The organism is Pantoea sp., assembly GCF_039594315.1.
In the GTDB taxonomy this organism is placed as follows: Bacteria; Pseudomonadota; Gammaproteobacteria; order Enterobacterales; family Enterobacteriaceae; genus Pantoea.
In genome coordinates this window covers 57,672-115,218 of record NZ_JBCNNP010000008.1, presented here as the reverse complement: position 1 = coordinate 115,218, position 57,547 = coordinate 57,672, and the positions used below count along the sequence as shown (strand labels likewise).

The window sequence follows — 57,547 nt, the reverse complement described above, 5'->3', positions numbered from 1 at the left end:
TTAGTATTAACGCCTGGTCCCAATATGATGTATTTAATTTCTCGATCGCTGTGCCAGGGAAAACGCGCCGGATATATCTCGCTTGGCGGTGTGGCATTGGGTTTTGTCTTCTACATGTTGTGTGCGGCGTTGGGCATTACCGCTTGGTTACTGGCGGTGCCGTGGGCTTATGATGCGTTGCGTTTTACCGGTGCGCTGTATCTGCTGTATCTCGCCTGGCAGGCATTAAAACCCGGCGGACGTTCGCCGTTCGCGGTGCGCAATCTGCCGGCAGACAACAACCGCAAGCTGTTTACCATGGGATTTCTCACTAATCTCGCCAATCCAAAAATCGCCATGATGTTTCTCTCCTTGCTGCCGCAGTTTATTACCCCCAATCACGGCAGCGTGTTGTTGCAATCGCTGGTGCTTGGCGTGACGCAAATCGTGATCAGCCTGACGGTGAATGCCATTTTTATTACCACGGCTGGTCAGGTTTCGACATTTCTAATGGAGCGTCCCAGCTGGCAACGCCTGCAACGCTGGTTGATGGGCACGGTACTGGCCGGCATGGCGGTTAAGTTAGCGTTTGATTCCCGCAAGTAATCCCTTCTCCTCTCCAGCCAAACAGGCGGATTCGTGCCGATCGATTCCGCCTATTAAGTGAACAAAATCACAACTACGAAACATTTTGTTAACCATAAATTGATCTTTCCCCGCGCCGCTTTTATACCTTGTGAAAATTATTTCACGCTTACGAAATAATTTTCAGCGTTAACCCCGGCTCGTTTTTCCGCGTTTTGTCGTCACGGCTGAGCCATACACATTCAGCGTCAGTTCCGGGGAAACATCATGAAAAAGATCGCCACGCTTTTTGCCAGTTTGCTGTTGGTCGGCAGTGTCACCAGCAGCGCGCACGCCGCCGACGAAACGCCACAATTTCGCTGTAAACCCGGCGAAACCTACTACATGAACGTGATGGTAACCGGCGTCGAATACTGGTTCCCGGTGTATGAAATGTTCAAGCAAGCGGCGCACCAATTAGGCTGTAAAACCGTGTACGGCGGTACGCCAGCGTACGACGTCAACCAGCAGCTCTCCAGTTTTGAACAAATATTGGCGCAAAAACCCGCCGGTATTTTCCTGCATCCGATGAATCCGGATCCGTTTATTGAGCCGATCAATCGCGCCGCCGAAATGGGTATTCCGGTGGTGACCTTCGCCGCCGATTCGCCAAACAGCAAACGTGTCGCTTACATCACCTCCGATAACTTCCGCGAAGGAAAAGCCGCCGCCGATGAACTCGGCAAAGCGATGGGCAAAGATGCTGAGTTCGCGGTGCTGGAAAATCCCGGTCAGGATAACCACGACCGCCGCGTCACTGCGTTTATCAATGAAATGAAAGCCGCCTTCCCCGATAGCAAATTGGTTGCCCGCGCGGCCACCAATCAAGACCCGTCTAAAGCCTATAACGCGGTGCTTTCGATGTTGCAGGCGCATCCAAACCTGAAAGGCATCTTTATGCCGGAAGCCAGTTCCGCGATCGGTGCTGCACAAGCGGTGGCGGAAAACGGCGGCAAAGTGAAAGTGATGACGGTGGATGTTAACGCCAAGGTACTGGATATGATCAAGAGCGGTCAGGTGTTTGGTGCCATCAACCCGAATCAGGGCATTCAGGGCTACATGGGCTTTATGACCTTATTCCTCGCCGCGCACCCAGAATTGATCGACCCAATGAACGATGCCAAACGCAACGGCACCAATCCTTTCTCCTTCCCGATTCTGGATAACGGTTATGCGGTGGTGACCAAAGACAACGCCGACGATTTCCGCTGGGATACCTATCTGAAACGCCGTGGCACTAAAGGCATCAACGAGTAAGGCGACGATTATGACGGCATTACTTGAATTGCGCGGCATCAGTAAAAGTTTCGGCGCAGTACGCGCGCTGCAAGGTGTGGATCTCACCTTGCGCGCCGGAGAAATTCACGCGCTGGCAGGAGAAAACGGCGCAGGCAAATCCACCTTGATGAACATCATTGATGGCATTTTGCGCCCGGACAGCGGCGAAATGGTGCTGGATGGCAACGCCATCACCGTGCATTCACCGCGTGAAGCGCAGCAGCTGGGTATTGGTTTGGTGCATCAGGAAATCGCATTGTGCCCGGATATCAGCGTGTATGAAAACATCTGGATGGCGCACGCCGCCAGCCAACGTGGCCTGCTGATGCCGCATAAACAGCTGCGAGAAAAAGCTCAGCAGGTAATGAACCGTCTGGCGCCGATCCCGGTTAGCAAAAAAGTCGGCGAACTGTCGTTGTCGCAACAGCAACTGGTGGAGATCGCTAAGGCGTTAACGCTGGATTGCCGGCTGTTAATTCTCGATGAACCAACCGCCGCGCTGACGGAGCCGGAAGCGCAAACGCTGTTTGGCATTGTGCGCCAACTGCAAGCGCAAGGCATCGCGGTGGTGTATATCAGCCATCGCATGGCGGAGATTTTTGCGCTGTGTCAGCACATCACCATTCTGCGTGATGGCCGCACGGTGCACAGTGCGCCACTCAACAGCATGACGCCGGATCAGGTGATCACCCGTTTGGTCGGCCGCGAACTTTCCCAGCTCTATCCGGATAAACGTCCGGTGACGGCTGCCGCGCCGTTACTCGAAGTCCGCGCGCTCGGCGATGGCAAACGTTTTCACGATATTGGCTTTGATCTGCGCCCCGGCGAAATTCTTGGCATTGGCGGTTTAATGGGCGCGGGTCGCAGCGAGATTGCGCAAGGGATTTGCGGCTTGCACCCGATCAAACAGGGCGAGATTCGCCTGCACGGCCAAGCGGTGAAGTTACGCGATTACGCCGCCAGCATTGCACAACGCATGGTGTATTTGTCGGAAGATCGCAAAGACGCCGGGCTGTTTCTCGATATGCCGATTGCGTGGAACATTTCAGCGCTGGATATTCAGGCGGTGAGCCATCAGCGCTGGTTGCTCAGTCCACGCCGCGAACAGCAGCAAGCGGCAGCGCTGGCCCAGCAGGTAAAACTCAAGCATGGCAAGTTGAGCGATCCGGTGTCGTCGCTTTCCGGCGGCAATCAGCAAAAAGTGGCGCTGGCGCGGGTTTTATCGGTGCAGCCGCAGATTGTGTTTCTCGACGAACCCACGCGCGGCGTCGATGTTAGCGCCAAAGCGGAAATCTACAGCATTCTCGCCAAACTGGCGGCGAACGGCATCGGTTTAGTGGTGATTTCGTCAGAATTGCCAGAACTGATAGGCTTGTGCGACCGCATCATTGTCATTCACGAGGGGCGCATCAGCGGTGAAGTCACCGGTGAGGCGATGACAGAAGAGAACCTGATGCGGCTGGCAGCCGGCATCACTGCACCTGCGGAGGCCGTATGACCATGAATTCCACCCTTCCCGTCCTGCCCAAATCACGCTGGTCGCTGTTCGGCGGCATTCACAAACAGCGCGAAGTCGGTTTGGTGGTGATCATCACATTGATCTTCGTGGTGATGAGCTTCACCTCGCCGTACTTCCTCACCTGGGCCAATATGAAAGCGATGCTGCTGTCGTTTTCAATAGAAGGCATCGTGGTGATCGGCATGACCATTTTGCTGATTGTCGGCGGTATCGACCTGTCGGTGGGCGCGGTGGTGTGTTTGTCGATGGTGGTCGCCGGTCAGCTGTTCCTCAGCGGCGTTGATCCGTGGCTGGCGAGCCTGGCCGGGATCGGTGCGGCGGCGCTGGTTGGCCTGTTAATGGGACTCACGGTCACCAAAATCGGCCTCAGTCATTTTATTGCCTCGTTGGCGGCGATGGTGATCGTGCGTGGCCTGTGCATGATCGTTACGCAAGGCACGCCGCTGTCGCTGTTTACCTTGCCGCTGAGTTTTAAATTTATCGGTCAGGGCGCGTTGTGGGGCATTCCGTTTGTCATCGTGCTGTTCTTTGTTTTAGTCGCGTTGTTCGACTTTATGCTGCGTAAAGCCACGCTGTTCCGCAAAGTGTTCTACACCGGCAGCAATGAACGCGCTGCCGCCTATTCCGGCATCAACATCAATCGCATCAAATTATGGGTCACCGTGCTCACCTCCACGCTGGCGGGTGTGGCGGGCATCATCTATATGGCGCGCCTCGGTTCAGCAACCCCGACGTTTGGCGTTGGCATGGAGCTGAACGTCATCGCAGCGGCAGTGATTGGCGGTGCCAGCCTTAAAGGCGGCAGCGGATCGATCCTCGGCGCGGTGTTGGGTGTGGCGCTGCTGTCGATCGTCACCAGCTCGCTGATTTTGATTAACGTTTCCGTGTACTGGCAGGAGCTGATTAAAGGTCTGATTTTGCTGGCCGCGGTCTCCATCGACCATTTGCTGAATAAATACCGTGCAGCCTAAGGAACACTCACTCATGGAATTCGCTAGCGAACATCCGGCGTTTCACAGCGCACGCCAGATTTACCAGGTTTTAGTGATGTATTACCTCGACGGCAAAAAACAGTCCGAAATTGCCGTCGAAACCGGCTTGTCGGTGGCCAGCGTCAATCGTCTGATCCGCCAGGGCAAAGAGAGCGGCATGGTGGAAATCACCATTAAATCACCGTGGCTCTCCGCGCATCAGCTGGAAAGTGATTTGGCGGCGTTAGGCAAATTGCAACAGGTGGTGGTCGCGCCAAATGTGGCGCGCAGCGATGAACAAAATCTGCAAATGGTCGGTGCAGCGGCGGCGGAATATCTGCTATCGCGCATCAAAGATGGCGACGTGATTGCGATTACCGGCGGTAAAGGGGTCAGCGCGTTGGTTGACGCCTTGCAGCCCGCGCGCAAATACGATGTACAGATCGTGCCTGCGCTGGGTTGCGTGCAAGGCAAGCACTACACCGATGTGAATCATGTAGCTTCAGAAATGGCCGCGCGCTTGGGCGGCCACGCCTGGCAGATCCATGCCCCGCTGTTCACCGATTCTGCCGATGAACGCGACATGCTGATGGGGATTAGCGCCGTCGAACAGGTGCTGGATAAAGCGCGGCATGCCACGCTGGCGGTGGTCGGATTGGGTTCGATTTACAGCGACAGTTCCAGCTATTACGACCTCAACCTCGCCGCGCGCGATGCGGCAGCCAGTATTGAAACCAGTGGCGCGCGCAGTGAGCTGCTGGCGTGGCTGCTGGATGCTAACGGCCAACCGGCACCGTTTGATGCCAATCGTCGCTTAGTGGGATTAACGCTGCCCGAACTGCAACGGATTCCCTTTTCGATGGCGGTGGTGGCCGGTCGCGACAAAATCGACCCGATTCGTTGTGCGCTGCACGGCCAATGGCTGAAAGCCATGGTCACCGATGAATCCACGGCGGCGGGCGTGCTGGAGATGACACTGAGTGAAGGAGCTATCGATGGATAAATTACTCACCCGCGAACAGCGTTTAAACGCCCTGCGCCAGCGCACCTCAACACCGGTCTTGATCGTGGGCGGCGGCATCAACGGCATCAGCACCTTCCGCGAGCTGGCGTTGCAGGGCATTCCGGCCATTTTGGTGGAGAAAGGCGACTGGTGCCAGGCCGCCAGCGGTGCGCTCTCACGCATGATCCACGGCGGTTTGCGTTATCTGGAAACCGGTGAATTTACTCTGGTGAAAGAGTCGGTGACTGAACGCGATCGCCTGCTGAAAAACGCCGCACATTACGTGTTCCCGCTGCGGACCACCGTGCCGATTGATAATCTTGCCGGCGGATTGATCAACGCCACGCGCCGTTTTCTGCATCTGGGTGATAAACCCACCCGGCGCGGCGCGCTGTTGATCAAAACCGGTCTGAGTTTGTACGACATTTACACCCGCCAGTATGGCTCAATGCCAAAACATCAGGTGCGCAGCGAAGCGGCGACGCGCGAACGCTGGCCGGGTTTTGCCCCTTGGGTAAAGTACAGCGCCAGCTATTACGATGCGTGGATCAGCGCGCCGGAACGGCTGGGATTTGAACTCATCGACGATGCTGAACAAGCTTGCCCGGAAGCGTTGGCCGTCAACTATCTGCAATTGGTAAGTGCAGAAGGTGAAACGGTGATGTTGCAGGACGCCTTGAGCGGCGAATGCTTTAGCCTGCAACCGCATGTGTTGGTCAATGCCGGTGGTGCGTGGATCGATCAACTAAATCAGCGCGTTTCACCCACCAGCGATCTGCCAAAATTGATTGGCGGCACCAAAGGATCACATTTGATCCTCAACCATCCCGAACTGTTGCAGATGCTGGATGGCGAAATGGTCTATTTCGAGAATCAGGAAGGCCGCGTCTGCATCATGTTCCCGTGGTTTGGCAAAGTGCTGGTGGGATCCACCGATATTCGTGTTGACGATCCTGATGCGGTGGTGTGCGAAGAGGATGAAAAAGCCTATATCCTCGAATCACTGCGTTTTGTCTTCCCACACATCGCAGTGCCGGATGCTGCCATTGTGTATACCTTCTGCGGTGTACGTCCGCTGCCCGCCAGCGATGCCAAACTCAACGGCCAAATTTCACGTAATCACTCGTTAGTACTGCTGCCGCCCGATGCGCAACGTGCGTGGAGCACGCTGTGTTTAGTCGGCGGCAAGTGGACCACTTTCCGTCAGTTCGGCGAAGAAGCTGCCGACCGCGTATTGCGTTTGCTGGGTGAAAAACGCCAGCTTTCCAGCGGCGATCTGCCGATTGGTGGCGGCCGCGACTTCCCGCCGCCCTCCGGGCAAAACGTCTGGCTGGCACAACTTGCCGAACGTTTTGCCGTACCGTTGCCGCGCGTCACGCAACTGGCGAAACGCTATGGCAGCCGCGTCCTGCCGCTTTTGGCTCTGATTCAGCAGCACGGCGAACAACCGCTGCAACATCATCCCGCTTACAGCGATGTTGAACTGCGATATCTGATTGAGCACGAGCAGGTTTGTCAGTTGGAAGATTTGCTGGTGCGCCGCACTTCGTTAGCCATATGCGGCGAACTGACCGCGCCGCTGGTGCAGGAAATCGCCACCTTGCTGGCATCCACCCTTGGCTGGAACGACACCCAACGCCAGCAGCAATTGCAACGATGCTGTGACAACCTCGCCCGCTTGCATGGCTTATCCAACCTCAATCCCACGATTTTTCAGGAGGAAGCACGACATGTTAGTAACCAATAAAGTTCGCCTCAACCGCCTGTTTCAGCACGGTAAATGTCTCGACGTCGCCATTGATCACGGCATTGCCAACGAGCCGGACTTCCTTATCGGGCTGGAGAATATCGAAGCGGTAATGGATAACCTGATCGCCGCGCAACCGGATGCGATTCAGGTCAATTACGGCCAGGCCGATTTGCTGCAACGTGTCGCCGGACGCAAACCGGCATTGGTGATGCGTACCGATGTCGGCAACGCCTACAACGCCGCGCGTCACCGAGAAATGTGGGCGGTGCTGCACAATCCGGATGAACCGATCCTCGCAGCGTTGCAAATGGATGCCGCTGCGGTAGTGGTGAATCTCTATCTGATCCCCGATGAACCGGGCATTTTCCGCATGTGCGTCGAGAACATTGGTCGTTTACGCCAGGCCTGCGATCGCTACGGCATGCCGTTGATGATTGAACCGCTAGTGATGGCCCCAGCAGGACAAGGCGCGGCTTACGGCTCGCTGGGTGATGTCGAGAAAATCGTGCCGCTGGTGCGTCTCGCGCGCGAACTGGGCGCGGATATCGTCAAAGCCGATCCCACGGAGAATGTGGAAGATTTTCATCGCGTGGTGGAAGCGGCCCGCTGTCCAACGCTGGTGCGTGGCGGCGGCAAAGGTGAAATCGCCGGTGTGCTGGCAAAAAGCGCGGCGCTGATGGCGCAAGGCGCCAGCGGCATGGTGTATGGCCGCAACGTTTATCAGCACGATAATCCTTCACGCGTGGTGAAAGCGTTGATGGCGATTATTCATCAGGGCGCCAGCGGCCCGGACGCATTAGAAATTTATCAGCAGGGTTAAGCCTTACCTGCACCGGCGCTTAAGCGGTGCGCCGTCTTCGCCAGTTAACGGAGTCGGATATGAAGATAGTTGGGATTGATGCCGGAAACACCATGATCAAAGCGGTGCTGTTTGATCTCAGCGGCCGGGTGTTGTCGGTGGCCGAGTGCGCGGGCGAAACCCATCGTCCGCAGGAAGGCTATGCCGAACGGCCGGTGGAAGATATCTGGCATGGCGTTAGCGATGCGGTGAGTCGCTGTCTGCAACAAGCGGAGACGCCCGCCAGCGAGGTGATCGCGGTCGGTGCCGCCGGTCACGGCAACGGTTTGTATGCACTGGATAAACAGCAGCGACCGCTGTTTGGCATCCAATCGATTGATCATCGCGCCAGTGAAACCGTGCACGCGCTGGAAACCAGCGGCGCGGATCAGCGCATTTATCAGATCTCGCTACAAAAGCCGTGGCCCGCTGCCACGCCGGTATTAATCAGCTGGATTAAGCAACATCAGCCGCAACGTTGGACGCAGATCGGCCATTTGCTGTGTGCTAAAGACGTCATCGCCCACTTTCTCAGTGGCGCGATCAGCGCGGATTATTCGGACGCCGCCGGTGCCGGATTAATTGATTATCGTCAGCGCGGTTACAGCCGCGAATTGATGGCGCTGTACGACATTGAAGACGCGATCGCCCTGCTGCCCGCATTGCGTGAATCTTGTGATGTGGTCGGCCATGTTACTGCGCAAGCCGCGCAACTCACCGGCTTGCCCGCAGGTATTCCGGTGGTTGCCGGGATTTTCGATGTGGTGGCCAGCGCGATTGGTTCTGGTGTGGTGAACAGCGGAGAAGCCTCGATTGTGGCAGGCACCTGGAGCATCAATCAGGTGGTGGTGGATAAACCTGATTATCTGCGCCCGGTGTTTATGAATTCGATTATCGAATCCGATCGCTATATGGCGATTGAAGCCAGCGCCACCTCTGCCGCCAACCTCGACTGGTTCCTGCGCGAATTCGACGATGGTCGCAGCGGCCAAGGCGCAGCACGTAGCAGCGATACCGTGGCGCATGTCGAACCCAACGCGCAGTTGCCGCTCTATCATCCTTATCTCTATTCTGGGCGCAAGTCTGAACCGGCTAAAGCTGGATTTTACGGGCTGGGCGGTTGGCATACCCGCGCCGACATGTTGTTTGCCCTGTTTGAAGGCGTGACCTTCGCCCATCGCGCGCACATTGATCGCTTGCGTGCCGCCGGTATCCCCTTTACGCAAGCCGTTTTGTCGGGTGGCGCGGCGCGCAGTTGTATCTGGCCGCAGATGTTTGCTGATGTATTGGGTATTCCAATTCGTGTGGCCGAATGCAAAGAGACCGGCGCGTTAGGCGCAGCGCTGTGCGCGGGTGTCGGTGTCGGTATGTGGCGCAATCTCGCTGACGCCGCCAAGCAAGCGGTGCAACTCAATCCCGGCGAATTATTACCGCGTCCGGAACGCTTTGCTTTCCACGATGCGCGTTATCGGCTATTCAAAAAACTTGAGCTGGCAATGCGCGAGATGTGGCAAGAAGCGAGTTGATTTTACTCGCCTTTTTAGTCGCAGGCTGCTAATCATGGATGTCCAAAATTTGAGGACATCCACATGCAAATCAATCAAATCCCCTTTGGCATCACCACTTGGGCCGACATCGCGCCGGAAACGCATCCGGGCGATCACGGTTTTGCGCTGTGGCGTACCCAACGCTTCGGTGATATTCGCGTACGCATGGTGGAGTATTCGCCGGGTTATCTGGCGGATCACTGGTGCAGCAAAGGCCATATCCTGTTATGCCTGGAAGGTGAAATGATCACAGAGCTGGATGATGGACGAACCTTCACGCTCACACCTGGCGTCAGCTATCAGGTGGCAGATCATGCCGAAGCTCATCGATCATCCACCATTAACGGCGCAAAGCTGTTTATCGTGGATTAAGCGCCTGAGAAAGAGTGCCGTTGTACAAAAAAATGACAACCTCGCCGCCGTGATGTACACTTGAACCATATGAATGTTCAAATGAACATTATCTGGAGGTTGTTATGACAACGATATCCCCTTTAAACCACGGCAACGCGGCACGCGTGTTTGATCCTTCGCTGATTCAACACGCTGATAAATCCTTTATGGATCAGATGGGATTACCGCGCAATCCGCTCAAAGCGCATCAGCTGATTACCGAGGGATTGGATGTCGGCATCGTGGAACGTGCTGCCACGGTGTTGAAAGCCACACCGCTGGATGTGGCGCAAATGGTGTCGATGGATCGCAATACCTATCGACGTCGCGAAAAAGCCGGTACCCAGCTTTCAGTTGAACAAGGTGCGCGCGTGTATCAGGTATTCGAAATTTTGGATGCCGTACTCCAATTGTTCGCAGGCGACGTTGACGCTGCCATGCACTGGATGTATCAACCTGCTCTGGCACTGGATGATGCGCTGCCAATGGATATGCTAAGTACACCCGCTGGTTGTGATGCGGTGTTGACGCTGATTGGTCGACTGGAACACGGAGTGATTGCGTAATGACGCGACGGAAGGAACCGGAAGCTGCCTACCGACTGTTTTATCGTTTAGTCAAAGAAGAGTACGCCAGCGATGCCTTTAGCGGCGCTGGCGCAGAAAAATGGGGTGGACGCTGGAACCCGCCCGGCATCAAAACCGTGTATCTCAGCAGCTCAAAAGCGCTAGCCACACTGGAATTGGTGGTACACGCCGGGAAAGCGATGCTGGAGAAAAGCCGCTTCGTGGTGTTTACCCTGCCGATCCCAGAAAGCGAGATCATGGTGTTGGATTGCAGCAAGCTGCCCAATAACTGGGAGAAATATCAGCAGCAGGAAGAGACGCAAGCCATGGGCGCCGCCTTCCTGAATCTGGACGGCGGCTATCCGTTGCTGCTGACCGTGCCGAGTATTCTCACCGGCGAAGATAATGCCATTTTGAATCCCGATCATCCGTCCGCCGCCGATGTTTTCGCTCACGCCACATCAGCACCCTTCGCGCTGGATCGCCGTATCAAAAATGATAATCCTGCGTTATAAGGTCACCATAAATGGCGACCCTACGAAAACGCGTTTAACCTTGGTAGGGTCGCCATTTATGGTGACCGCTAATATCAACGCGCAGGTTTTGCCAGCGCATACGCCGCATTTAAATCAACACGCTGCCAGAACGACTGTTCGGCATTGCCTGACAACGGATAACCGTTTGGCAGCGCCGTTTTCACCAGCAGATTGCGGATTTGCGCATCAGACAGATGTGGCAACGCGGTCTTCAACAAAATCTCTGCGCCTTGCGGCACTTTGACTGGCGTGTTTTTCGCGCTGATTTTCGGCAAGTTGTAACTCATGGTGAAACGGTAGAACTGTTTCATCGCCGGTGAGCTGTAAGGATCATCTTTGCCCGCACTGCGTGCACATTCCGCCAACGACGTACCGCACTCTTTCTCTAACGCGGCACGCAACTGATCGCGTGCTTCGCTAAACAGCGCCTGATATTTTGCATCACTGAGATAGTTTGCCACGTTGCGTTCAGCAACCATGCGCGATCCCATCACATCCAGCGGATAATGCACGCCCAGCACCAAACGTGAATAACCGTAACGTGCACCGCGCGTGACCAGCGCTTCAAAACGCTCTGGCACCATTTCCGCCATCAGCAACGCATCGGTGTAACCGGTATTGGTGTGGCCACTCGGGAAAGAGCCGCCATCTGCGGTATAACGCACGTTATCTTTAATCACCACATCGTCCGGCACCAGATGAATGGTGTTGCCTTCATGCAGGAACGGTCGCGGGTAATTGAAGTGCTTTTTCGCCGCGCTGGTACTGACTTCGCTGGCTTTGATCAACGCCGCCGCTTTGCTCAGTTCGCCTTTATCATAAGCAGCGAGGAAGGCTTTGCCGAGACGTGGACCCAGCGCATCTGACAGGAAATAGAGTGAACTGATGGCTTCCGCATCGGCCAAGGCCTGATGGCGCACGTCTTGCGTAGCGTTCAGGTTGATGTTGGTGACGGTGGCGCGGTTGGCATTCAGCACGTTGTCAGGCAGCGTGCTAAAGCCCGAAAGTAGCGCAATACCCGCTTGCTGATTCTCTTTACTTTTAAAGTCGTAGCCGCTGTTTTTCAGCCACTGTTTATCCGCTTGTTTCGAGGTTTGTTTGACCTTTTCCAACTGCTCACGCTCGAGTGAACTGTTGTCGCCTTGAATATAGTGGCGTTCAGCTTGCAGCGATTGCTGCTCAAGATCGGTATACGCGGAAGATGAACCGGTTGACGATAAGCCAGCCAGCGCAGCCGCATCGGGCAGTGAAACCGCGTGCGCCTGCTGTGCCAGCAGTAAAACCGTTGCAATCAGAGTGTAGCGGGTTTTCATTATTTTCCCCTGTTATCAAAATATTACCTTGCCTGGGGAAACACGCTAGCACCCGCTTATGACAGATTTATTTCATTTAGCGACACTGGCTGGCACAGTTTTGTACGCAAATTTGTGCGAGCGAGCCACAACCGCCACCGCTGTCGTTTTTGCACTGCGATTGCTGTACATAACAGTTTTGCTGGCAAGCCGATACATCACACTTCGCGGCAATCGGGGTTAATTGCACCACGGGCGCTTTGTGTTCCGGTTGCCATGGCGTTTGTGCCAGTGCGCTGGCGCTGAGCAGTAACGCGAAAGCCATTAGCCACTTCATGATCACATCCTCGCAGAAAGGTTCTAACCAGTATGGCTACTGGCAAAATAATTGCCATACTGAAACATTCGATTCAGAACAAACGCATCAATGCCCTGATCCAGTGCGAGCCGATGCGCTACGACAGTGCAACGCAATCATGCGCATTATCATTAAATGTATTTAAATTCAATCAATTACCTCTTTCATGTCTTGTTGCGTAAACTGGTACAAAAGTTGCAGATATTCATCTATAGCCAAGGAGACGAATATGAAAGCAATTGTGATTGGTGCCGGTATTGGCGGAATGAGTGCGGCGATTGCGCTGGAGCAAGCAGGATTCAAAACCGCCGTGTTTGAAGCGGTAAAAGAGATGAAACCGGTTGGCGCAGCGATCTCCATCTGGCCCAACGGCGTGAAATGCCTTAACGCCTTGGGGATGAAAGAAACGCTGCGTGCGCTGGGCGGCAATATGGCGTTTATGGCCTACAACGATGCACACAGCGGCAGCACGCTCACCCGCTTTAGCATGAAACCACTGGTGCAGCAGGTCGGTGAATATCCTTATCCGGTGGCGCGCGCTGAATTACAGGCGATGTTGATTGAAACGTACGGGCGTACGCGCATCAGTTTTGGCAAACGCGTCACCCAAGTGGAGCAAAGCGAAAACGGTGTCACGGCGTGGTTTGATGACGGCAGCCAGGCGGAAGCCGATTTTTTGATTGCCGCCGACGGTACGCATTCGGTGATTCGCCACTACGTTTTAGGCGAAAGCGTGGAACGTCGCTATGCCGGCTACGTTAACTGGAATGGCTTGGTCAGCATTGATGAATCCATCGCCCCCGCCGATCAGTGGACCACCTTTGTCGGCGAAGGCAAGCGCGTTTCGCTGATGCCGGTGAGCAATAATCGTTTCTATTTCTTCTTTGATGTGCCACTGCCAAAAGGCTTGGCGGAAGATCGCGCAACGTTGAAAAACGATCTTAAAGGTTACTTCAGCGGCTGGGCCGATCCGGTGCAGCGGCTGATCGACAGCATCAATCCCGACACCACCAACCGCGTCGAAATCCACGATATCGAACCGTTTAGCCGCTTTGTGAAAGGTCGCGTGGCGCTGCTGGGCGATGCGGCACACAGCACCACGCCAGATATTGGCCAGGGCGGCTGCGCAGCGATGGAAGATGCGGTAGTGCTGGCGCAGACGCTGGCATCGCATTCGTTGGGCATTGAAGATGCGTTACTGCGCTATGAAGCGCGTCGCGTGGAGCGCACCAAAGATTTGGTGTTAAAAGCACGTAAACGTTGCGATGTAACGCATGCCAAAGATGCCCAAGTAACGGCGGCATGGTATGCGGATTTGAAAAATGAAACCGGCGAGCGTGTGTTAGCAGGAATGTGCGAGACCATTGAAGGCGGGCCGTTGGGGTAAAAAAAGCAGGTCGCCAAAAATGGCGACCTTTAGTATTAACCTTCCAATCCGCGATTTTTTAACATTGGGCCGATTTCCGGCTCTTTGCCGCGCCATGCCAGCCACAAATGCTGCAAATCGCTGCTGTTACCGCGCGACAGAATATGCTCGCGGAACTGCTGGCCGTTTTCTCGGCTTAATCCGCCGCGCTCGACAAAGGCCTGATAACCATCATCGGCCAGCATCTGCGTCCAGATATAGGCGTAATAGCCCGCCGCATAACCGCCGCCCCAGATATGGCGGAAATAGCTGGAGCGATAACGTGGCGGCACCGTCGCCAGTGCGATGTTTTCGGCGGCCAACGCCTGCAACTCGAAGTGACTGACATCTTGCGGATTGTCGTGCGTGGTCAGCGAATGCCACTGTAAATCCAGCAGTGCCGCCGCCAGCAATTCGGTCATGTCATAGCCTTTATTGAACTTCGAGGCGCGCACCATCTTGTCACGTAGTTCCGCTGGCATCGCCTCAGCGGTTTTATAGTGACGTGCATAGTTAGCAAACACCGCTTCGTTGCTGGCCCAATGCTCGTTGATCTGCGACGGGAACTCGACAAAATCGCGCGGCGTGGCGGTGCCGGACAAACTCGGATAGCGTTGCTTAGCGAACAAGCCGTGCAGCGCGTGACCAAACTCGTGGAACAGCGTGATCACTTCATCCCAGCTCAACAGCGCCGGTTGTCCCGCCTGCGGCTTGGTATAGTTGCACACGTTGTAGATCACCGGTTTGGTATCAAGCAGCGTGCTTTGGTCAACGAAATTACTCATCCACGCGCCGCCGCTTTTGTTATCGCGCTTGAAGAAATCGGTATAAAACAGCGCTAACGGCGTATCGTCGGCATCGAAAATTTCGTAAACATTGACGTCCGGATGGTAAACCGGCAAATCGTGGCGCTGCTGGAAGCGGATACCAAACAACTGGCTGGCCGACCAAAAAACGCCCTTTTCCAATACGTTATTCAGTTCGAAATAGGGACGAATTTGGCTCTCATCCAGCGCGTATTGCGCTTTACGTACCTGCTCAGCGTAGAAATTCCAGTCCCAGACACGCAGCGGGAAGCTGTGATGTTGCTGCTCAATCATCTGCTGAATATCAGCAGCTTCGCGTTCGGCGCGAGCACGAGCGGCAGGCACGATGTTGCGCATAAAGGCGAATGCCGCTTCCGGCGTTTTGGCCATCTGATCCTGCATGCTCCATTCCGCATAGGTTTTAAAACCCAGCAAACTCGCCTGCTCGGCACGTAACTGCGCCATGCGTAACACGATGTCACGCGTGTCGTTGTCATCGCCGCGCTCGCTACGCGTCAACGCATGTTCAAACAACGCTTCTCGTGTCGCGCGGACTTGCAGTGATTGCAGCGCCGGTTGTTGCGTGGTGTTTTGCAGCGGGATCAACCATTCACCGTGTAATCCGCGCGCTTCAGCAGCGGTTTTGGCATGGGCTAACTCTTCGTCACTCAATCCCGCTAATGCCGCCACGTTACTCACGGTATACGCACCGGCTTTGGTTGCCGCCAGCAGCTTATTACCAAACTTGGTACTGAGGCTCGCCAGTTCCTGATTGCAGGCGCGTAGTTGGGTTTTCTCCGCATCGTTTAGGCTGGCGCCGGCTAACTGGAAATGTTGCCAGGTCACTTCCACCAAACGCATTGATTCGGCATCCGGGCAATGCGTGCCACGATGTTGATAGACGCTATCGAGACGCGCAAACAGCTGGCTGTTAAGGCAGATTTCATCATTCAGCGCGGTGAGTTGCGGCGTGATCAGTTCGTCGATCGCTTGCAAACCATCGCTGGTATTCGCAGACGTCATCGCACCGAATACCAAATTCACGCGATTGAGTAACTGGCCGCTGCGTTCAAGGGCTTCATATGTATTAGCAAAAGTCGGCGCGTCTGGATTGCTGGCGATCGCCGCCACTTCGCGACGCTTCTCAGCAATGCCCGCTTCCAGCGCCGGTAAGAAATGCGCTTCCTGAATCTGGTCAAATGGCGGGGTTTGATACGGCAAGGTGCTGGCGGTGAAAAACGGATTGGCGGGTGAATTCATTATCGCTCCTGATAATCAGCAACGCCGCACACGGCGGCGGGATGTTTCTATCCTGGCAGTTTCCACGTCACTCAACAACTTATCGCCTGTTGGTAAACGCTGATGATCTCACCAGCCACCGCTACGGCGATTTCGGCCGGTAATTTACCCTTCACATCCGGCAAGCCAATCGGACAGCGCAGGCGCGCCAGCGTTTCTGCGACGATGCCCTTTCCTTCTAATCGATAGCGAAAACGCTGCGCTTTGGTCGCCGAGCCGATGACGCCGGCATAGCGAAAATCACCCCGACGCAGAATCGCCTCGCTGAGCGCCAAATCCAGCGGATGATCGTGGGTCATCACCACAAAATAGCTGTCGGGCGCGGCCTCTTTGACGCAATCAAGCGGATCGTCAACCTGGCGCACCTTGACATCCGGCGGCACGCAACGAAACTGCGCGGCGCGACTATCAATCCAGGTAATGTGGCATGGCAAGGTCGCCAGTAATTGCACTAACGCCTGGCCAACATGTCCCGCGCCATACACCTGAATCTCGGGTTGCTGCTGCATCAGCGGTTCAAACAAAATTGTCGCATGGCCGCCACAGCACTGACCTAAACGCGCGGCGAGCGCGAACTCTTCAGTGCGCGGTTCGTGACTGCGCTGTTGCAGCATCTCACGCGCCTGCGCAATGCATTGATATTCCAGATGGCCGCCGCCAATGGTGAGAAAGGTGTCGCTGGCGCTGACCACCATTTTGCTGCCGCGATCGCGAGGTACCGAACCGCGCTGACTGAGCACCGTCACTAACACGCAGCTTTGACGTTTTTCCCGCAGGCTATGCAATACGCTAATCCAGTCATGATAAATCATGGTCCGCTCCTGATAAGCGCTGAATCCCCCAGAACACCCGTTCCGGCGTCGCGGGCGCATCCAACTGCGGATGGCGGCGATAGTTATCCACGCTGGCAACCGCATCCTGAAGCGCGCACCACACCGCAATCCCCAACATAAATGGCGGCTCGCCCACCGCTTTGGAGTGAAACACCGTGTCCTGCGGGTTTTTACGGTTCTCGACCAGCGTGACGCGCAGATCGCTGGGCACATCGCTGATCGCCGGAATTTTGTAGCTGGCTGGGCCGTCAGTGAGCAATTTGCCCTTGTCGTTCCACACCAACTCTTCGCACGTCAACCAGCCCATACCTTGTACGAAACCGCCCTCGACTTGCCCGATATCAATGGCCGGATTCAGTGATGCGCCGACGTCATGCAAAATATCGGCACGCAGCAGACGATATTCGCCGGTCAGCGTATCCACCAGCACTTCACAGCACGCTGCGCCGAACGAGAAGTAATAGAACGGTTTGCCGCGTCCGGCCGCACGATCGTAGTGAATGCCCGGCACTTTGTAGAATCCGGTAGCCGAAAGCGGAACCTGATTGAGCCATGCTTGCTGCGCCACCTGCGCAAAGGTGAAATGCTGATCGCCAACCCGCACGATGCCATTGTTGAAACTTATCGCTTCGGCGCTGCATTGATGCTGCTGGCACAACATCTCCGTCATGCGATCACGCAAGATCTGCGCCGCATTTTGCGCCGCTTTGCCGTTGAGATCGGCGCCGCTGGATGCCGCCGTCGGCGAGGTGTTCGGCACTTTACCGGTGTCGGTCGCGGTCACCTGAATCTGGCTGATGTCGATTTGCAGCACTTCGGCGACAATCTGCGCCACCTTGGTGTTCAATCCCTGGCCCATTTCGGTACCGCCGTGATTGAGCTGCACCGTGCCATCGGTGTAAATCAGAATCAGCGCACCGGCCTGGTTAAGGAAACTTGAGGTGAAAGAGATACCAAACTTTACCGGCGTCAGTGCCAATCCGCGTTTCATAAAACGATTGCTGGCGTTGAACGCGCTGATTTCTGCGCGCCGTGCCGCATATTCACTGCTGATTTCTAACTGCGCGGTCATCTCATCCAGCAAGTTGTCCTCGACCTGCTGGTGGTAATGGGTGATGTTGCGATCGGTTTTGCCGTAATAGTTACGTTTACGCAGCTCTAACGGATCGAGCCCGATCTCGCGCGCGATGTGATCCATGATCTGTTCAATCGCCACCATGCCTTGCGGGCCACCGAAGCCACGATACGCGGTGTTTGAGGCGGTGTGCGTGCGGCAGCGATAGCCAGTGATCAGCGCATCGCCGAGGTAATAGGCGTTGTCAGCGTGAAACATCGCGCGATCGACAATCGATCCGCTGAGATCGAGCGAATAACCGCAGTTACCGGCCAGATCGATTTTCACGCCACAAAAGCGCCCTTCACCATCCACGCCGACATCGTAACGCACGAAAAACGGATGACGCTTGCCAGTGATTTGCATATCGTCACGCCGCGCAAGCCGCATTTTCACTGGTTTGCGCAACTGGCGTGCAGCAATCGCACATAAACAGGCGACGCCCGCCGCCTGGGTTTCTTTGCCACCAAAACCGCCGCCCATGCGACGCATATCAATGGTGACTTTGTTCATGCTGATGCCCATCACTTCCGCCACCAGCTTCTGCACTTCAGTGGGGTTTTGCGTGGAGGAAAACACCTGCAAGCTATTGTCTTCGCCGGGAATCACCAGCGCGGTTTGCGTTTCCAGGTAGAAATGTTCCTGGCCGCCAATATGAAACTCGCCTCGAATACGTCGTGGTGCGCGTGCCAGCGCCGCTTCAGCATCACCGCGTTGATGAATGTGCGGCTGCTGCACGAAAAAGCGCAGTTCTAACGCTTCGCGCACGTCGAGCACCGCAGGCAATGGTTGATACTCGATGATCGCCGCCGCTGCACCCGCTCTTGCCGCTTCGGGTGATTCAGCAGCGACCGCAATCACAATTTGGCCAAAATATTCGATGGTGTCCTGCGCCAGCAGCGGATCGCCGGGTTCTAGCGGCCCAACATCGTTGACGCCAGGCACATCGCGCCAGGTCAACACACTGATAACGCCAGGCACCGCGTAGCACGGCTGCACATCCAATTTGGTGATACGCGCATGCGCATGTTCGCTGAGGCGTGGGCAGAGATGCAGCAAGCCCGGCAGATCCGGTTTATCGTCGATATAGATGGCTTCGCCGGAAACATGCTTATCGGCACTTTCATGCTTGTTGCTGCGACCGACGCCAGTTTGCATGGCGCTTGCAAACTGAGTTTTCAGTAAAGTTTCGTTGAGTTCCGGCCGGTTATGAGACATAGCGCGACACCTCCGCAATGGTCAGTTCGCCACAAGCCTGCGCGTAATAGCGACGCAGCAGATTGCGCGCCACCTGTAAGCGGTAATCCGCACTGGCACGAAAATCACTCAGTGGCTGGAAGTCTCTGCCCAATGCGGCACAGGCTTTTTCGATGCTGGTTAAATTCAGTGGCTGACCAAGCAATTCAGCTTCTGCCGCCAGTGCGCGTTTCGGTGTCGCCGCCATGCCGCCAAACGCCAACCGTGCTTCAACCACTAATCCACTCTCTATTTGCAGATTGATGGCGGCAAACACCGCTGAAATATCGTCGTCGAGGCGTTTTGCCACTTTCCATGCCGCAAAGTTAGGTGACAATGTCACTTTAGGAATGATGATGGTGCGGATAAATTCGCCAGCTTGTAATACCGTTTGACGATACGCGGTAAAAAATTGATCCAGCGGCACTTCTCGCAAGTTGTCGCCCTGCTGCAACACCAGTCGCGCATTTAGCGACAGTAACATCGGTGCGCCGTCGCCAATGGGCGACGCATTGCCAATGTTGCCGCCCAGCGTGCCTTGGTTACGAATTTGCAGTGAAGCAAAACGTTCCAACATGTCGCTAAAAGCCGGAATGTGTGGCGCGAGAAATTGATAACAGTGATGCAACGACGCCGCCGCGCCAAGGTGAAAACTCTCTGCATCTTCGGAGCAGTGCTTCAATTCATCAATCTGTTCCAGCGCGATTAATAACGGCAGACGTTTATATTGCTGGGTGATTTGCAGCGTCAAATCGGTGCCACCGGCCACCAAGCGAGCCTCGGGATGTTGCTGATACAGCGCAGCCAGTTGCGCTACGGTTTTCGGTAGATAACAGCGACTGCCATTGGCTTCAATGCTCTGCACCTCATCGCTGCTTAACGCTTGTAAACGCTGTACCAGCGCAGCGGCATTGTCGCTGAATTCATCATTCGTGGAAGACGCGCAGGCTTGCTGCGCCGCGTCCATAATCGGACGATAGCCCGTGCAACGACACAAATTACCCGCCAGTGCCTGCTCGGCCTGATGGCGATCCCAGCTCTGGCTATTTTTTTGCAGCGTAAACAGCGACATTACAAAACCCGGCGTGCAGTAGCCGCATTGTGAACCGTGGCAATCCACCATTGCTTGTTGCACGCTGTGTAATTCGCCGTCCTGTTTGAGATCTTCCACGGTAATCAGTTGCTTACCTTGCAAACTACTCACCAGCGTCAAGCAACTGTTCACTGCTTGATAATGCATCTTTCCCTCAACCACTTTGCCCAACGTAACGGTACAAGCGCCACAATCACCCGAGGCGCAACCCTCTTTGGTACCGCGCCGTTGCTGTTGGCCGCGCAGATAATTGAGCACCGTGAGATTGGGATCCAGCTCATGTTCGGTGATTAAACGATTGTTGAGTAAAAACTGAATCATGCGATTTGCTCCTCAGTTTCACGTTGCCAAACCGGTTTGCCGCTCACCCAGGTTTGCGCGATGTTACGATCATCACCCAAGGTCATCATCACAAACAGGCGTTCCCAAATATCTTTGCTGTTGGCGTTACGCAGTTTTTGCAACGGCGACACCGCCGGATCGAGCACCACAAAATCGGCTTCTTTACCGGGATTGAAGTTGCCAATCACATCATCGAGATCCAAGGCGTGCGCGCCGCCCAACGTGGCGTGATAGAACGCTTCGCAGGCGCTGAGTTTGTATTGTTGCAGCTGGCCCACTTTGTAGGCTTCACCCAAGGTTTGCAGCAAATTGAAGGTGGTTCCTGCACCGACATCAGTGCCAATCCCCATGCGCACGCCTTGCTGCCAGCAACGTTTGATATTGAACAAACCGCTACCGAGGAACAGATTTGAAGTCGGGCAGAAGGCAATCGACGAATCGGTGTCGTGCAGACATTGCCATTCGTTATCGTCCAAATGTAAACAGTGGGCAAAGACGCTGCGTTTTCCCGTCAGTTGATGATGATGATAGACGTCGAGATAGCCTGCGCGCTCTGGGAATAACGATTTAACCCAGGCAATTTCTTGCTGGTTTTCACTCAGGTGCGTATGCATCCAAACATCAGGAAACTCTTCACGCAGTTGACGGACTTTATCCAGCAGCTCAGGTGATGACGTTGGAGCAAAACGGGGCGTTAACGCATAACTCAGACGACCACGTTGATGCCAGCGTTCAATCAATTCCCGCGTGTGCTGATAACTCTGTTCCGGCGTTTCGGTCAAATATTCCGGCGCGTTGCGATCCATCATCACTTTGCCGGCAATCAAACGCATATCTAACTGCTCCGCCGCACTGAACAGCGCATCGACTGATTGTTTATGCACGGTGCCAAACACCAGCGCCGTGGTGGTGCCGTTGGAAAGCAACTGATGCAGGAAAAAGGCCGACATCTGCGCCGCGTGATCGGGGCAATGATATTGGCTCTCCACCGGGAAAGTGTATTGATTGAGCCACTCAAGCAGCTGCTCGCCAAAAGCGCCAATCATTTCAGTTTGCGGGTAATGAATATGGGTGTCGATAAAACCCGGCACGATCAGTTTGCCACGCAGATCGATGACGTTGGCAGCATCGACGCGCCCTTCTGCGATTTGCCAGCTTTCAAGGCTGACTACTTTGCCATCACGCAGCGTTAATAAGCCATCTTCGAGATAGCGCGCATTGGCGGCGATGTCGTCGGGCTGCGCGGCCAGAGCGGTAAAATCAAAGAAGCTGGCGCGCAGCAGCGTTTCGGGTGCGTAAGGCATAAAGGTTCCTTTGATCTTTCTTATGTGCGGGTGATTGCCTTAAACATAGTTTGCAAAGCGCATGCCAATCCAAATATTAAATTATTACTCTAATTATCAATTATATAGGTGATTTTCACGATTTTTCCCTACTAACAAGCAAGGCAACCGTGTGCGCAAACGGTTGCCATTTTTCGCAATCGGTTGCGATTTAACATTTCATGATTTGCTACCAAGTTTTCACGAAACATAGGCGAGTTAACTGCGCATTTATGGTGCGCTTGTGCACTTTCAAAGTGCAGGAAAAATTCTGCAACACGCTGCTATAGCTTTTCATGAGCAAGGGTACAAGGTTAATGCTAAGGTGTGGCAGATAACCTGAAATCGTTTAAGGAACAGTGAGATGATTATTTTTGTTACTGGTGCAACTGCCGGTTTTGGTCAAAGTATCACCCGCCGCTTCATTGCTACAGGTCATAAAGTGATCGCCAGCGGACGTCGCGCTGAGCGCCTCAAAGAGTTGAAAGATGAGTTGGGCGACAATCTGTATACCGTGCAGCTGGACGTGCGCAATCGCGCTGCCATTGATGAAGTGATTGCTTCCCTGCCCGCTGAATGGCGCGATATCGATGTGCTGGTGAACAATGCTGGCCTGGCGTTGGGTGTGGAACCGGCGCATAAGGCCAATATCGAAGATTGGGAAAATATGATCGACACCAACAACAAAGGTTTGGTGTACATGACGCGTGCGGTGCTACCGGCAATGGTGGAGCGCAACGTCGGTCATATTGTGAATATCGGATCGATTGCCGGTAGTTGGCCGTATTTGGGTGGCAACGTGTATGGCGCGACCAAAGCGTTTGTGCGCCAGTTCAGCCTCAACCTGCGTACCGACCTGCACGGCACTGCGTTGCGCGTCACCGATATTGAGCCAGGTTTGGTTGGCGGCACCGAGTTTTCCAACGTACGCTTTAAAGGCGATGACAATAAAGCTGAGCAAGTTTACGAAGGAACGACGGCGTTGACCGCTGAGGATGTGACGGAAGCAGTATATTGGGTGACCACGCTGCCGAAGCACGTCAACATCAATACCTTAGAAATCATGCCAGTCACGCAAACCACTGCCGGTTTGAAGGTGCATAAGGGTTAATTTGATTTGTGGGTGCGCATTAGTGCGCACCCAACGTTTTGCCGCATTAAATCAAGCTCGGCCCCAGCCTGAAACGATAATCAGCATTCCACTTAACGCCACCAATCCGCCGACCCAATCCCAGCTACTCAACTTTACGCCATCCACCACACGCAACCAGATCAAAGCCGTTAACACATACACGCCACCGTACGCGGCATAAACCCGTCCGCTTGCCGCTGGGTGTAAAGTTAACAGCCAAACAAACAGTGCCAAACTGGCTGCCGCCGGAACTAATAGCCATGCGGTCATGCCCTTCTTCAACCATAACCACGGCAAGAAACAGCCAACAATTTCCGCTATCGCAGTGATAAAAAACAGCAAGGCGGTCTTTAACAGCATACAAACTCTCTCTGTTACTTAAACAAATGGCTCAACGCTGGTGAGCAAAGAAGCAGCGATGATATACTAGCGCGCAGTGTTGTTACAGCCGCGATCCCGGCTGTAATGGTGTTAACTAAAGGAAATCACGATGAAAAACCTGTTTTCTACTTTGCTGGCTGCGGTGCTGACCTCCAGCGTATTACTGGCTGCGCCAATCGCTTTTGCCAAAACTGATCGCCTGATCATCGAAGACGGCAGCAGCGCCTCGAGCAATGAAGCCGCGCGTCAAAGCAAAGAGCAGTGGAACGACACGAAAAATCTGCGCAACAAGGTGAATACTCGCGTGGAGAAAGAGTTCGATAAAACCGATAAAGCCTTTGATACCCGCGATTCCTGCGAAAAGAGCTACAACGTCAACGCCTATTGGGAACCGAATACCCTGCGTTGCCTTGATCGCCGTACCGGACGCCCGGTTGCACCGTAATGCATTAACACTGCTATAGTTTTTAAAGGAATTCTGACCAAAGGAGTGAATGATGAAAAAACGTAATGCAGTACTGCTGATGGCGATGCTAGCACTGCCGGTGCTGGCGCATGCGTCTTGCGAAAGCGTGAAAGCGGACATCAGCAAAAAAATCATCAACAATGGCGTCGCGGAAGGCGATTTCACCCTGGATATCGTGCCTAACGATCAGGCCGATCAAGCCGGTGGCCAGGTGGTTGGTCATTGTGAGAACGACACACAGAAGATCGTTTACAAGAAGAATGGTCGCGATGCGGATAGCAACGTGCCAGACAGCGCCGGCAGTTCGCAAGACGCGCCAGCACAATAAAGAGTCCCTTCGGGCGGCGAGCTAGCCGCCCTGCTTTTACTCCGCTTCCGGCCGCTGACGCGGCATCAGCCAGGCAACCCACAGCGTAAACATCGCGATCAGCAACGACACCACAAATACCCAATGCAACGACGTGGCAATCTGCCCGGTCCAGTGCTGCAAAGTGGCTTCCGGCAGCGCCTGACGGCTTTGATGCGACATGATTTGCTGCATCGGATCGTCTGCTTGTGGCAAACGCAGAGACAGGTTGAGATTGAGTACCGCACCGAGTAGTGCCGTTCCTAATGCTGAACCCAGCATGCGGCTAAACATGATCGATGCGGTACAGATGCCGCGAATATCGTAATGCGCGTGATTTTGCACCGACACCAAAAAAGTGGTGCTGGTCATGCCCATGCCGGTACCAATCACAAAGGCAGTAAAACCGGCCTGCATAATCGAACTGTCGCTGCGCAATAGCAGCAGCAACGCGCTACCGGTGATGAGCAACAGCGCGCCCAACTGCGCGGTAAATCGATATGAAGTGATCAGCATTAATCGCCCACTGAGGGTGCTCGCCAGCGGCCAGCCAATCGACATCATCGCCAATGCGCTGCCCGCTTGCAGCGGCGTACCGCCGGTAATGCCTTGAATCCAAGTCGGCAAAAATGCGCTGATTCCCATCATGCTGGCACCAATGATCAGATTGCCGATATTGCCCGCCACAATTAAACGGCTGCGCCAAATTTCCAAAGGAAATAACGGTGCCGTCGCGCGTTGTTCATGATGCTTTAATCGCCAGGCTGCAAACACCGCCAACAACAAGAATGGCACTAACCACAAGCCGAGCACTTCCGCTTGCAGCAAGGCGATAAGTAACGCTGCGACACTGATCATTAGCCAGCAACTGCCGGTGAGATTAAGTGAGTTTTGTTGGTGATGTTCACGCGCCGGCAGAAAACGCGCTAGCAACAGCATGGCAATAACGCCGAGCGGCACGTTGACCCAGAAAATCACTGACCAGTTAAAGTGCTGCACCAGCCAGGCGCCGCTCAGCGGTCCAATGATGGCCGCGATGCCCCACACGCTGGACAACCAACCTTGTACATGCGCACGTTCACGCGGGGAATAGACGTCAGCGACAATCGTCGATGTGAGCGGCATAATCGCGCCCGCGCCTAATCCCTGAAAAGCGCGAAAAACAATCAACCACAGCATGCTGTGGGCAAAACCACACAAAATCGAACCCAGCAGGAACAATGAGACGCCAATAAATAGCAGTCGTTTGCGACCCCACATATCGGCTAGACGGCCATACAGCGGCACGCTCACGGCTTGCGTCAGCAAATAGATGGAAAATACCCATCCAAACTGCGAAAAACCGCCTAAATCGGCAATGATGGTGGGCATCGCCGTCGCCACAATGGTGACTTCAATTGCCGCCATAAACATCGCTAGCATGCAGCCGATGAGAATCCAATGGCGATGTTCCGTGTTCAATTCAGCCGTTTCAGTCATACGTCTCCCTAATTTTCTAACAAGGCTAGCTGAAAATTGTTCACCACAGTTTCCTCTGCGTGCGCCTGTTTGTGACGGCGTCACCTATTTCGATGAAATTTTTTTATTGTCGGATGATGCCTTATTCCACGCGGCCTGAACACGTATTTCTGTAACTACTATCTACCTGATTTTGCCGCAAAAACTGGCGCTTATCCGTAAGCATTGCTATAGCTTTAATCGGTGCTTTCCAGTTATTCACTGTAAAAGCATCGGTAAAGAGTCATTTTAACTGCAATTTGACAGGGTGAAGGATTTTCGTAGTTGTGAGGTTTGCTGCTACGCCGCCATTCTGGGAATGACGTCACTATATCAAACGATTTTTCAAATCAGGGAGACACTTGCTATGCAAAATGCATCGCTTACCCGCCGCGCGGGGTTAGCACTGCTCGCGATTGTTGCGGTGATAGCTCTGCTGGTGTGGGGATTAGGGGTGAACACGCTGCGCGAGCGCCGGGAGGATTTGATTTATCTTGGTCAGCAGCATCTGTTTTTAGTGTTTTGGTCGATGTTCTTCGCCCTGCTGGTCGGTATTCCCAGCGGGATTTTACTCAGCCGTCCTTTCGCCCGTCGCTGGGCAGAATATGTGATGCAAATCTTCAATGTCGGCAACACGCTGCCGCCGCTCGCGGTTTTGGCGTTAGCGATGGTGATTGTCGGCATCGGCGATCGTCCGGCATTGATTGCCCTGTTCCTCGCCTCGCTGCTACCCATTGTGCGTAATACCTTTGCCGGTTTAAGCGCGGTACCGCCGTCGCTGATCGAAGCCGCCAACGGTATCGGCATGACCAAGTTTCAGCGTTTGCGCCAGGTGGAGATTCCGAATGCGTTACCGGTGATTTTGGCCGGAGTGCGTATCGCCACCGCCATCAATGTGGGGACCGCACCGCTGGCGTTTTTAATCGGCGCCAGCAGCTTTGGTGAGCTGATTTTCCCCGGCATTTACCTCAACGACTTCCCGACATTGATTCTTGGCGCAGTAGCAACCGCGTTGGTTGCGCTGATCCTCGACATGCTGCTTGCGGCATTGGGACGTTATCTCAGCCCGCACTCTGCGGCTTAACACAAGGAGTTTTGTGATGGCTACTGCCAATAAGCTGGCGCGCTGGGTAAAACGTACGGCGCTGGCCCTGACGGCGACACTGGCAATCAGCCAAAGTGCCGCTGCTGCCACCCCAATCACCATGGCGACTAAGAGCTTTACCGAGCAGCATATTCTGTCGGCGATGACGGTTTTGTGGTTGCAGAAGAAAGGTTTTCAGGTGATCCCGAAGACCAACATCGCGACCACCATTGGTCGTAATGCGATGATCAATAAACAAATTGATATGACGTGGGAATATACCGGCACCTCATTGATCATCTTTAATCACATCAATAAACCGATGTCGACGGAAGATGCCTATAAAACGGTGAAACAACTGGATGCCAAGTTGGATCTGGTGTGGCTCAATCCGGCTCCGATGAACAATACCTATGCGTTTGCTATGCAGCGCGATCGTGCCAACAAAGAAGGCATCAACACCATGTCGCAATTGGTGGCGAAGCTGGAGCAAGTGCGGAAAGACGATCCCGACCACAACTGGAAACTCGGTTTAGATTTGGAGTTTTCTGGCCGTTCGGATGGTCTGAAGCCGTTGCAGAAAGCTTACGACATGCCCCTCGACCGCCCGCAGATTCGCCAGATGGATCCCGGCTTGGTGTATAACGCGATTCGTGATGGCTTTGTCGATGCGGGCCTAATCTACACCACCGATGGTCGCGTTAAAGGTTTTGATCTCAAGGTGTTAGAAGATGATAAGCACTTCTTCCCAAGTTACAACGTCACGCCTGTGGTGCGCAAAGATGTGCTGGAGAGCCACCCAGGATTGGATGCGGCGCTCAATCAGCTGTCGGCGTTAATCAATGACGAAGCGATCACCGAGATGAATAAGCGCGTCGATATTGATCATCAGTCACCTCAACAGGTGGCGCGTGATTTCCTTAAATCTAAAAACATGCTGTAAGGAGGCGCTGTGGATACCTTGCATTACATCATGAATAACTGGCACACCTTGATGACGCTGACCTGGCAACATACCTGGTTGGTGTTGGTCGCGGTAGGTTTCGCCATCATCGTCGGCGTGCCGTTGGGCATTTTAATTGTGCGCTTCAAATGGTTAGCCACTCCGGTATTAGGTGTCGCCACTATTGTGTTAACCATTCCAACCATCGCCTTGTTTGGTCTGATGATTCCGCTGTTTTCGATGATTGGACAGGGAATTGGTGCCCTGCCCGCCATTACTGCGGTGTTCCTCTACTCGTTGCTGCCGATTGTGCGTAATACCCACACCGCACTGGAGAATCTGTCGCCGGGATTGCGCGAAGCTGGACGTGGGATTGGCATGACCTTCTGGCAACGTCTGCGTTGGGTAGAGATTCCAATGGCGCTGCCTGTGATCTTTGGAGGCATTCGCACCGCGGTGGTGATGAACGTGGGCGTAATGGCGATTGCCGCAGTGATTGGTGCGGGCGGTTTAGGCCTTCAGCTGCTCGACGGCATCAGCGGCAGTGATGTGCGCATGTTGATTGCTGGTGCATTAATGATTTGTTTACTTGCGATTGTGCTTGATTGGCTGCTGCACCGTTTGCAGTCGGCGCTGACTCCTAAGGGGATTCGATAATGATAAAGCTAGAAAACCTGACGAAAACCTTTACCCAGAAAAATGGCACTTCTTTAAATGCCGTTGATAACGTCAGCCTGGAAGTGCCTGCGGGTGAGATGTGTGTGCTGCTGGGCCCTTCAGGCTGCGGCAAGACCACCACGCTAAAAATGATCAACCGCCTCATCCCCGCTTCTAGCGGCCGGATTTTGATTAACGGTGAAGATACCAGCGGGCAAGATACCGTGACCTTGCGCCGCAATATTGGTTACGTTATCCAGCAGATTGGTCTGTTTCCCAACATGACCATTGAAGAGAATATTACCGTGGTGCCACGCATGTTGGGCTGGGATAAGAAGCGTTGTCGCGAACGTGCCACTGAATTGATGAGCATGGTGGCGCTTGACCCCACCAAATTCCTGCATCGCTATCCGCGTGAAATGTCGGGCGGTCAGCAGCAACGTATTGGCGTGATTCGCGCGCTGGCCGCGGATCCTCCGGTACTGCTGATGGATGAACCGTTCGGTGCGGTCGATCCAATCAACCGTGAAGTAATTCAAAACGAGTTTTTGGAGATGCAGCGCCAGTTAAAGAAAACGGTGATGCTGGTCAGCCACGATATCGATGAAGCGCTGAAGTTAGGCGATCGTATTGCGGTATTTGGCCAAGGCAAAATTGTGCAGTGCGCTAGCCCGGATGAACTGTTGGCGAAACCGGCCAACGATTTTGTCGGCTCGTTTGTGGGTCAAGACCGTACGTTGAAACGTTTGTTGCTGGTACAAGCCGGCGACGTTACCGATCAACAGCCAACCATTACCGTGCAGCGAAATACGCCGTTGCAGGAGGCTTTTGGCACCATGGACGACAACGATATGCGGTCGGTAACGGTGGTTGATGAAGATGGCAAACCGCTGGGATTTGTTAAACGCCGTGAAGCGCGAGGTGCCACCGGACGTTGCGAAGAGATGCTGCATACTTTCAAGGTGACGGGCAAAGCGGAAGAGAACTTGCGCGTGGTGCTGTCGAAATTATATGAGCACAACACAGTATGGATGCCGATTGTTGATGAAGATGGACGCTACAGCGGTGAGATATCGCAGGATTACATCGCGGATTATCTCAGTTCTGGACGCACACGCCGTCGCTTGAATCCATAACTGCGCAAGGCTTAATACGCAGGAAGAGGCGGCAGAGGAGCAAAGTGTCCCGCGCCAGGGAAGGCGCGGGCCAAGCCCCAGGGATGGTTTATGGCGTCTTTGCGATCTGACGCCTTTTCCGGCGTCTGCACCCTGCCGGTTTAATGTGTTTCCTCCGCCGTTTTCACCGCAACAGCTTCACCTCGCTCCGAAGGCAAGACCACATTTAATACCATTGCCAATATCCCACCGGTAGTAACCGCATGACCAAACAAATTGCTCACCAACTGCGGAAATTGCTTTAACACCTCTGGCACCGCCTCAACGCCTAATCCAACTCCGAACGATACCGCCACAATCAGCATCTCACGCCGACCAAGTGGTGTTTGTGTCATCACACGAATACCGGCAGCCACCACGCTACCAAACATCACAATCGTCGCCCCGCCTAACACCGGTGGCGGAATTTGCTGTAATAAATAGCCAATCGCCGGGAACATGCCGAGCAGCAGCAACATCACGCCAATCACCATGCCTACGTAACGGCTGGCAACGCCGGTCATTTGAATCACGCCATTATTTTGCGCGAAAGTGGTATTCGGAAAGGCCGAAAACGCGGCTGCAAGCAGGCAACTGATGCCATCGGCGAAAATACCGCCCTGCATGCGACGCTCAAAAGTGTCACCTTCGATGGGTTGTTGAGAGATCAAGCAATTGGCGGTTAGATCGCCCACCGCTTCGATTACTGCGATGACTGAAACCAAGGCAATGGGTACGAAGATGGTCCAATCAAAAGCAAAACCAAAACGGAAAATCGACGGCATGACAAGCCAAGGTGTATCCGTCATCGGTTTCAAGGTGATATGGCCGGTCAATGCGGCGGCAACGCAACCTGCCGCGATACCGGCAACCACAGCGACCAGACGCGTCCAACGATTCTGCGAGCGATTAAGTACGATGATCACCAGCAGCGTTAACGCACCCAGCGCCAAATTACCCGGTGCACCAAAATTGGTGGCGTTATGTCCGCCCGCCCAATCGGTGATGCTGACTTTGATCAGGCTGATGCCGATTAAGGTAATAACCGTTCCAGTGACCACTGGCGTCAACACTTTGCGCAGCGGCGCGATGCAGCGGCTGATGAGGATAGGAATAAATGCAGCGATAAGGTTGCAGCCGAAGATCATTGCCATGATCTCTTCAGGCGAACCACCGCGCGCTTTAATCATCAAACCACATGACAGGATCACCCCAAGAAAGGCGAAGCTGGTACCTTGCAAGCAAATCATACCCGCACCAATGCCCATAAAGCGGCGCGACTGCAAGAAAGTGCCAAGGCCGGAAACAATCAACGACATGCTGATCAGATATGGAATCCATGCTTGTAATCCCAGCACGGAACCGATGATCAGTGGCGGAGTAATAATGCCAACCACGCTTGCCAGCACATGTTGCAGTGCGGCGCAAAATGCGGGAACTGGACCGATGCGGTCATTCAACCCATACAACAAACCTTTCTCATTTGATTGCGACATAGCGGTGCTCCGGCAAAATATTCATCAGTAACGCTGATGCATGAATCACGCCATCGCAAAAAGATTTGGGATTATTTTTAATAGAATGTTGATATTGAAGGGTTTTAAGTCGATTTTAAAAGCGGCCAAACCTGAACCTTTAGGTTCAGCCACACTTAATTTGCTGCTTTTTGTTTCATCAGGCTGCGGGCTTTGCACTGCTGTTGTGCGCGGTTACGTCATCTAATAATGAAATATCGATATAACCGCTCAGTTCGCGTTGTTCAGCGCGCGGCAAATAAGGCAACTCACCTAATAGTGGCGCACCGAGCTTATCGCGTAAAACATCAATAATTTCAGCGTAGTGTGCCAACCCCGGGTTAATCCGGTTCGCCACCCAACCCGCAAGTGGCAAACCATCGCGCGCAATCGCATCGGCAGTCAGTAAAGCGTGGCTGATGCAACCTTCTTTAATGCCCACCACCAATACCACCGGTAATTGTTCTTGCTGCACCCAATTTGAGAAAGGCTGTAGGTCATTCATTAGACTGCGCCAGCCACCGGTGCCTTCCACTACAACGTGCTCTGCGCGCTGCTGCAACTCATTAAGACCCTGACGCAATACCGCATAATCAATGCGCTGAGATGAGCTGGTGCTGATTTCATCCTCTTCCAGAGTAATAGGATTAACCGCGGAATATGACAAAGAGAGACCTGAAGCCTGTTGTAATAACAGTGCATCTTTATTGCGTAAGCCTTCAGGTGTGCGTTGCGCGCTTTTCGCCACAGGTTTGTAGCCTGCGGCGCATAAACCCGCCTTTGCAAAGCACTGTAACAGTGCGCGGGATACCACGGTTTTACCCACCGCGGTGTCGGTACCGGTGACAAAAAGCGTATTCACCATTCTCCTCCTTCATTAAAGCGATGTGTAACGTGCGAAGGAGGAGTTTAAGGAAATGTGGTCGGAAGCAGATTGCGTTAGCGCAAACTTAAGGTGGGCTGTCATTATCCCTGCAACAGTTTTACCAATAAATGACCGCTATACAGCGAATCTTTGATCAAGGCGGCGCCACCAAAAGTGCCAGGATCGCTGAAAGCCGTTGGTGCTAGCTGGATTTCATTGCTGTATGCCGGTAATGCCTGTTGGCGAATGGTACTGCTCACCGCAGGAAATAGCACATCGGCGGCTTGGTTGAGTGGTGAACCGATAAGAATTTGTTGTGGATTGAAGATGTTTACCATCATCGCCAGCATCCGCCCGACATGATGTCCGACGCCAGCAATCACATCGCGCGCCAGGCGATCGCCCTGCTGCGCGGCTGCGCATAGACTTGCAACGCTAAGCGGTGCCTGATGCAGCATACTTTCTGGTTGCGTCAATAAGCGTTGCGCGGTGAGTTTAAGCAAACTTCCGGTACTGGCGACGGTTTCCAAACAACCATTATTGCCGCAATAGCACTGCTGGCCATACGGATCGATCTGCGTATGACCAATTTCCACTAAAGTACGCCCGCTTTTGTGCAGCAACTGACCGCCACTGATCACGCCTGCACCGACCGTTTCATCAATCACAATTTGAATCACATTTTGCGCGCCCTGCGAGGCACCAAACAACGCTTCAGCTAGCGTCCAGGCAGAAATATCGTGCTGCACAAACACCGGCAACCCGGTGCGTTCCGCCAATGTTTCGCCCAGCGGCATATCCTGCACCTCATAACCTGGCATACGGTGCACCACGCCTGACGCAGCGTTGATTAATCCCGGCAAGGTAATGGCAATCGCGGTTAATCGCTCAAGCATACTTTGATGACGAATGAAGAAGTCGTTCACCATCTGAAGCAAAACGGGCAGCAGGGGTTGTTCAGCGCTGACCTGCAATGGCAAGCGATCTTCTTGCAGCGCGCGGCTGCTGAGATCACGCAGTGTCAGCGTAATGAAACCAGGTTGAATGCGAACAGCGAGATAGTGCCAGGCAAAAGTGTCGAGGGTCAAACCAATCGCCGGACGTCCGCGACTGCCCGGTTCCTGAAATTCGGTTTCCTGCACCAGATGTGCATCGAGCATTTCACGCACGATTTTGGTAATGCTGGCGGGAGCTAATTGAGCGCGCTTTGACAGCTCAATACGCGAAATCGGGCCATAAAGGTCAATCAGTCGGTAAACCACACCTGCGTTGGTCTGTTTTATCTGGTCAATATGGCCAGGTTGACTGTACAGATTCACGCCCTGCTCCCATTATTTTCGCGCTTCTAAATAAACAGCAGCTATGGTGATGCAGATTGGCAGGCAGCGTCAAATATTTGATTAGAAATGTGATTTGTCGCACATAAAGTTTATGCCCTTTAGCCTGAGTTGGTTTAATTCTCCGCATTGTGCAGCATCAACGCCATCATATTGGCCATTTGCGCGGTCGGTTCGCGTGTCGCCGACCAGACCAACCAAACTTCAGAAATCGCATCACTTTCCTGCAACGGGATCCACACCACATCGGCCAAACGCGCACGACGAAAAGACGCCGGCAGAATCGATACGCCTAGCCCGGTAGCGACTAAACCGAGAATGGTCATCGCCTCGCCCACTTCCTGAGTAATAAACGGTTTGATTTGATAACGGTGCAGCAGCGCCAGAATTTCACTGTATAACGCCGTGCCGCCTTGCGGATCAAAAAACACAAAGGGTTCATTGGCTAATGCCTGAATCGAAATCGTCTCGGCATCAGCCAATGGATGCGCCCAATGCACCACCGCGCACAACGTTTCACGCAGCAAGACGCGATGTTGTAAATCACTCGGTAACGGAGTGTTACGCATCACGCCCAGATCCAGCCGATCTTCATGCAGCGGAGCGAGTTGTTGTCGGGTGTTGTTCTCCTGCATCTGGATGTGCACTTCTGGCCAACGTTGACGGAACTGGTAGAGCGCATCAGAAACCAGGCCCGTAAAAGGTGCCGATGAGGTGAAGCCGATGCGTAATTCCCCTTCCTGACCGCTTTGAACACGCGCAGCACGACGAGTCGCCTGCTCAACCTGCAATAAAATGGCGCGCGCATCATTAAGGAAAAGTTGTCCGGCCGCTGTGAGCTGTACGCTGCGATTGGTGCGCGTGAAAAGTTGCGCCCCAATCTCCTGCTCCAATTGTTGAATTTGCTGACTGAGCGGTGGCTGAGAAATATTCAATCGTTGTGCTGCGCGACCAAAGTGCAACTCTTCGGCGACAGCGATGAAATAGCGCAGATGGCGCAATTCAATACTCATACTTTAAACGTCTCAATTGAGATTATTAATATATTGTACAACCTAATGTCACTTTCCTACAGTAACGCCATATTGCCTAAACCGAGGATGTTCCGTGAGTCGCTCTTCCCAGGCGGTGATACTCGATGAAGACGAGTTAGCCGTTAAGCCTGATTCAGTAGTCACCCCTTCAGAATGGATTGAACGCGGGTCGCCGCAATTTATGCGCGTGACGTTGGCGTTGTTCTCCGCCGGTCTGGCTACGTTCGCATTGCTCTATTGCGTCCAACCGATATTGCCAGTGCTGTCGCAACAGTTTGGTGTATCACCTGCCGAAAGCAGTATTTCATTGTCGCTCTCCACCGGCTTAATGGCGCTGGGATTACTGTTTACGGGTCCTTTATCCGATGCGATTGGTCGCAAATCGGTGATGGTCACCGCGTTGTTGCTGGCCGCCGTTTGCACTCTGATTTCCGCCACCATGTCTAGCTGGCAAGGCATTTTGCTGATGCGCGCGCTGATTGGGTTATCGCTAAGCGGTGTCGCTGCGGTTGGCATGACTTATCTGAGTGAAGAGATTCATCCGCGCGTCATCGCATTTTCGATGGGTTTATATATCAGCGGTAACTCGATTGGCGGTATGAGTGGACGACTGCTGACCGGCGTGCTGACCGATTTCTTCTCATGGCGCATTGCTGTGGGTGTGATTGGCTGCTTTGCGCTTGCGGGCGCACTGATGTTTTGGAAGATCTTACCGGCTTCACGTCATTTCCGCCCCGCTTCACTTCGCCCGCGCAGCCTGCTGATCAACTTCCGTTTGCATTGGCGAGATAAAGGGTTGCCGTTATTGTTCGCCGAAGGTTTCCTGTTAATGGGGGCTTTCGTCACGCTGTTTAACTACATCGGTTATCGACTGTTGAGCTCGCCTTGGTCACTGAGCCAGGCGGTAGTTGGCTTGCTTTCCGTGGTGTATCTCACCGGTTCGTGGAGCTCACCCAAGGCAGGAGCAATGACCAGCCGTTTTGGGCGTGGTCCGGTGATGATTGCTGCCACGGCCATCATGTTGGCGGGTTTATTATTGACGGCGTTTAATTCGTTGTGGTTGATCTTGCCGGGCATGATGCTGTTTACCGCCGGTTTCTTTGCCGCGCACTCGGTGGCAAGCGGCTGGATTGGTCCACGTGCGCGACGCGCCAAAGGCCAGGCATCATCATTGTATTTGTTCAGTTATTACGTGGGTTCAAGCGTGGCCGGAACCTTAGGTGGCGTGTTCTGGCACAGTTATGGCTGGATGGGCGTCACCCTTTTCATCAGTGCGCTATTGTTAATCGCTTTGCTGGTCGGCTGGCGTTTACAGTGCCGAAAACTGTAATACTGTTCATCTTTTCTACGGGGCAAATGCGCCCCGTTCTGCACTCAACTCCCCGCTATTCCGCATTGTCACAGTCCCAGATAAAACAAACCGGTGATTCATCGCTATAATCATTTCATTCCAACAATAGTTAGACTTTTATTATTTCACAGCAATGAGGACGTTAGATGGGACTCTATTATTACGTCGATAAGCACGCCGGCTATAACGACAATCATGTAGTTCACGCAACTGGCTGCCCGTTCCTTCCGCCCGATGAGGCAAGGCGTTTTCTCGGTACTTTCTATACGCCGAGCGCGGCCATTCAGCAGGCACGCAAATACTATGCTAGCGCGATGGGCTGTGAGCACTGCTGTCCGGTCGGGGTAAAAAAAAACATGACCACTCAGAATAGCGTGGCACTAAAACACATGGTGACACTCTGATAATGCTGGCATAACAATAGTTAGCCGGTTAAGTAATTTTGTTAAGCAATACTGAGGCGTTACATCATTACCCTAAAATTCGGCTTAATAATGACTGGACCTTGAGGCTAGATGCATATTGCGGGTCCAGTCGCTCATACTGGCATCGGATAAAAGCAAGAAACGATAATAACCTCAGGCTATTAACAACGACTTTTGAGATAAAAAATATTCAGTAATAAAAGTCTGCCAAACGGTTTCCCTCAGCTCATTAATGCTCCACAATAGCGGCAATTTGTGACAAGCATCACTTAAATGGGGTGCAGTTTTGGCCCTTACACTCGCCGTCTGACTGATTTGAACTCCATGCAAACAACCGTCTCCCGTAAAACAGCCTGGCTACGTGTCGTACTGCTGGCTATTGCTGCTTTTGTATTTAACACCACGGAATTCGTTCCAGTTGGCCTGCTGTCGGATATTGCCGCCAGCTATGCGATGAAGACCGCCGATGTCGGCATCATGCTGACTATTTACGCGTGGGTAGTGGCGTTATTGTCGCTGCCGCTGATGTTGCTAACGCGTAACGTCGAGCGCCGCTTGCTGCTTTCGATACTGTTTGTCCTGTTTATCGCCAGCCACGTGCTCTCTTCTTTTGCATGGGATTTCACCTCATTGGTGGTTTCGCGTATCGGCATTGCGCTGGCGCACGCGGTGTTCTGGTCAATTACCGCGTCATTGGCGATTCGCGTCGCACCCGCCGGTAAAAAAACTCAGGCATTGAGTATGCTGGCAACCGGAACCGCACTGGCGATGGTACTGGGTGTGCCGATTGGGCGCATCGTCGGTCAATATCTCGGTTGGCGCACCACGTTTGGCATGATTGGTTTGTCAGCGTTAGTGCTGTTGGTACTGTTGATGCGCGTGCTGCCGCGTCTGCCAAGCGAACATACCGGCTCACTGAGCAGCGTACCGATGCTGTTCCGCCGTCCAGCACTGGTGGCGATGTACATTTTGGTCACCGTGGTGGTTACCGCGCATTACACTGCGTACAGCTACATTGAACCGTTCATGCAAGTAGTGGCGAATGCCGACGATAACTTCACCACCTTGCTGCTGCTGCTGTTTGGATCGGCTGGCATTATCGGTAGCGTATTGTTTAGTACGCTCGGCAACAAATTCCCTTCGGCGATGCTGATCGCGGCGATTGCCATGATCACTCTTAGCATGGGATTGCTGGTGTTTGCCGCCGTTCGCCCTGCTGCCATTACTATGCTATGCATCGTATGGGGCATGGCAATGATGATGATTGGTTTGGCTATGCAGGTGCGCGTATTAGCTTTGGCACCCGATGCAACTGACGTTGCGATGTCACTGTTCTCAGGTATCTACAACATTGGTATTGGCGCAGGCGCGTTGCTGGGTAATCAGGTTAGTTTGCATATGCAGATGTCGGATGTTGGTAACGTAGGCGGCATTATCGGTTTGGTCGCACTGTTCTGGTGTATTGCGATTTTCCGGCGCTATCCTCAGCTTCGTTCCAACGGATAATAAAAAAAGCTCCAGAAGGTCATACTTCTGGAGCTTTTTAGTTTCAGGTTCATTTTCTTGCACTGCTATCAGCAACCGCCATCAATGGCGGCCCCGCAGAGTGTCCAATCAGTTATAAATGACTGCTGTGCCATTTAGCTTGTTGTTGCCAGAGGTCGAAGTGATGCGGAAGGACTTTGCTCCGGCAGCATTGGCCTTTTCCGATAGCTGATTCTCCAACGATGTCAGGTTGGTGCTACCTGAAGCACTGATCACCCCTACTTGTTGTTGATTCAGTGGCGCTTCGTTGACCAGATCAGCAGCCATGCTACCGAATGCGATTGAGGACAGTGCTACAGCGGCTAATGTCAGTTTGATGCTTTTCATAATCGTCTCACTTATACAGATGAATTTGGGGTCGGTCGCGATTTAGTTAACAACCGTTAATTAAATGCTAGCGCCGAATCGGCATGCGCGTCAATCATTTTATTAATGGTCGTTATTTTAATATGAAGGGGCGTGATTATGGGCTTGTAGCCCTTTTTTGACTTATCCATTCGGGTGCTTGCATCGCGCAAAAGCACAAACGGGCAAAGGCCAAACCTGCTCTGCCCGTCTGCACTTGCATATTTATTTAATGATCGGTAATTTAATTGGGTGTTTTTAAGCATTGAGGTGTTCATGACAGCCATTACCGAAACCGCAAACCGCAAAACTCGTGGTCGTCCAAGAGTATTTGATCGTGATGATGCTTTAGATAAGGCATTGATGCTGTTCTGGGCGCATGGTTACGAAGGGACTTCACTGTCGGATTTGGTTAGTGCGACCGGTGCCAAAGCGCCAACGCTGTATGCTGAGTTTGAAAACAAAGAAGGTTTGTTCCGTGCGGCAATGCAACGCTATATCGAGACATTCAGCGCACAGCGAAATGCCGTATTAAATGATGATGGAATGGATGTAAAGGCGGCAATTGAAGCCTATTTTCGCGCTACGGCTGCGTGCTTTACCGAATGCGATAAACCAGCCGGCTGCTTTTTCATCTGTACGTCCAGCGCGTTGTCTTCCGAGTCTCAGGAAGTGGCGCAGATGCTTTCCAGACAACATCATGCGCAAGAATCAGCTTTACAGGCGTTTTTGGACACGCGACAAGCCCGCGGTGAATTGCCTGCATGTGCCAATTCAGCCACGTTAGCCCGCTATTTAGCGTGCATGCTGCAAGGTATGTCGGTGCGCGCACGTGAAGGTGCAAATCGCGAGGAGCTGGATCAGATTGTAGATACTCAAATGGCGATTTGGCCAGCGTTGGCGGGATATTGCGAACTAAGTGCGGCATAGAAGCATTGGCAAAGTAGTAACGTCTCAGTGCGCATAGATTCACACTGAGACGTTTTAGATTTAAGGCTGGAAAAACATCGGTTTTAACTCTGCGCTAATCGGGCTGTTATCCGGATTTGATGGCATCAAATCCTTCATTGATGCCCACCACCGTTGACACACTTCTGTTTTCGCCACCGCTTCCCAGCGCGCTTCCGATTCAATTTCCACACTGGCGAACAGCAGATTGCGTTCTGCATCCAGCCAAATGGCGTAATTGTGCGCGCCATGCGCTTTCAGTGTTTCAGCCAGTTCCGGCCATATCGGCGAATGGCGACGCAGATATTCGTCATGACAATGAGCATGTACCTGCATCACGAAAGCTTTACGCAACATCGCTGCGCTCCGCCTGCAAAGCAGCCTGCCAGGGCTTGACGTTGAAACGCTCGCCCAACGCGACTAATTGCTCCGTAGTAATGCTTTGACGGATGCCACCCATCGACAGCGCTTTCACTACCACTTCTGATGATTTCTCTGCGGTGTCGATTAACCCAAATGTTTCATCGAGGTTTGGACCTGCACCAAAGATGCCGTGGAACGGCCACATCACAATGCTGTGATTTGCCATCGCATCCGCGGTTGCCTGACCAATTCCATCGGTACCGGGCACCATCCACGGCAGAATGCCGACGCCATCCGGGAATACCACCAAACATTCGGTGCTACCTTCCCACAATAAGCGTGTGAAGCGTGCTGAATCCAAATTCACCACGTAGCTTAGCGCCATAAAGTTTGTTGCGTGGCAATGCATGATGACGCGATCAACACCGTTGGAGACTTGCTTGCGCACGCTGTGCGACTGGAAGTGTGCTGCCAATTCGGAAGTTGGCAGGCCGCCATTACTTAATCCCCAATGGATTTTGTAGGACAGCCCTTTGTCATCAACCTGCAATAGCGCTAAGCAATCTGCGGGATCAAGCTGGACGTTACGGAAAAACTTACCGGAGCCCGTCACCAGGAACCAATCATTAGCCAGCGCCGGTGCTGGTTGGGTCAACTCAATGCAACGGGGTTCTGCATAAAAATCGCTGCTGTAATCTTTAACTTCTTCCGGTAATAAACGCAGGCTGACGTTGCCGCCGTTGCGCTCATCCCAACCTTTCAACCACATATCGCTGGTGGCTTTGACCATTCCCCGAACAAAAGAGGAAGAGAGAATATTTTGCATGTTTTGTCCCTTAACGTTGACGCAGTGTTTGTTGTTCATAATGACGGACCTCGCTCAGCCAGCTGGCGTCAGCCGGGACATCGTGGCGCAAACACCATGCTTCCCACACCGCTTGCCATGGCAAGGATTTTTGTTCTTCCAGCATCGCCAGACGCCCGGTGTAATCCCCTGCTGTTTCCAGCTTGCGCAATTGGTCGGTGGGTTCCAGCAATGCGCGCAGCAGCGCCTTCTTGGCATTACGCGTACCAATCACCCATGCAGCAATGCGGTTAATTGATGCGTCAAAGAAGTCGAGGCCGATATGAACTTTGTCGAACAGTTTATGACGTGCAATTTCTGTGGCGATGGCTTGGGTTTCGTCATCGAGAATCACCACGTGATCGCTGTCCCAACGCACCGGACGACTGACATGCAGCAGCAAACGCGGCACATACAGCATCGCAGTGGAGATCTTGTCGGAAATGACTTCTGTTGGATGGAAGTGACCAGCATCCAGTGTCAAAGCGGTTTGGCGGCTGCTGGCGTAGCCAAGGCAAAATTCATTGGAGCCCACGGTGTAGCTTTCAGCACCAATACCAAACAGTTTGCTCTCTACTGCATCAATGTGATGTGCGGGATTCAGTTTTTCGCTGATCACTTCATCGAGCGCGCTGGCCAAGCGTTGACGCGGTGCGAGGCGATCTACGGTGAGGTCTTTCATGCCATCCGGCACCCAAATATTCATCACGGAAGCTGTACCGAGTTGTTCGCCAAAATAGGCAGAAATGCGGCGGCTGGCTTTGCAGTGATCGATCCAGAACTGGCGAATGCCTTTGTCAGCATGGGAAAGCGTAAAGCCATCCGCGCTCAGTGGGTGCGAGAAACAGCTTGGGTTGAAGTCGAGGCCCAGCTTTTGGCTTTTGGCCCATTCCACCCAATTACTAAAGTGTTTAGGCTCAATCGCATCACGATCTACCGGTTTATCGCTCTCCAGATAGATTGCGTGAAGATTAAGGCGCTTGGCGCCGGGAATCAGCGACATCGCTTTTTCAACATCGGCACGCAGTTCATCAGCATTGCGCGCGCGCCCTGGATAGTTGCCGGTGGCTTGAATTCCGCCGGTTAATTCACCGTTCGGGTTCTCAAAACCGCGCACATCGTCGCCTTGCCAGCAGTGCATTGATACTGGAATGCCATCCAGTTGCGCCATCACCTGTTCCACATCTACGCCAATTGCCGCGTAGCGTTGTTTAGCCAGTTCAAAGGCCTGTTCAATCAGCTTAGTCATATGCAAGTTCCTTAGCAGGTTGGCACAGCGCAACAAAGCGAGCCTGATTGGCTGCAAAAGCGCTGTTGTTCAGCGGTTCAAATTTTTCGAGTGGGAAATTTTGGCTAATGCAGCGGCGCAGGTCGCTGACATCACGCAGTTCGCCCATGGCAATTAATTGGCATCCGACATTGCCCAGCGTTGACGCTTCAATCGGCCCGGCTAATACCGGCAGTTGGCACGCATCCGCACAGAGTTGGTTCAGTAGCGGGTTTTGGCTACCGCCGCCGACCACGTGGAGTTGGCGCAGCGGTGCTGAACGCAATTCACCCAACTCAACCATCACCTGCCGATATAGCATTGCCAGGCTGTCAAAAATGGTGCGAGCCAGTGCAGCAGGCGTTTGGGGCACCGGCATATTTTGCTCAGCGCAGGCATTTTGAATCTCCTGCACCATGCTGTTTGGATTAATGAATCGATTGTGATTGGGGTAAATCAGTGCCCGACAGGCAGGTTCTTGTGCGGCATCTGCAATCAAGCGACAGAGGTCGGCAATGTTCAGCTCGCTGCACACGCGTTGTAACAGCCATAAACCCATAATGTTTTTCAGCACGCGATAGCCTTCCGCGCCACCTTCATTGGTGATGTTGGCGTTCAGGGCGGAGCTACTCACGCAAGGCTGTAAGCTCTCAATGCCGATCAATGACCAGGTTCCGGAGCTAAGATACGCCGCATCGTCTTGCATTAATGGCGTTGCCAGTACCGCGCTGGCGGTATCATGTGTTGCGACGGCTACCACCGGGATTTGATGGCCACGTGGGCTGGTCCAGTAACCGACGGTGTTACCCGGTGCGCTGGTTTTTCCAAACCACTTGGCAGGAATACCCGCCCAAGCCAGCAAATCAGCATCCCAATCACCGCTGTGAATATTGAGCAATTGCGTCGTGGTTGCGTTGGTGTATTCCCAGTTCATCTGCCCGGTTAAACGAAAGTGCAGATAGTCCGGAATCATCAGTGCATGCTGCACTTGCTGCTGCCAGTCGGGTTGTTGCTGATGCAACGCCCGCAGTTGATACAGCGTGTTAATAGAAAGAAACTGGATGCCGGTGCGTTGATAAATCGCTTCTTTACCCAGATCATGGATGGCCTGCTCCATCACGCCTTCGGTACGTTTGTCGCGATAGCTCACCGCTTCACCGACACGCTCACCGTTGGCATCCAAAAGCACCAGATCAACGCCCCAGGTATCGATACCGATGCTGTCTGGCACAATCCCTTCGTCATCTAATTGGGCCAAACCCAGGCGAATTTCTTGCTCTAACCGCTCGAGGTCCCAGCAATCATAGTCAGCACGCCTTACGCGCTGATTGGTGAAGCGGCGAACTTCGCGCAGGCTGATCTGCTGCCCTGCTGAATTCCACTGTGCGAGCATCACGCGCCCGCTGGATGCGCCTAAATCAATGGCAACAATGTTACGCATACTCATGGCGTTTTCTTCCTGTAATGTGATGACAACAGATTAGAAATCTCTGCGTTTTGCCACCTTCCCCTTACTGCCAGTGCGTAATAGTCACTGGCAGACTGACAAAGATGTTCGTGAGAAAGCTCACATAACCACGCAAAGAGAGAGTTGTGAGCCTTGCCGCATTTCCATCATTCACTGCTGAGATCTTGAAAAATTAGCCATTTTCCTGCGCCACCCAGTTCAAAATTCAAGGTAAGGTGCAATTCGCCTGCGTAGACTCGGCTGCGGTTGAGTTAATTAAGAGGCGAATCATGACCGTTTTACATAGCGCAGATTTCTTCCCGGAAGGGAATTACGCCATCGCCATTGAACCGCGCGTGCCGCAGCAGGCATTTCCGGAACACCATCATGATTTCCATGAAATTGTGCTGGTTGAGCAAGGTTCTGGCATTCATGTATTTAACGGACAGCCACAGGCATTATCAGCGGGCTGCGTGTGTTTCATCCGCGATCATGATCGTCATCTCTATGAGCAAACAGAAAATTTATGCCTGACCAATGTGCTGTATCGTAGTCCGGCAGCGTTTCGTTTCTTATCTGGCTTGCAGGCGCTGTTGCCGAGCGAAAATGATGATGAATATGCGTCACACTGGCGCATTAATCACAAAGTGATGGCACAAGCACTGCATATCGTGACGCAGATGAAGCAGCAAGATAGCTGGTCGCTGGAGCGCCATGCTCATCAGGAGCAGCTGTTTCTGCAACTGTTGGTGCTGCTGCGCGAGGCGGCTCACAACGACCAATCGCAGGATCAGGAAGCCCGTTTACATCGGTTGCTTGACTGGTTGAATGAGCACTACAGTGAAGATATCGCGTGGGATGTGTTGGCCGACCGGTTCTCTTTGTCGCTGCGGACGCTGCATCGTCAGATGAAGCAGCAAACCGGCAATACGCCGCAGCGTTATCTCAATCGTCTTCGCCTGTTACAGGCGCGGCATTTACTGCGTCATAGTGATATGCGCATTACGGACATTGCCTATCAGTGTGGATTTGGTGACAGCAATCACTTCTCCACCCTGTTCCGGCGCGAATTTGGTTGCGCCCCGAGATCGGAGCGCCAGCAGATGCTATAACGGGAGCGTTTCCACATGTCGCTGATATTGACGCGCGAAGACTATTTTCCAGCCACCAATCTGCCGATTGCCGTGGCTGAGCGCATGCCGCAACCTTCCTTTCCGCCACATCGTCATGAATTCAGTGAAATCGTTATCGTCTGGCGCGGCAATGGTCTACACGTTTTAAACGACCGCCCGTGGTTGATTACCTGTGGCGACGTTTTTTACATCAACGACCATGACTGCCACAGTTATGACAGCGTCAACGACTTAGCGCTGGATAACATTCTTTACTGCCGCGATCGTTTCCAACTGGGGTTGGATTGGCATCAGTTAATTCCTCCGCAGGAAGAACACTTACCGGCCTGCTGGCGATTGACGACACGCGGCATGGCATTGGCACGTGGCGTGATCAGTCAGTTAGAGCGGGAAAGCCGTAAAAGTGATTCACTGTCGATTCAACTGTCAGAAGCGTTATTTTTACAATTAGCATTGATTCTGCGGCGTCACGGCTACGCTGCCGATCGTCCTTGGGCATTGCCCGAAGGCGAACAACTTGATCTGCTGATGTCGGCTTTGCAAGGTGCGATCAGTCGCCCCTTCGATTTGGCCGCATTCTGCGAACAAAACCAGCTAAGTGAACGTGCCTTAAAACAACTCTTTCGCCAGCAAACTGGGATGACAGTCGGGCACTATTTGCGTCAGTTGCAATTGTGTCAGGCGAAGTATTTGTTAAGAACGCAGGATTGTTTAATCAGTGAAGTGGCTGCACGTTGCGGTTTTGATGACAGTAACTACTTTTCTGTGGTGTTTACCCGTGAAACCGGTTTGACGCCAAGTGCGTGGCGGCAGCGTTTTCTGCCGCAGCGTCTGGTTGTAACGGAAAAGGCAAAAGCCTGACGCACATTCTGCGTCAGGCTTTAGATCAGGCTGCCATCCCTAATCCAACGATGTTGGCTGCAATGATAATCACCACGCAACCCAGCGACAACACACGAACTGGACGCTGACCCACGGACTTCCACTCTTTCAGTACCAATCCCACCAAGCCGCCGCACAACACATACAAGCTCATGTGCAGCATCCAGCTGACGAAGTCATACTGGGCAGGGATTTTGGCGTGGCCCCAAGCGTAGAAGAAGAATTGCAGATACCACATGGTTCCGCCTAACACGGCAAAGGCGATATTGGCGAGCAGCATTGGTTTGGCTACTGAGAAATCCCGACGTACAGAGATATCGGTTTTTACAGCTAAACGAATGAAGCAATAAGCCAGGTTGACCAGCGCGCCGCCGCCCATGATGACGACATAGCTTGGCAGTGCCACGTACAATGGATTGATTCCCAGATTGGCAGCGGCTTCGTGCATCGGTTTGGCCGCATCCATCGCAAATGACATCCCGGCAGAGAAGATGCCGCACAATACTGCTAGCACCAGCCCTTTTTTCAGATTGAACTCTTCCGCATTAATCCCCAACGCCCGCTCTTTCAACAGACCGGCGCGCGACACAATCCCGACACCAATCAACGCGACAAACACGCCAAGCAGCGTCATGCGGCCACCTGCTGAACTAAACAATTCGACAAAGCGTCCTTGCAGCAATGGCGTCATCAAGGTTCCTACCACCAAGGTGATGCCAATGGCGATACCAATCCCCATCGACATGCCCAAATAGCGCATGGTTAAACCGTAATTGATGTTACCGATGCCCCACATGGCACCAAACAGAAATACCGGTAACAGCTGAGAGAAGCTAAAGCTGCCGTAATAAGCCCAGAAGTTTGGCAGCAGCACCGCACTGACCGTCCATGGCAGAATCAGCCAGGACATGATGCCGCCTACCGACCACATTGTTTCCCAAGACCACTTTTTGACCTGCTTAAATGGAGCATAAAAACAGGCGGCGCTGGCGGCACCCACCAGATGCCAGAAAATACCTGCAATGATGGCACTGTTCATTGTTATTCCTTCGTAAGGTTGAGGCCAACAGGAAACCGACAGTTTCCCGATTACCCGCAGTCTACGGTGGGGAGCTTTTCGTCAGCCTTTGAGTGACTGCCGGAAAATGGAGGTTGCTGGCAAAATTCGGTGGGTTGTCAACATAAGGATCACAAAATCGCATTTGCAGGTAATAAACGCACTAAGTTGGATAAGTAACTTATTATTCAGCACATTTCCGGAATATGTTGTGTCGATCAGCACAGTTTTTGCTTTGCTGCCAACTCTCCGCTTAACATGGCAGTCACACAAAGCCGCGCGCCAGGCTTTCCCCAATGGCAATTAATCCGTATAACGTTGGGAAAATCATCGGGACGAAGGATTGAGATGAATACCAAGAGATTGAGGCTGTTGCTGTCGCAATCGGTCAGTCGTGTGATGCTGGATGATATCCGCGCGATCGTGCCTGCGCAGGCGTTAAACGTGTTTATTAATGGATTAGATGAAGCCCATTACGCCACGTTGGATTGTGTGCAAAGCGAAGAGAACTGCGCGCTGCTGGCATCGGTGATTGTGGTGTGGCGTCAGTTAGGCCATGTGCACAGCATTCATTATCAGAAAGGTGAACATCTGCGTCAGGTTGACGACGCCACGCAATTCCAGTTGTTCAGTATGATGAAAACCCATCGCGCGATCGTTCAGCTCGCTTAACTTGCGGAATTATTATGAAAATCGGACTGCTGTTCCCCATTGCCATCATTATCGCTGGCGTTAGTTTCCTCGCGTGGTTTATCGCCAGCGGCGCGGCGATGCCGGGTTCTTGACAATTATTTAACCTTCCTGTTTCTGATACTAACCCGCTGAAAGCGCGGCATTTCGCCAGGAATGCTGCGTTGGTCGTGCTTTTCTTCCCATCCTTGCCATCCCTCGAACGTCATTGGCAGTGACAAAAAGGTGCTACACCTTGATCTGTTTCACTCTCCATTTCACACAAATTTAACGAAACCGATCACGGAGACCCTGCACATGACAACACACCATCAACATTATATTAATGGCGCGTTTGTTGCCGATCAGAACGACAAATGGATAGAAGTGATCAATCCGGCAACTGAAGCGCTGCTATCACGCGTGCCTGAAGGACGTAAGCAAGACGCTGCTCAGGCGATTGCTGCTGCGGAAGTGGCGCAGCCAGGCTGGGAAGCCTTACCTGCGGTTGAACGTGGCACCTGGCTGCGCAAGATCGCCGCCGGGATTCGCCAACGCGAGCCGGAGTTGACCGCGACCATCGTTGCTGAAGGCGGTAAAACCCAAGGTTTAGCGCAAACCGAAGTGTTATTCACCGCCGATTATCTCGAGTACATGGCGGAATGGGCACGCCGTTACGATGGCGAAATCATTAATAGCGACCGCCCTAACGAGAACATCTTCGTCTTTAAGAAAGCCATTGGCGTCACCACGGGTATTTTGCCGTGGAACTTCCCGTTTTTCCTGATTGCGCGTAAAGCCGCGCCAGCGTTGGTCACCGGCAATACTATCGTGATCAAACCCAGCGAACTAACCCCGAACAACGCGGCGATTTTCGCGCAAATCATTCATGACATCGGCCTGCCAAAAGGCGTAATTAACTTTGTTTACGGTTACGGTCCAGAGATTGGTCAGGAGTTGGCGGGCAACCCGAAAGTGGGATTAGTCAGCTTAACCGGCAGCGTCAACGCCGGTATCGCCACCATGGAAGCGGCGGCGAAAAATGTCACCAAAGTGTCGCTGGAGCTAGGCGGAAAAGCGCCAGCCATTGTGATGGATGACGCCGACCTCGATCTGGCAGTAAAAGCCATCGTCAGTTCACGTGTTATCAACACTGGGCAAGTGTGTAACTGTGCTGAGCGCGTTTATGTGCAGGAAGGCATTTACGATCGTTTTATCGGCGCACTGACCACGGCGATGCAGCAAGTGAAGTTAGGTAACCCTGCTGAGCACAACGATATTGATATGGGGCCGTTGATCACTGCCGCGGCACTGGAACGCGTCGAGAAGAAAGTGGCGCAAGCGGTGTCCGATGGCGGCAAAGTGGTGTTAGGTGGCAAACGTGTCGGCAACAAAGGCTTCTATTTTGAACCGACCATTATCACCGGCGTACGCCAGGATATGGAAATCATGCGCGAGGAAATTTTCGGCCCTGTGCTCCCGGTAATGACTTTCAAAACGTTGGATGACGCGGTCACGCTAGCGAATGACTGTGAATACGGGCTGACGTCGTCGATTTATACCCAGAATCTGAATACCGCGATGATCGCTCTGCGTAAGCTGAAATTTGGCGAGACTTACATCAACCGCGAAAACTTCGAGGCGATGCAAGGTTTCCATGCCGGTTGGCGCAAATCGGGAATTGGTGGTGCTGATGGGCGTCACGGTTTAGAAGAGTTCCTGCAAACACACGTGGCGTATTTGCAGTTTTCATAACTAAGTAGACAGGTCGCCTTACCGGCGACCTGTCACTTTTAAGCCAAGCGTTTTTGACTGCGTAATAACGCCAAACCACTCAGCACTGACATTGCCATCAAATAATAGCCGGGAGCTAAACTGGTACCGGTCGCGCTAATCAGCAAGGTACAAATCAACGGTGCGAAGCCACCAAATACCGTGACCGCCACGTTATAGCTGATCGCCATGCCGCTAGCACGCGTGCCAATTGGGAACAGATCGGCCATCACTGAAGGCACCGTCGAGAAGTAGATCGACTTAAGCAGCGCCATCCAGCACACCAGCAAAATCAGCGTGGTTGGTGTGGTGTGCTCGACCACCAGCTTAAAGGCTGGATAAATAGTAACGATTAGCAGAATCAATGAGCCCCACATCAACGGCACACGCCCTACGCGCTCCGCCCACAGGCCCATAATCGGCGTCACCACGGTCAAAATTACGCCCGCCAGCAAGGTTGCGGTAAACGCCACGCTACCGGACAAATGGAGATTTTTGGTGGCGTAGGTTGGCACGTAATTCAGCATGTAGTTGACCGCCGTAGAGATCACCATCAGGCCAATCGCTAACAACATCAGCTCTTTCTGGCGACCAAACAGGCTTTTCAGCGGTGCCGCTTCTGGTTTGTGTTCGGCAAAGCTGGCCGGTTCGTGTACATGGCGACGGATATAAATACCCAACGGACCAATCAGCAGACCGAAAGCGAACGGAATGCGCCATCCCCAATCCTGAATCTGGCTTTCCGTGAGGATTTGCGTCAATCCCAAGCCAAAGGCGGAAGCCATCAAGGTGCTCGCGCCCTGCGTAGCAAACTGCCAACTGGCGATAAATGCTTTACGCTCCGGGAAATGTTCCACCAGAAAAGCCGTCGAACTGCCAAATTCGCCGCCCGCCGAAAAGCCCTGTACCAAACGCGCCAGCAGAATCAGCAGCGGTGCCGCTAAACCGATACTGCTGTAGCTCGGCATAAAGGTGATCACCGCGCCGCCGAGCATCATCAGGTTGATTGACAGCAGCAACGCCTTTTTACGTCCATGGCGATCGGCATAGTTACCCAGCACAATCGCACCTAACGGACGAATCAGGAACGATACGCCAAAGCTACCAAAGGTGAGCAGCATGGAAACGGACGGATCGCTGGTCGGGAAAAAGGCATGCGCGATATAGCTAGCAAAAAAGCCGTAAACCGCGATATCAAACCACTCCAGCGCGTTACCGATGCAAGTCGCGAACAGGGTTTTATGCAGATTAGGTTTCACCGTGCTGATCGGCATTGAGGTATTCAAGGTGCTCATTGATCACCTCCAACATGTGCTCGATGCTGCGCGACCAATTCCGCGCCCTGCTCGCCCAAATCCCACAGCAAGCGGGTCATGATCTGCAAGCCCTCACGCGCAATCGATTTAAGCATGTGTTCGTTGACGCCATGCTGACCACAAGCCGGATAAGAGTGTGGCACCCATAAGGTTGGTAAACCGAGAATGTCGGAGAACACTTCATTTGGCAGCGAACCACCAAGGTTGGGCAACAGCGCCGGTTTCTTGCCGCTGGTTTCCGCCATGCTGTTTAACACCCAATCCACCAGTGGATCGGTAGGATCGAGGCGTGTCGCCGGTGATCCACGCATAAACTCCACCTCGACATAGCCGAAACCGTGCTGTTGCAGATGCGCGCTGACGTGTTGAGCCAAATTTTCCCAATCGGTACCGACCACGAAACGTAATTGGCACACCGCCGTCGCGCTGCCCGGAATGGCATTCATGGGACGCGCCGGATTGCCGCTCAGGAATGACAACACTTCCAGCGTGTTCCAGCCATACACGCGTTCCGTCGGCGTTAAGCCTGGCTCGCCCCAATTCGCATCAATCGCAGGATCGCCCGGCATGCCGCCAACCTCGATATCGCTGAGAATGTCGCGCACTTGCTGCGTAAGAGAGTTAGGTTTCAGCGCCTCAACTTGCAACACGCCTTGCGCATTGACCAGCGCGGCAATGGCATTGGCTAATTGCGTGCCGGGATTGGTGAGCAATCCGCCCCAGTTGCCCGAATGATAGGCGTTATCGCGGGCGTTGACGGTTAAACGGAAGTTGACCGCACCGCGCGAACCGAGGAACAGCGTGGGGCGAACCGCATTCAAACGTGGGCCGTCGGAAGCAATAAACACATCGGCTTGCAGCAGCTCAGCATGCTGTTGACACAATTGCGCCAAACCAGGCGAACTGATCTCTTCGCCCATTTCGAACAGCATCTTGCAGTTGAAACCTAAACGGCCTCCACGTGCGCTAAACACCTGCTCAAGCGCCGCCAGATTGACACAATGCTGTCCTTTATTATCGGCGCTGCCACGGGCATACCAACGATCGCCCTCTTCAACCAGCGACCACGGCGATAAACCGTCACGCCAGTTTTCATCATCGCCAAACACCACGTCACCATGACCGTAACTCAGTAAAGTTGGCAGCGACGGATCTTCGATGCGTATCGCCACGAGGAACGGTCGATTGGCGGCTTCTGGATTATCGATAAAATGCAGAGTGAAGCCCAACGCAATCAGCTGCGGGCCGATTTCGTCCTGCAAATAACGCTGCAATTCTGTGTCACGATCCTGCCGCTGGCTTTCGGTACGTTGTGCCACGCGACGTGCCAAAATACGCTGAAATTCCCCGCTATCAAAATAAGCGGTGGCCTGTTGAACCGCCTGTTGTGCTGTCATGTTTGCCCTGTCTTTTATTGTTTTAGATCAATTCATCTTTGCGGAAACAATGCTTTGCCACAATTATCAATTTATCGAGTAAGCTTTGCTTTTAAAGCAAATCAAAGCTGCCCAGTTTCGAGGCATGCACCAGCTTGAGGCATCGCTATGTTGAGCAGTGAAATCCGCTATTTTCTCGCCGTCGCCAATACTGGTTCGCTCAGCGCCGCTAGCGAACAGTTGTTTGTGGCGGTTTCCGCCATCAGTCGCCAGATTCAACGGTTAGAGCAACAGGTTGGTGTGCCGTTGTTTGAGCGTCACGCACGCGGCATGGTGCTGAATGAAGCCGGCGAAATCTTCGCGCAGCACGTGCGCAAGAATTTGCTGGATATGGAGTATGCGTTAGCGGAGATCAAAGGATTAAAAGCGGTGCGCCGCACCCAAATTCGGGTGGCCTGCACCGATGGTTTGGCATTCACTTTACTGCCACGCTTGATTGCTGATTTCCGTAACGACAATCCCGGCGTGTTGTTCGATGTGAAAGTCACCAGCACACAAGGCGTGGCCGAATCCTTGCGCAATGGCGAGTGTGATGTGGCGTTGCAGTTTAGCCTGCACGCCGAACGTGGTGTCGATGTGATCGGATCCTGGCCTGCGCCGGTGTTGATTGTGATGCATCAATCACATCCGTTGGCGAGCGCCGAACAGGTTACGCTCGCCGATCTTGGCCATTATCCGTTGGCCTTGCCGCAGCAAAATACCACGGTGCGCCAACTGTTTGAGCTGGCCAGCCATATGAGCGGCAGCCTGGTGGAACCGGTGATGACCTGCGATACCTTCTCGATGTTGTTCCACTTCTTACTGCGCACGCCGTTGGCGGTGACGATTTGCAGCGCGTTTACCGTGTTACAAGAGGCCGAAACACACGGTTTGATTTTGCGTTCCGTGGGAATTGATCAACTCAGTCAGCGCACCTTGCAGTTGCAGACGCAATCAGGGCGGCCTCGCAGCGCCGCCCTGAATGTGTTTCTCGATTTTCTGTTACAGCGGCTCAATGCCATGGAGCCGGCGATTGTTTGAGGTCAGTTAGTTTTTGATATCCACCGGATAGAAGATGTGTTTACCAAACGGATCGACTTGGTAACCGCTCACTGATTTGCGTACCGGCTCGAAAATCGTCGAGTGCGCAATCATCACCGCCGGCATTTGGTCATGCATGATTTGCTGCGCTTGCAGATACAACGCCACGCGCTTGTCATGATTCTGCTCGGCGCGCGCTTCGGTAATGATCTTCTCAAACGGCTGATAGCACCACTTCGACGAGTTAGAACCGCCATTCGCCGATGTGCAGCTGTAGAGTGGACCAAAGAAGTTATCCGGATCGCCGGTTGCCGTGGTCCAGCCCATCAAGGCTGCCTGATGCTCACCGTCTTTGACGCGTTTCAGGTATTCGCCCCACTCGTAGCTGACGATATTGGCTTTAATCCCCACCTTGGCCCAATCGGCCTGAATCATTTCGGCCATGCGGCGCGCATTCGGGTTATACGGACGTTGTACTGGCATCGCCCACAGCGCAATTTCCGTGCCCGGCTTAATCCCGGCTTCCTGTAACAACGCTTTGGCTTTGGTCGGATCGTAGTCGTAATCTTTCAGGTCTTTATCGGCGCTCCACACATCAGGCGGCAGGATGTTTTTCGCCACGCTGCCGGTGCCTTTAAAGATGGCATCAAGGATCGCCTGCTTGTTAATCGCCATCGCCAGCGCCTGGCGTACTTTAACGTTATCCAAAGGCGCTTTGGTGGTGTTGAACGACAGGAAGCCGGTATTCAGACCCGACTTTTGTTCAAGGGTGAGATCGGGATTGCTGCGCATTTTCTCCAGATCGGCCGGATTGGGGAACGGCATAATCTGACACTCATTTTTCTCCAGCTTGGCGTATCGCACTGAGGCATCCGGCGTGATGGAGAACACGATGCGATCGAGTTTGGCTTTGCCCTGCCAATATTGCGGGAAGGCTTTATACAGAATGCGTGAATCTTTCTGGTACTGCACCAGCTCAAACGGGCCGGTGCCGATCGGCTGCATATCCACCTTCTCCGGCGTACCGGCTACTAACATTTGAGCGGCATATTCGGCCGAATGGATCGAGGCGAAGTACCACGCTAAATCGGCGAGGAACGGTGCTTCGGCATGTGCCAACGTAATGCGCACCGTATTATCATTAACCTTCTCGATGTTTTTGATCAGCTTGGCAAGCTCAAGGCTTTCAAAGTTAGCGTAGTTGCCGCCCGAAACATTGTGGTAGGGATTTTTCGGGTCCATCTGGCGCATAAACGAGAAGATCACGTCATCGGCATTCAGATCGCGCGATGGCGTAAACTGCTTGTTGCTTTGAAACTTCACCCCTTTGCGCAGATGGAAGGTGTACACCGTGCCATCCGGGCTGATATCCCAGCTTTCGGCGAGACTCGGCACCAGTTCGGTGGTGCCTGGCGTGAAATCCACCAGCCGATTGAAAATCGGTACCGCGCTGGCATCGACGCTGGTTCCAGAGGTGTAAAGTTGCGGGTTGAAATTCTCTGGTGAACCTTCAGAACAGTAAACCAGCGTCTTAGCCGATACGCCGCCCGCCATCGCTAATGCCAGTGCGCTGAGGGTAAGTTTTGCTATCACTTTTTTCATCATGATCCTCGCTTTTTATTGACTTCCATGAGCCAGCTTCGTTATGTAATGTTCATCTGATTAATAAGTAACATGATTTAGCGCGTTGGCGAACCAACAACGCCATATTGCTGATAAGGAAATGTGATGACAGATCAACTCGCCAGCCAATTAACCCAACGTTTTTACCGTTATTTAGCCGTCTCCAGCCAAAGTGACGCCAAATCCACCACGCTGCCCAGTACGCCTTCGCAACATGCGATGGCCGAGCTGCTGGCGAAGGAGTTAACCGATCTTGGCTTGCAGGATATCGTTATCGATCAACACGCCACGGTAACCGCGGTGAGGCCCGGCAATCGCCCTGATGCGCCGCGTGTTGGCTTCATCACGCACATCGATACCGTTGACGTCGGCCTGTCGCCTGATATCCATCCACAAACCTTGAAGTTCACTGGCGAAGATCTGTGCCTGAACAGCGCGAAAGATATCTGGCTGCGCGTGGCGGAACATCCGGAAATTAAGCCCTATCTTGGACAAGAGATTATTTTCAGTGACGGCACCAGCGTGCTTGGCGCGGACAATAAAGCCGCGGTCACCGTGGTGATGACGCTGCTGGAAAATCTGCACGGCGATCACGGCGACATCGTAGTGGCATTTGTTCCCGACGAAGAGATTGGCTTGCGCGGCGCGAAAGCGTTGGATCTGGAGCAACGCTTTAATGTCGATTTCGCCTGGACCATCGACTGCTGCGAGCTGGGCGAAGTGGTGTATGAGAATTTCAATGCCGCCGCCGCTGAACTGATCTTTACCGGCGTGCCAGCGCATCCCATGTCTGGCAAAGGCGTGTTGGTGAACCCATTGCTGATGGCGCATGACTTCATCTCGCGCTTTGATCGTCTGGAAACGCCGGAACATACTGAAGGTCGCGAAGGGTATATTTGGTTCAACGATATGCAAGCGAATGCCAGCCGAGCGGTGTTAAAAGCCTCAATTCGTGATTTCGATTTGCAGAGTTTTGATGAGCGTAAACAGCAATTGGTGGAAGCCGCCGATGAGATTGCGGCACGTTATCCAACTGGACATGTGGCGCTGACCATCAACGATACTTACAGCAATATCAGCAATGCGATTGGGGAAGATCGTCGGGCGATTGATCTGATTTTTGCCGCGCTGGAACAAGTCGGCGTAGAACCGAAAGTGATTCCGATGCGTGGCGGCACCGATGGCGCGGCGCTGTCGGCGAAAGGATTGTTGACACCAAACTTCTTTACCGGCGCGCACAACTTCCATTCGCGCTTTGAGTTCTTACCGGTGCCTTCATTTGTGAAGTCGTATCAGGTGGCCGAAGCGTTGTGTTATTTGGCGGCAAAGTGAGATAAAAAAGGCCGTCATGAATGACGACCTGACAGAATCCAACCTTGGGTCGCCATTGATGGCGACCTTTTGGTTTTATTTATTCGCGGTTACGTCAATGCCTGGGAAGAACTTGGCGGCCAGCTTGGTCACCGTGCCATCGTTCTGCACTTTGGTGATTGCCGCGTCCAACTCGCCCTTCAGCTTGTCATCACCTTTCCGCAGACCAAAGCCGATGCCGGTACCCAGAATGGTATCGTCTTCAACGGGTTTGCCGACAAAGGCGAAACCTTTACCTTGTGGCTTCTCAAGGAAACCGGATTGGCCTGCCGCTGACATTACTAACGTGCCGTCCAGACGACCGGCGACCATGTCGTTATAAACCTGGTTTTGATCCTGGTAAGAGGTCACGGTTACGCCCTGCGCTTCCCAATGCTTCTTAGCGTAGGTTTCCTGAATCGAACCCTGCAACACACCGATGTTTTTGCCTTTCAGCGATTCAGCGGTTGGCAGCAGCTTCTCACCTTCTTTGACGATCAGCATGGTCGGGATACGGTAAATCGGTTTGGTGAAGTCGATGCTTTTAGCACGCGCTTCGGTGATGTTCATCGCCGAGTTGATGGCATCAAATTTTTTCGCCTGCAGTGCCGGAATCAGCGCATCAAAGCTGCTTTCCACCCACTTACAATCAAACTTGCCCACCTGGCAAATTGCTTTACCCAGTTCGATATCAAAACCTTCCAGTTCGCCCTGCGCGTTGCGGCTTTCAAACGGCGGATACTGCGATTCCAGACCATAACGTAAGGTTTCCTGCGCCAGCGCGTGCGCCGAGGTCAGCATGCCGAGAGCCACAAACAGTGCGTTCAACTTTTTCATTATATTTACCCCTAAGTTACCCTTTGACCCGGCAGAGCGCTTCTGCACCGGCCTGAAGTGTTGCGTCGTCTTTTGCGAATGACAGGCGAATCAATTTATTGTCAGTGCCGTCCATATAAAACGCCGACAACGGAATGGTAGCCACACCGTGATCGACGATGAGACGTTTTACCATTTCGCTATCACTTTCGTCACTGAAATGTCCGTAGCTGGCCAACATAAAGAAGGAACCGGCACTCGGCAGCAGCTTAAACGGCGAATCTTGCATCAACGTCAGCAGCCGATCGCGCTTTTCCTGATAAAACGGCGACAGTTGCATATAGTTTTGCGGGTTTTGCAGGTAATGGGCGAATCCAACCTGCATTGGCGTGTCGGCGGCGTACATCATGAATTGATGCACTTTGACGATCTCTTCCATCAATGCGGCCGGCGCCAGCGCATAACCCACGCGCCAGCCGGTAACATGAAAGGTTTTACCGAACGAGGAAACCACCACGCTGCGTTGCGCCAGTTCCGGATGCGTCGCCATGCCGCAATGTTTGCGACCATCAAACAGAATGTGTTCGTACACTTCATCCGACAGCACCACGATATCGGTATTGCGCGTCAGCGCGGCTAACTGCTCGAGATCGGCAGCTGAAAGCACTTGGGCACTGGGGTTATGCGGCGTGTTGATGATGATCATGCGGGTGCGCGGCGTAATGGTCGCGCGCAGTTCATCCCAATCGATGGCAAAATCCGGCACCTGTAATTTCAAACCGATTGGCGTCGCGCCCTGCAAGCGCACCACCGGCGCGTAGCTGTCAAAAGCCGGTTCGAAGAAAATCACTTCATCACCCGGATGCACCAGCGCGGAAATGGTCATGTAAATGCCCTGGCTGGCGCTGCCGGTAATCAGCACTTCGCTGCCCGCGTCATATTGTTGGCCATACAAGCTATGAACTTTTTCCGCCAGTGCCTCGCGCAGGGCCGGTAAACCGGTCATCGAGGCGTATTGGTTATGACCTTCGCGCATCGCTTTGCTGACCAGCTCCACCAGATGCGGATCGCACGGGAAGTTGGGCGCGCCCTGCGACAAGTTGATGGCTTTATGTTGCGCCGACAGTTGGCCGATGACGCTAAAGATCGTCGTGCCGACATCGGGCTGTTTTGAAGAGATGTTAACACTGCTGTTCAAGGTCATCGTTGCCTCGTGCGGTTGCATAACCACGTAATGAAAGTAGATTTCTATTCAACGGTGTGTTGCTTGAGTCGACAAGCGAATTGTTGTCATAATAGCCATGATAAAAAATCATAGCTTGAGGTTGTTATGTCCCGCTCTGCTCTACCGCTGAATGCCATCCACGCGTTTCTGGTCACTGCGCGTCATCTCAATCTCACGCGCGCCGCCAGCGAGTTGTGC

General features: G+C 53.2%; 55 protein-coding genes (2 of these 55 only partly in view). 31 read left to right on the top strand and 24 right to left on the bottom strand.

Annotated elements, in window-relative coordinates:
• From ABDW13_RS08175 to ABDW13_RS08125, 11 genes are all read left to right on the top strand, one after another.
• Positions 1–585, top strand: partial view of a LysE family translocator gene (locus ABDW13_RS08175; RefSeq protein ID WP_343552014.1) — the 3' portion only. The gene continues 48 nt to the left of window position 1, outside the view; the window shows 585 of its 633 coding nt (coding positions 49–633); the start codon falls outside the window, past its left edge; its stop codon occupies positions 583–585.
• Positions 586–831: 246 nt separating this feature from the next.
• Positions 832–1,860, top strand: a complete 1,029-nt coding sequence (locus tag ABDW13_RS08170; RefSeq protein ID WP_343552012.1) for a substrate-binding domain-containing protein — start codon at positions 832–834, stop codon at positions 1,858–1,860.
• A 10-nt stretch (positions 1,861–1,870) separates the two neighbouring features.
• On the top strand, positions 1,871–3,379 hold the full coding sequence (locus ABDW13_RS08165; protein WP_343552010.1) for a sugar ABC transporter ATP-binding protein: 1,509 nt from the start codon (positions 1,871–1,873) through the stop codon (positions 3,377–3,379).
• The gene (locus ABDW13_RS08160; RefSeq protein WP_343552009.1) at positions 3,376–4,371 is read left to right on the top strand and encodes an ABC transporter permease; all 996 of its coding nucleotides are present in this window, start codon (positions 3,376–3,378) and stop codon (positions 4,369–4,371) included. The genes ABDW13_RS08165 and ABDW13_RS08160 overlap by 4 nt, the downstream gene beginning before the upstream one ends.
• 13 nt (positions 4,372–4,384) lie before the next feature.
• Positions 4,385–5,374 (top strand): sugar-binding domain-containing protein, encoded by a 990-nt coding sequence (locus ABDW13_RS08155; RefSeq protein ID WP_343552007.1) that lies wholly within the window; start codon positions 4,385–4,387, stop codon positions 5,372–5,374.
• Complete coding sequence (locus tag ABDW13_RS08150) at positions 5,367–7,121, top strand: glycerol-3-phosphate dehydrogenase/oxidase (RefSeq protein ID WP_343552006.1); 1,755 nt, start codon at positions 5,367–5,369, stop codon at positions 7,119–7,121. Before ABDW13_RS08155 ends, ABDW13_RS08150 begins: the two co-directional genes overlap by 8 nt.
• Positions 7,105–7,944, top strand: coding sequence for an aldolase (locus ABDW13_RS08145; RefSeq protein ID WP_343552005.1), 840 nt, complete (start codon positions 7,105–7,107; stop codon positions 7,942–7,944). Before ABDW13_RS08150 ends, ABDW13_RS08145 begins: the two co-directional genes overlap by 17 nt.
• Positions 7,945–8,003: 59 nt before the next feature.
• The gene (locus ABDW13_RS08140) at positions 8,004–9,488 is read left to right on the top strand and encodes an FGGY-family carbohydrate kinase (RefSeq protein WP_343552004.1); all 1,485 of its coding nucleotides are present in this window, start codon (positions 8,004–8,006) and stop codon (positions 9,486–9,488) included.
• 63 nt (positions 9,489–9,551) lie between these two features.
• Positions 9,552–9,881 (top strand): DHCW motif cupin fold protein, encoded by a 330-nt coding sequence (locus ABDW13_RS08135; RefSeq protein WP_343552003.1) that lies wholly within the window; start codon positions 9,552–9,554, stop codon positions 9,879–9,881.
• Positions 9,882–9,985: 104 nt separating this feature from the next.
• Entirely contained in the window at positions 9,986–10,468 is a 483-nt protein-coding gene (locus tag ABDW13_RS08130) for an antitoxin Xre/MbcA/ParS toxin-binding domain-containing protein (RefSeq protein WP_343552002.1), read from the top strand.
• On the top strand, positions 10,468–10,983 hold the full coding sequence (locus ABDW13_RS08125) for an RES family NAD+ phosphorylase (protein WP_343552000.1): 516 nt from the start codon (positions 10,468–10,470) through the stop codon (positions 10,981–10,983). The genes ABDW13_RS08130 and ABDW13_RS08125 overlap by 1 nt, the downstream gene beginning before the upstream one ends.
• A gap of 74 nt (positions 10,984–11,057) precedes the next feature.
• On the opposite strand, the gene ABDW13_RS08120 is transcribed toward ABDW13_RS08125, so the two are convergent.
• Together ABDW13_RS08120 and ABDW13_RS08115 are read right to left on the bottom strand one after the other, a co-directional pair.
• Positions 11,058–12,317, bottom strand: a complete 1,260-nt coding sequence (locus ABDW13_RS08120) for a phosphatase PAP2 family protein (RefSeq protein WP_343551998.1) — start codon at positions 12,315–12,317, stop codon at positions 11,058–11,060.
• 76 nt (positions 12,318–12,393) lie between these two features.
• Positions 12,394–12,633, bottom strand: coding sequence for a hypothetical protein (locus tag ABDW13_RS08115; protein ID WP_343551997.1), 240 nt, complete (start codon positions 12,631–12,633; stop codon positions 12,394–12,396).
• Positions 12,634–12,883: 250 nt separating this feature from the next.
• On the opposite strand from ABDW13_RS08115, the gene hpxO reads away from it, so the two are divergent.
• Complete coding sequence (hpxO, locus tag ABDW13_RS08110) at positions 12,884–14,041, top strand: FAD-dependent urate hydroxylase HpxO (protein WP_343551996.1); 1,158 nt, start codon at positions 12,884–12,886, stop codon at positions 14,039–14,041.
• A 35-nt stretch (positions 14,042–14,076) separates the two neighbouring features.
• Here hpxO and dcp read toward each other — a convergent pair whose 3' ends face one another.
• The 5 genes from dcp to guaD all read right to left on the bottom strand — a co-directional run bounded on the left by dcp (position 14,077) and on the right by guaD (position 22,086).
• Positions 14,077–16,125 (bottom strand): peptidyl-dipeptidase Dcp, encoded by a 2,049-nt coding sequence (dcp, locus tag ABDW13_RS08105; RefSeq protein ID WP_343551995.1) that lies wholly within the window; start codon positions 16,123–16,125, stop codon positions 14,077–14,079.
• Positions 16,126–16,196: 71 nt separating this feature from the next.
• The gene (xdhC, locus tag ABDW13_RS08100) at positions 16,197–16,976 is read right to left on the bottom strand and encodes a xanthine dehydrogenase accessory protein XdhC (protein ID WP_343551994.1); all 780 of its coding nucleotides are present in this window, start codon (positions 16,974–16,976) and stop codon (positions 16,197–16,199) included.
• A complete protein-coding gene (gene xdhB / locus ABDW13_RS08095) occupies positions 16,963–19,329 on the bottom strand; it encodes a xanthine dehydrogenase molybdopterin binding subunit (RefSeq protein WP_343551993.1) in 2,367 nt (788 codons plus the stop codon). The genes xdhC and xdhB overlap by 14 nt, the downstream gene beginning before the upstream one ends.
• A complete protein-coding gene (gene xdhA / locus ABDW13_RS08090) occupies positions 19,319–20,761 on the bottom strand; it encodes a xanthine dehydrogenase small subunit (RefSeq protein WP_343551991.1) in 1,443 nt (480 codons plus the stop codon). The genes xdhB and xdhA overlap by 11 nt, the downstream gene beginning before the upstream one ends.
• Positions 20,758–22,086, bottom strand: a complete 1,329-nt coding sequence (gene guaD, locus ABDW13_RS08085) for a guanine deaminase (RefSeq protein ID WP_343551990.1) — start codon at positions 22,084–22,086, stop codon at positions 20,758–20,760. The genes xdhA and guaD overlap by 4 nt, the downstream gene beginning before the upstream one ends.
• A 382-nt stretch (positions 22,087–22,468) precedes the next feature.
• Here guaD and ydfG point away from each other — a divergent pair, with 382 nt between their 5' ends.
• A complete protein-coding gene (gene ydfG, locus ABDW13_RS08080; protein WP_343551989.1) occupies positions 22,469–23,215 on the top strand; it encodes a bifunctional NADP-dependent 3-hydroxy acid dehydrogenase/3-hydroxypropionate dehydrogenase YdfG in 747 nt (248 codons plus the stop codon).
• Positions 23,216–23,266: 51 nt separating this feature from the next.
• Here ydfG and ABDW13_RS08075 read toward each other — a convergent pair whose 3' ends face one another.
• Positions 23,267–23,596 (bottom strand): YnfA family protein, encoded by a 330-nt coding sequence (locus ABDW13_RS08075; protein WP_343551988.1) that lies wholly within the window; start codon positions 23,594–23,596, stop codon positions 23,267–23,269.
• A gap of 130 nt (positions 23,597–23,726) precedes the next feature.
• On the opposite strand from ABDW13_RS08075, the gene ABDW13_RS08070 reads away from it, so the two are divergent.
• A complete protein-coding gene (locus tag ABDW13_RS08070) occupies positions 23,727–24,062 on the top strand; it encodes a DUF1283 family protein (protein ID WP_343551987.1) in 336 nt (111 codons plus the stop codon).
• A 52-nt stretch (positions 24,063–24,114) separates the two neighbouring features.
• Positions 24,115–24,411: a DUF1161 domain-containing protein gene (locus ABDW13_RS08065; protein WP_343551986.1), complete on the top strand. Its 297-nt coding sequence runs from the start codon at positions 24,115–24,117 to the stop codon at positions 24,409–24,411.
• Positions 24,412–24,447: 36 nt separating this feature from the next.
• Here the strand turns inward: ABDW13_RS08065 and ABDW13_RS08060 are convergent, their stop codons facing one another.
• Positions 24,448–25,908, bottom strand: coding sequence for an MDR family MFS transporter (locus ABDW13_RS08060; protein ID WP_343551985.1), 1,461 nt, complete (start codon positions 25,906–25,908; stop codon positions 24,448–24,450).
• Between the two features lie 385 nt (positions 25,909–26,293).
• Here ABDW13_RS08060 and ABDW13_RS08055 point away from each other — a divergent pair, with 385 nt between their 5' ends.
• From ABDW13_RS08055 to osmV, 4 genes are all read left to right on the top strand, one after another.
• A complete protein-coding gene (locus ABDW13_RS08055) occupies positions 26,294–27,010 on the top strand; it encodes an ABC transporter permease (protein ID WP_343551984.1) in 717 nt (238 codons plus the stop codon).
• Positions 27,011–27,071: 61 nt separating this feature from the next.
• Positions 27,072–27,953, top strand: a complete 882-nt coding sequence (locus tag ABDW13_RS08050; protein WP_343552051.1) for a glycine betaine ABC transporter substrate-binding protein — start codon at positions 27,072–27,074, stop codon at positions 27,951–27,953.
• Positions 27,954–27,962: 9 nt separating this feature from the next.
• Entirely contained in the window at positions 27,963–28,610 is a 648-nt protein-coding gene (gene osmW / locus ABDW13_RS08045; protein ID WP_343551983.1) for an osmoprotectant ABC transporter permease OsmW, read from the top strand.
• Entirely contained in the window at positions 28,610–29,746 is a 1,137-nt protein-coding gene (gene osmV / locus ABDW13_RS08040; protein WP_343551982.1) for an osmoprotectant ABC transporter ATP-binding protein OsmV, read from the top strand. The genes osmW and osmV overlap by 1 nt, the downstream gene beginning before the upstream one ends.
• Before the next feature lie 140 nt (positions 29,747–29,886).
• On the opposite strand, the gene ABDW13_RS08035 is transcribed toward osmV, so the two are convergent.
• The 4 genes from ABDW13_RS08035 to ABDW13_RS08020 all read right to left on the bottom strand — a co-directional run bounded on the left by ABDW13_RS08035 (position 29,887) and on the right by ABDW13_RS08020 (position 34,493).
• Positions 29,887–31,260: a nucleobase:cation symporter-2 family protein gene (locus ABDW13_RS08035; protein WP_343551981.1), complete on the bottom strand. Its 1,374-nt coding sequence runs from the start codon at positions 31,258–31,260 to the stop codon at positions 29,887–29,889.
• A 178-nt stretch (positions 31,261–31,438) separates the two neighbouring features.
• Positions 31,439–32,143 carry a dethiobiotin synthase gene (gene bioD, locus ABDW13_RS08030; RefSeq protein WP_343551980.1) on the bottom strand — a complete coding sequence of 235 codons (705 nt, stop codon included), beginning with the start codon at positions 32,141–32,143 and terminating at the stop codon, positions 31,439–31,441.
• A 101-nt stretch (positions 32,144–32,244) separates the two neighbouring features.
• Positions 32,245–33,462 carry an ROK family protein gene (locus ABDW13_RS08025; protein WP_343551979.1) on the bottom strand — a complete coding sequence of 406 codons (1,218 nt, stop codon included), beginning with the start codon at positions 33,460–33,462 and terminating at the stop codon, positions 32,245–32,247.
• A gap of 134 nt (positions 33,463–33,596) precedes the next feature.
• Entirely contained in the window at positions 33,597–34,493 is an 897-nt protein-coding gene (locus ABDW13_RS08020) for a LysR substrate-binding domain-containing protein (RefSeq protein ID WP_343551978.1), read from the bottom strand.
• A 94-nt stretch (positions 34,494–34,587) separates the two neighbouring features.
• On the opposite strand from ABDW13_RS08020, the gene ABDW13_RS08015 reads away from it, so the two are divergent.
• The 3 genes from ABDW13_RS08015 to ABDW13_RS08005 all read left to right on the top strand — a co-directional run bounded on the left by ABDW13_RS08015 (position 34,588) and on the right by ABDW13_RS08005 (position 37,796).
• Positions 34,588–35,844, top strand: coding sequence for an MFS transporter (locus ABDW13_RS08015; RefSeq protein WP_343551977.1), 1,257 nt, complete (start codon positions 34,588–34,590; stop codon positions 35,842–35,844).
• A 167-nt stretch (positions 35,845–36,011) separates the two neighbouring features.
• Complete coding sequence (locus ABDW13_RS08010) at positions 36,012–36,269, top strand: hypothetical protein (RefSeq protein ID WP_343551976.1); 258 nt, start codon at positions 36,012–36,014, stop codon at positions 36,267–36,269.
• A 345-nt stretch (positions 36,270–36,614) separates the two neighbouring features.
• Entirely contained in the window at positions 36,615–37,796 is a 1,182-nt protein-coding gene (locus ABDW13_RS08005; protein WP_343551975.1) for a sugar transporter, read from the top strand.
• A 108-nt stretch (positions 37,797–37,904) separates the two neighbouring features.
• Here the strand turns inward: ABDW13_RS08005 and ABDW13_RS08000 are convergent, their stop codons facing one another.
• Positions 37,905–38,162 (bottom strand): YdgH/BhsA/McbA-like domain containing protein, encoded by a 258-nt coding sequence (locus tag ABDW13_RS08000; RefSeq protein ID WP_343551974.1) that lies wholly within the window; start codon positions 38,160–38,162, stop codon positions 37,905–37,907.
• Between the two features lie 294 nt (positions 38,163–38,456).
• Here ABDW13_RS08000 and ABDW13_RS07995 point away from each other — a divergent pair, with 294 nt between their 5' ends.
• Positions 38,457–39,110 (top strand): TetR/AcrR family transcriptional regulator, encoded by a 654-nt coding sequence (locus tag ABDW13_RS07995; protein ID WP_343552050.1) that lies wholly within the window; start codon positions 38,457–38,459, stop codon positions 39,108–39,110.
• 60 nt (positions 39,111–39,170) lie between these two features.
• Here ABDW13_RS07995 and rhaM read toward each other — a convergent pair whose 3' ends face one another.
• From rhaM to rhaB, 4 genes are read right to left on the bottom strand one after another with little or no spacing between them, the layout of a single operon-like run.
• The gene (gene rhaM / locus ABDW13_RS07990; RefSeq protein WP_343551973.1) at positions 39,171–39,485 is read right to left on the bottom strand and encodes an L-rhamnose mutarotase; all 315 of its coding nucleotides are present in this window, start codon (positions 39,483–39,485) and stop codon (positions 39,171–39,173) included.
• Positions 39,475–40,317 (bottom strand): rhamnulose-1-phosphate aldolase, encoded by an 843-nt coding sequence (gene rhaD / locus ABDW13_RS07985; RefSeq protein ID WP_343551971.1) that lies wholly within the window; start codon positions 40,315–40,317, stop codon positions 39,475–39,477. Before rhaD ends, rhaM begins: the two co-directional genes overlap by 11 nt.
• A 10-nt stretch (positions 40,318–40,327) precedes the next feature.
• The gene (locus ABDW13_RS07980) at positions 40,328–41,584 is read right to left on the bottom strand and encodes an L-rhamnose isomerase (protein WP_343551970.1); all 1,257 of its coding nucleotides are present in this window, start codon (positions 41,582–41,584) and stop codon (positions 40,328–40,330) included.
• Complete coding sequence (gene rhaB, locus ABDW13_RS07975) at positions 41,577–43,049, bottom strand: rhamnulokinase (RefSeq protein WP_343551969.1); 1,473 nt, start codon at positions 43,047–43,049, stop codon at positions 41,577–41,579. The genes ABDW13_RS07980 and rhaB overlap by 8 nt, the downstream gene beginning before the upstream one ends.
• Positions 43,050–43,339: 290 nt before the next feature.
• Here rhaB and rhaS point away from each other — a divergent pair, with 290 nt between their 5' ends.
• The gene (gene rhaS / locus ABDW13_RS07970) at positions 43,340–44,161 is read left to right on the top strand and encodes an HTH-type transcriptional activator RhaS (protein WP_343551967.1); all 822 of its coding nucleotides are present in this window, start codon (positions 43,340–43,342) and stop codon (positions 44,159–44,161) included.
• 15 nt (positions 44,162–44,176) lie between these two features.
• On the top strand, positions 44,177–45,043 hold the full coding sequence (gene rhaR / locus ABDW13_RS07965) for an HTH-type transcriptional activator RhaR (protein ID WP_343551965.1): 867 nt from the start codon (positions 44,177–44,179) through the stop codon (positions 45,041–45,043).
• Positions 45,044–45,068: 25 nt separating this feature from the next.
• Here rhaR and rhaT read toward each other — a convergent pair whose 3' ends face one another.
• Positions 45,069–46,103, bottom strand: coding sequence for an L-rhamnose/proton symporter RhaT (rhaT, locus tag ABDW13_RS07960; RefSeq protein ID WP_343551964.1), 1,035 nt, complete (start codon positions 46,101–46,103; stop codon positions 45,069–45,071).
• A gap of 366 nt (positions 46,104–46,469) precedes the next feature.
• On the opposite strand from rhaT, the gene ABDW13_RS07955 reads away from it, so the two are divergent.
• The 3 genes from ABDW13_RS07955 to aldA all read left to right on the top strand — a co-directional run bounded on the left by ABDW13_RS07955 (position 46,470) and on the right by aldA (position 48,545).
• On the top strand, positions 46,470–46,793 hold the full coding sequence (locus tag ABDW13_RS07955; RefSeq protein ID WP_343551963.1) for a hypothetical protein: 324 nt from the start codon (positions 46,470–46,472) through the stop codon (positions 46,791–46,793).
• A gap of 14 nt (positions 46,794–46,807) precedes the next feature.
• Positions 46,808–46,906, top strand: coding sequence for a YoaK family small membrane protein (locus ABDW13_RS07950; protein ID WP_008108862.1), 99 nt, complete (start codon positions 46,808–46,810; stop codon positions 46,904–46,906).
• A gap of 202 nt (positions 46,907–47,108) precedes the next feature.
• Positions 47,109–48,545 carry an aldehyde dehydrogenase gene (aldA, locus tag ABDW13_RS07945; RefSeq protein ID WP_343551962.1) on the top strand — a complete coding sequence of 479 codons (1,437 nt, stop codon included), beginning with the start codon at positions 47,109–47,111 and terminating at the stop codon, positions 48,543–48,545.
• 38 nt (positions 48,546–48,583) lie between these two features.
• On the opposite strand, the gene ABDW13_RS07940 is transcribed toward aldA, so the two are convergent.
• Both ABDW13_RS07940 and ABDW13_RS07935 read right to left on the bottom strand, forming a co-directional pair.
• Positions 48,584–49,858, bottom strand: coding sequence for an MFS transporter (locus tag ABDW13_RS07940; protein ID WP_343551961.1), 1,275 nt, complete (start codon positions 49,856–49,858; stop codon positions 48,584–48,586).
• Positions 49,855–51,276 (bottom strand): M20 family metallopeptidase, encoded by a 1,422-nt coding sequence (locus ABDW13_RS07935; protein WP_343551960.1) that lies wholly within the window; start codon positions 51,274–51,276, stop codon positions 49,855–49,857. The genes ABDW13_RS07940 and ABDW13_RS07935 overlap by 4 nt, the downstream gene beginning before the upstream one ends.
• Positions 51,277–51,423: 147 nt before the next feature.
• On the opposite strand from ABDW13_RS07935, the gene ABDW13_RS07930 reads away from it, so the two are divergent.
• The gene (locus tag ABDW13_RS07930; protein ID WP_343551959.1) at positions 51,424–52,335 is read left to right on the top strand and encodes a LysR family transcriptional regulator; all 912 of its coding nucleotides are present in this window, start codon (positions 51,424–51,426) and stop codon (positions 52,333–52,335) included.
• A 6-nt stretch (positions 52,336–52,341) separates the two neighbouring features.
• Here ABDW13_RS07930 and ABDW13_RS07925 read toward each other — a convergent pair whose 3' ends face one another.
• On the bottom strand, positions 52,342–53,937 hold the full coding sequence (locus ABDW13_RS07925) for an ABC transporter substrate-binding protein (protein ID WP_343551958.1): 1,596 nt from the start codon (positions 53,935–53,937) through the stop codon (positions 52,342–52,344).
• A 126-nt stretch (positions 53,938–54,063) separates the two neighbouring features.
• Here ABDW13_RS07925 and pepT point away from each other — a divergent pair, with 126 nt between their 5' ends.
• Positions 54,064–55,290 carry a peptidase T gene (gene pepT / locus ABDW13_RS07920; RefSeq protein WP_343551957.1) on the top strand — a complete coding sequence of 409 codons (1,227 nt, stop codon included), beginning with the start codon at positions 54,064–54,066 and terminating at the stop codon, positions 55,288–55,290.
• Between the two features lie 75 nt (positions 55,291–55,365).
• Here the strand turns inward: pepT and ABDW13_RS07915 are convergent, their stop codons facing one another.
• A complete protein-coding gene (locus tag ABDW13_RS07915; protein ID WP_343551956.1) occupies positions 55,366–56,145 on the bottom strand; it encodes a transporter substrate-binding domain-containing protein in 780 nt (259 codons plus the stop codon).
• A gap of 16 nt (positions 56,146–56,161) precedes the next feature.
• Positions 56,162–57,328, bottom strand: a complete 1,167-nt coding sequence (locus ABDW13_RS07910; protein WP_343551955.1) for a methionine aminotransferase — start codon at positions 57,326–57,328, stop codon at positions 56,162–56,164.
• A gap of 126 nt (positions 57,329–57,454) precedes the next feature.
• On the opposite strand from ABDW13_RS07910, the gene ABDW13_RS07905 reads away from it, so the two are divergent.
• On the top strand, positions 57,455–57,547 hold the 5' end (the start) of the coding sequence (locus tag ABDW13_RS07905) for a LysR substrate-binding domain-containing protein (RefSeq protein WP_343551954.1). Its footprint extends 750 nt past the window's final position; only the first 93 of its 843 coding nucleotides appear in the window; its start codon is at positions 57,455–57,457; its stop codon lies beyond the right edge, outside the window.

Coding starts and splice junctions, on each gene's coding strand:
- ABDW13_RS08010 (WP_343551976.1), top strand. CDS start 36,012: ATGGGACTCTATTATTACGTCGATAAGCACGCCGGCTATAACGACAAT.
- dcp (WP_343551995.1), bottom strand. CDS start 16,125: ATGAATTCACCCGCCAATCCGTTTTTCACCGCCAGCACCTTGCCGTAT.
- xdhA (WP_343551991.1), bottom strand. CDS start 20,761: ATGATTCAGTTTTTACTCAACAATCGTTTAATCACCGAACATGAGCTG.
- ABDW13_RS07995 (WP_343552050.1), top strand. CDS start 38,457: ATGACAGCCATTACCGAAACCGCAAACCGCAAAACTCGTGGTCGTCCA.
- ABDW13_RS08075 (WP_343551988.1), bottom strand. CDS start 23,596: ATGCTGTTAAAGACCGCCTTGCTGTTTTTTATCACTGCGATAGCGGAA.
- ABDW13_RS08130 (WP_343552002.1), top strand. CDS start 9,986: ATGACAACGATATCCCCTTTAAACCACGGCAACGCGGCACGCGTGTTT.
- ABDW13_RS08165 (WP_343552010.1), top strand. CDS start 1,871: ATGACGGCATTACTTGAATTGCGCGGCATCAGTAAAAGTTTCGGCGCA.
- osmV (WP_343551982.1), top strand. CDS start 28,610: ATGATAAAGCTAGAAAACCTGACGAAAACCTTTACCCAGAAAAATGGC.
- ABDW13_RS08035 (WP_343551981.1), bottom strand. CDS start 31,260: ATGTCGCAATCAAATGAGAAAGGTTTGTTGTATGGGTTGAATGACCGC.
- ABDW13_RS07925 (WP_343551958.1), bottom strand. CDS start 53,937: ATGAAAAAAGTGATAGCAAAACTTACCCTCAGCGCACTGGCATTAGCG.
- rhaB (WP_343551969.1), bottom strand. CDS start 43,049: ATGAGTATGCGTAACATTGTTGCCATTGATTTAGGCGCATCCAGCGGG.
- rhaR (WP_343551965.1), top strand. CDS start 44,177: ATGTCGCTGATATTGACGCGCGAAGACTATTTTCCAGCCACCAATCTG.
- rhaM (WP_343551973.1), bottom strand. CDS start 39,485: ATGTTGCGTAAAGCTTTCGTGATGCAGGTACATGCTCATTGTCATGAC.
- ABDW13_RS07950 (WP_008108862.1), top strand. CDS start 46,808: ATGAAAATCGGACTGCTGTTCCCCATTGCCATCATTATCGCTGGCGTT.
- aldA (WP_343551962.1), top strand. CDS start 47,109: ATGACAACACACCATCAACATTATATTAATGGCGCGTTTGTTGCCGAT.
- ABDW13_RS08160 (WP_343552009.1), top strand. CDS start 3,376: ATGACCATGAATTCCACCCTTCCCGTCCTGCCCAAATCACGCTGGTCG.
- guaD (WP_343551990.1), bottom strand. CDS start 22,086: ATGCCTTACGCACCCGAAACGCTGCTGCGCGCCAGCTTCTTTGATTTT.
- ABDW13_RS07915 (WP_343551956.1), bottom strand. CDS start 56,145: ATGAAAAAGTTGAACGCACTGTTTGTGGCTCTCGGCATGCTGACCTCG.
- ABDW13_RS08060 (WP_343551985.1), bottom strand. CDS start 25,908: ATGACTGAAACGGCTGAATTGAACACGGAACATCGCCATTGGATTCTC.
- rhaD (WP_343551971.1), bottom strand. CDS start 40,317: ATGCAAAATATTCTCTCTTCCTCTTTTGTTCGGGGAATGGTCAAAGCC.
- ABDW13_RS08115 (WP_343551997.1), bottom strand. CDS start 12,633: ATGAAGTGGCTAATGGCTTTCGCGTTACTGCTCAGCGCCAGCGCACTG.
- ABDW13_RS07930 (WP_343551959.1), top strand. CDS start 51,424: ATGTTGAGCAGTGAAATCCGCTATTTTCTCGCCGTCGCCAATACTGGT.
- ABDW13_RS07910 (WP_343551955.1), bottom strand. CDS start 57,328: ATGACCTTGAACAGCAGTGTTAACATCTCTTCAAAACAGCCCGATGTC.
- ABDW13_RS07955 (WP_343551963.1), top strand. CDS start 46,470: ATGAATACCAAGAGATTGAGGCTGTTGCTGTCGCAATCGGTCAGTCGT.
- ABDW13_RS08065 (WP_343551986.1), top strand. CDS start 24,115: ATGAAAAAACGTAATGCAGTACTGCTGATGGCGATGCTAGCACTGCCG.
- pepT (WP_343551957.1), top strand. CDS start 54,064: ATGACAGATCAACTCGCCAGCCAATTAACCCAACGTTTTTACCGTTAT.
- rhaS (WP_343551967.1), top strand. CDS start 43,340: ATGACCGTTTTACATAGCGCAGATTTCTTCCCGGAAGGGAATTACGCC.
- ABDW13_RS08140 (WP_343552004.1), top strand. CDS start 8,004: ATGAAGATAGTTGGGATTGATGCCGGAAACACCATGATCAAAGCGGTG.
- ABDW13_RS08000 (WP_343551974.1), bottom strand. CDS start 38,162: ATGAAAAGCATCAAACTGACATTAGCCGCTGTAGCACTGTCCTCAATC.
- ydfG (WP_343551989.1), top strand. CDS start 22,469: ATGATTATTTTTGTTACTGGTGCAACTGCCGGTTTTGGTCAAAGTATC.
- ABDW13_RS08135 (WP_343552003.1), top strand. CDS start 9,552: ATGCAAATCAATCAAATCCCCTTTGGCATCACCACTTGGGCCGACATC.
- ABDW13_RS08070 (WP_343551987.1), top strand. CDS start 23,727: ATGAAAAACCTGTTTTCTACTTTGCTGGCTGCGGTGCTGACCTCCAGC.
- hpxO (WP_343551996.1), top strand. CDS start 12,884: ATGAAAGCAATTGTGATTGGTGCCGGTATTGGCGGAATGAGTGCGGCG.
- rhaT (WP_343551964.1), bottom strand. CDS start 46,103: ATGAACAGTGCCATCATTGCAGGTATTTTCTGGCATCTGGTGGGTGCC.
- xdhC (WP_343551994.1), bottom strand. CDS start 16,976: ATGATTTATCATGACTGGATTAGCGTATTGCATAGCCTGCGGGAAAAA.
- ABDW13_RS08170 (WP_343552012.1), top strand. CDS start 832: ATGAAAAAGATCGCCACGCTTTTTGCCAGTTTGCTGTTGGTCGGCAGT.
- ABDW13_RS07980 (WP_343551970.1), bottom strand. CDS start 41,584: ATGACTAAGCTGATTGAACAGGCCTTTGAACTGGCTAAACAACGCTAC.
- ABDW13_RS08005 (WP_343551975.1), top strand. CDS start 36,615: ATGCAAACAACCGTCTCCCGTAAAACAGCCTGGCTACGTGTCGTACTG.
- ABDW13_RS08145 (WP_343552005.1), top strand. CDS start 7,105: ATGTTAGTAACCAATAAAGTTCGCCTCAACCGCCTGTTTCAGCACGGT.
- ABDW13_RS08120 (WP_343551998.1), bottom strand. CDS start 12,317: ATGAAAACCCGCTACACTCTGATTGCAACGGTTTTACTGCTGGCACAG.
- ABDW13_RS08020 (WP_343551978.1), bottom strand. CDS start 34,493: ATGAGTATTGAATTGCGCCATCTGCGCTATTTCATCGCTGTCGCCGAA.
- bioD (WP_343551980.1), bottom strand. CDS start 32,143: ATGGTGAATACGCTTTTTGTCACCGGTACCGACACCGCGGTGGGTAAA.
- xdhB (WP_343551993.1), bottom strand. CDS start 19,329: ATGTCTCATAACCGGCCGGAACTCAACGAAACTTTACTGAAAACTCAG.
- ABDW13_RS08125 (WP_343552000.1), top strand. CDS start 10,468: ATGACGCGACGGAAGGAACCGGAAGCTGCCTACCGACTGTTTTATCGT.
- ABDW13_RS07935 (WP_343551960.1), bottom strand. CDS start 51,276: ATGACAGCACAACAGGCGGTTCAACAGGCCACCGCTTATTTTGATAGC.
- ABDW13_RS08055 (WP_343551984.1), top strand. CDS start 26,294: ATGCAAAATGCATCGCTTACCCGCCGCGCGGGGTTAGCACTGCTCGCG.
- ABDW13_RS08155 (WP_343552007.1), top strand. CDS start 4,385: ATGGAATTCGCTAGCGAACATCCGGCGTTTCACAGCGCACGCCAGATT.
- ABDW13_RS08150 (WP_343552006.1), top strand. CDS start 5,367: ATGGATAAATTACTCACCCGCGAACAGCGTTTAAACGCCCTGCGCCAG.
- ABDW13_RS07940 (WP_343551961.1), bottom strand. CDS start 49,858: ATGAGCACCTTGAATACCTCAATGCCGATCAGCACGGTGAAACCTAAT.